46 protein-coding genes (1 of these 46 cut by a window edge) are annotated in these 57,671 nt (G+C 70.6%); 31 read left to right on the forward strand and 15 right to left on the reverse strand.

Going from position 1 to position 57,671, the window contains the following annotated elements; all coding sequences use genetic code 11:
- Together G515_RS0104605 and G515_RS0104610 are read left to right on the forward strand one after the other, a co-directional pair.
- A protein-coding gene (locus tag G515_RS0104605) for a hypothetical protein (RefSeq protein ID WP_028659212.1) crosses the window boundary here: on the forward strand, positions 1–271 show its 3' portion. 1,052 nt of this gene lie to the left of the window's left edge; only the last 271 of its 1,323 coding nucleotides appear in the window; the start codon falls outside the window, past its left edge; the stop codon is at positions 269–271.
- Between the two features lie 187 nt (positions 272–458).
- The gene (locus G515_RS0104610) at positions 459–1,742 is read left to right on the forward strand and encodes an adenylosuccinate synthase (protein ID WP_028659213.1); all 1,284 of its coding nucleotides are present in this window, start codon (positions 459–461) and stop codon (positions 1,740–1,742) included.
- A 78-nt stretch (positions 1,743–1,820) separates the two neighbouring features.
- Here the strand turns inward: G515_RS0104610 and G515_RS22485 are convergent, their stop codons facing one another.
- Positions 1,821–3,836, reverse strand: a complete 2,016-nt coding sequence (locus G515_RS22485; RefSeq protein WP_051217877.1) for a protein kinase domain-containing protein — start codon at positions 3,834–3,836, stop codon at positions 1,821–1,823.
- Positions 3,833–6,073 (reverse strand): serine/threonine-protein kinase, encoded by a 2,241-nt coding sequence (locus tag G515_RS22490; RefSeq protein WP_051217878.1) that lies wholly within the window; start codon positions 6,071–6,073, stop codon positions 3,833–3,835. Before G515_RS22490 ends, G515_RS22485 begins: the two co-directional genes overlap by 4 nt.
- Before the next feature lie 74 nt (positions 6,074–6,147).
- Here G515_RS22490 and purD point away from each other — a divergent pair, with 74 nt between their 5' ends.
- The 3 genes from purD (at position 6,148) to G515_RS0104635 (ending at position 9,653) form a co-directional block, all read left to right on the forward strand.
- The gene (purD, locus tag G515_RS0104625; RefSeq protein WP_036554462.1) at positions 6,148–7,416 is read left to right on the forward strand and encodes a phosphoribosylamine--glycine ligase; all 1,269 of its coding nucleotides are present in this window, start codon (positions 6,148–6,150) and stop codon (positions 7,414–7,416) included.
- A gap of 417 nt (positions 7,417–7,833) precedes the next feature.
- Positions 7,834–9,252 carry an adenylosuccinate lyase gene (gene purB, locus G515_RS0104630; RefSeq protein ID WP_028659215.1) on the forward strand — a complete coding sequence of 473 codons (1,419 nt, stop codon included), beginning with the start codon at positions 7,834–7,836 and terminating at the stop codon, positions 9,250–9,252.
- Between the two features lie 101 nt (positions 9,253–9,353).
- Positions 9,354–9,653, forward strand: coding sequence for a GlsB/YeaQ/YmgE family stress response membrane protein (locus G515_RS0104635; protein ID WP_036554305.1), 300 nt, complete (start codon positions 9,354–9,356; stop codon positions 9,651–9,653).
- Between the two features lie 18 nt (positions 9,654–9,671).
- On the opposite strand, the gene G515_RS0104640 is transcribed toward G515_RS0104635, so the two are convergent.
- Both G515_RS0104640 and G515_RS0104645 read right to left on the reverse strand, forming a co-directional pair.
- Positions 9,672–9,992 carry an antibiotic biosynthesis monooxygenase family protein gene (locus tag G515_RS0104640; protein WP_028659217.1) on the reverse strand — a complete coding sequence of 107 codons (321 nt, stop codon included), beginning with the start codon at positions 9,990–9,992 and terminating at the stop codon, positions 9,672–9,674.
- A gap of 205 nt (positions 9,993–10,197) precedes the next feature.
- Positions 10,198–11,940 (reverse strand): amidohydrolase, encoded by a 1,743-nt coding sequence (locus tag G515_RS0104645; RefSeq protein ID WP_051217879.1) that lies wholly within the window; start codon positions 11,938–11,940, stop codon positions 10,198–10,200.
- Positions 11,941–12,187: 247 nt separating this feature from the next.
- Between G515_RS0104645 and G515_RS0104650 the strand changes: the two genes are divergently transcribed.
- The 4 genes from G515_RS0104650 (at position 12,188) to G515_RS19520 (ending at position 17,121) form a co-directional block, all read left to right on the forward strand.
- The gene (locus tag G515_RS0104650) at positions 12,188–13,084 is read left to right on the forward strand and encodes a phosphoribosylaminoimidazolesuccinocarboxamide synthase (RefSeq protein WP_028659219.1); all 897 of its coding nucleotides are present in this window, start codon (positions 12,188–12,190) and stop codon (positions 13,082–13,084) included.
- Between the two features lie 172 nt (positions 13,085–13,256).
- A complete protein-coding gene (locus G515_RS0104655; protein WP_028659220.1) occupies positions 13,257–14,351 on the forward strand; it encodes a homogentisate 1,2-dioxygenase in 1,095 nt (364 codons plus the stop codon).
- Positions 14,348–15,529, forward strand: coding sequence for an alpha/beta hydrolase (locus G515_RS0104660; RefSeq protein ID WP_028659221.1), 1,182 nt, complete (start codon positions 14,348–14,350; stop codon positions 15,527–15,529). The genes G515_RS0104655 and G515_RS0104660 overlap by 4 nt, the downstream gene beginning before the upstream one ends.
- Positions 15,526–17,121, forward strand: a complete 1,596-nt coding sequence (locus tag G515_RS19520; RefSeq protein WP_051217880.1) for a class I adenylate-forming enzyme family protein — start codon at positions 15,526–15,528, stop codon at positions 17,119–17,121. Before G515_RS0104660 ends, G515_RS19520 begins: the two co-directional genes overlap by 4 nt.
- A 161-nt stretch (positions 17,122–17,282) precedes the next feature.
- Here G515_RS19520 and G515_RS0104670 read toward each other — a convergent pair whose 3' ends face one another.
- On the reverse strand, positions 17,283–18,413 hold the full coding sequence (locus G515_RS0104670; protein WP_028659222.1) for an epoxide hydrolase family protein: 1,131 nt from the start codon (positions 18,411–18,413) through the stop codon (positions 17,283–17,285).
- Positions 18,414–18,497: 84 nt separating this feature from the next.
- On the opposite strand from G515_RS0104670, the gene G515_RS0104675 reads away from it, so the two are divergent.
- The 5 genes from G515_RS0104675 to G515_RS0104695 all read left to right on the forward strand — a co-directional run bounded on the left by G515_RS0104675 (position 18,498) and on the right by G515_RS0104695 (position 25,086).
- Positions 18,498–19,454: a helix-turn-helix transcriptional regulator gene (locus G515_RS0104675; RefSeq protein WP_028659223.1), complete on the forward strand. Its 957-nt coding sequence runs from the start codon at positions 18,498–18,500 to the stop codon at positions 19,452–19,454.
- Between the two features lie 310 nt (positions 19,455–19,764).
- On the forward strand, positions 19,765–21,282 hold the full coding sequence (locus G515_RS0104680; protein ID WP_028659224.1) for an ABC transporter substrate-binding protein: 1,518 nt from the start codon (positions 19,765–19,767) through the stop codon (positions 21,280–21,282).
- A 69-nt stretch (positions 21,283–21,351) separates the two neighbouring features.
- Complete coding sequence (locus G515_RS0104685; RefSeq protein WP_028659225.1) at positions 21,352–22,296, forward strand: ABC transporter permease; 945 nt, start codon at positions 21,352–21,354, stop codon at positions 22,294–22,296.
- On the forward strand, positions 22,293–24,233 hold the full coding sequence (locus G515_RS19525; protein ID WP_281168280.1) for a dipeptide/oligopeptide/nickel ABC transporter permease/ATP-binding protein: 1,941 nt from the start codon (positions 22,293–22,295) through the stop codon (positions 24,231–24,233). The genes G515_RS0104685 and G515_RS19525 overlap by 4 nt, the downstream gene beginning before the upstream one ends.
- Positions 24,223–25,086 (forward strand): ATP-binding cassette domain-containing protein, encoded by an 864-nt coding sequence (locus tag G515_RS0104695; protein ID WP_028659226.1) that lies wholly within the window; start codon positions 24,223–24,225, stop codon positions 25,084–25,086. The genes G515_RS19525 and G515_RS0104695 overlap by 11 nt, the downstream gene beginning before the upstream one ends.
- Before the next feature lie 6 nt (positions 25,087–25,092).
- On the opposite strand, the gene G515_RS23885 is transcribed toward G515_RS0104695, so the two are convergent.
- On the reverse strand, positions 25,093–27,510 hold the full coding sequence (locus G515_RS23885; protein ID WP_169570442.1) for a LuxR C-terminal-related transcriptional regulator: 2,418 nt from the start codon (positions 27,508–27,510) through the stop codon (positions 25,093–25,095).
- A 157-nt stretch (positions 27,511–27,667) separates the two neighbouring features.
- On the opposite strand from G515_RS23885, the gene G515_RS0104705 reads away from it, so the two are divergent.
- The 3 genes from G515_RS0104705 to G515_RS0104715 all read left to right on the forward strand — a co-directional run bounded on the left by G515_RS0104705 (position 27,668) and on the right by G515_RS0104715 (position 33,502).
- Positions 27,668–30,031, forward strand: coding sequence for an arylsulfatase (locus G515_RS0104705; protein WP_211220948.1), 2,364 nt, complete (start codon positions 27,668–27,670; stop codon positions 30,029–30,031).
- Positions 30,032–30,202: 171 nt separating this feature from the next.
- Entirely contained in the window at positions 30,203–31,771 is a 1,569-nt protein-coding gene (locus tag G515_RS0104710; RefSeq protein ID WP_036554311.1) for a long-chain-fatty-acid--CoA ligase, read from the forward strand.
- Positions 31,772–31,936: 165 nt separating this feature from the next.
- Positions 31,937–33,502, forward strand: coding sequence for a long-chain-fatty-acid--CoA ligase (locus G515_RS0104715; RefSeq protein WP_028659230.1), 1,566 nt, complete (start codon positions 31,937–31,939; stop codon positions 33,500–33,502).
- 465 nt (positions 33,503–33,967) lie between these two features.
- Here the strand turns inward: G515_RS0104715 and G515_RS0104720 are convergent, their stop codons facing one another.
- Entirely contained in the window at positions 33,968–34,474 is a 507-nt protein-coding gene (locus G515_RS0104720; protein WP_028659231.1) for a YflT domain-containing protein, read from the reverse strand.
- Positions 34,475–34,673: 199 nt separating this feature from the next.
- Between G515_RS0104720 and purS the strand changes: the two genes are divergently transcribed.
- Genes purS through G515_RS0104735 form a run of 3 tightly spaced genes read left to right on the forward strand, consistent with a single transcriptional unit; the run spans position 34,674 to position 35,933 of the window.
- Positions 34,674–34,925 carry a phosphoribosylformylglycinamidine synthase subunit PurS gene (gene purS / locus G515_RS0104725; RefSeq protein WP_028659232.1) on the forward strand — a complete coding sequence of 84 codons (252 nt, stop codon included), beginning with the start codon at positions 34,674–34,676 and terminating at the stop codon, positions 34,923–34,925.
- Positions 34,925–35,605: a phosphoribosylformylglycinamidine synthase subunit PurQ gene (purQ, locus tag G515_RS0104730; RefSeq protein WP_028659233.1), complete on the forward strand. Its 681-nt coding sequence runs from the start codon at positions 34,925–34,927 to the stop codon at positions 35,603–35,605. Before purS ends, purQ begins: the two co-directional genes overlap by 1 nt.
- Position 35,606: 1 nt before the next feature.
- Entirely contained in the window at positions 35,607–35,933 is a 327-nt protein-coding gene (locus G515_RS0104735) for a DUF3817 domain-containing protein (RefSeq protein WP_028659234.1), read from the forward strand.
- Positions 35,934–36,050: 117 nt separating this feature from the next.
- Here G515_RS0104735 and G515_RS22495 read toward each other — a convergent pair whose 3' ends face one another.
- Entirely contained in the window at positions 36,051–37,514 is a 1,464-nt protein-coding gene (locus tag G515_RS22495; protein ID WP_051217882.1) for a glycoside hydrolase domain-containing protein, read from the reverse strand.
- Positions 37,515–37,706: 192 nt separating this feature from the next.
- On the opposite strand from G515_RS22495, the gene purL reads away from it, so the two are divergent.
- Positions 37,707–39,977: a phosphoribosylformylglycinamidine synthase subunit PurL gene (purL, locus tag G515_RS19535; protein ID WP_425411227.1), complete on the forward strand. Its 2,271-nt coding sequence runs from the start codon at positions 37,707–37,709 to the stop codon at positions 39,975–39,977.
- Positions 39,978–39,990: 13 nt separating this feature from the next.
- Here the strand turns inward: purL and G515_RS0104765 are convergent, their stop codons facing one another.
- The 5 genes from G515_RS0104765 to G515_RS0104785 all read right to left on the reverse strand — a co-directional run bounded on the left by G515_RS0104765 (position 39,991) and on the right by G515_RS0104785 (position 43,277).
- The gene (locus tag G515_RS0104765; protein ID WP_028659235.1) at positions 39,991–40,203 is read right to left on the reverse strand and encodes a hypothetical protein; all 213 of its coding nucleotides are present in this window, start codon (positions 40,201–40,203) and stop codon (positions 39,991–39,993) included.
- Positions 40,204–40,483: 280 nt separating this feature from the next.
- Positions 40,484–40,879, reverse strand: a complete 396-nt coding sequence (locus tag G515_RS22500) for a hypothetical protein (RefSeq protein ID WP_051217883.1) — start codon at positions 40,877–40,879, stop codon at positions 40,484–40,486.
- A gap of 42 nt (positions 40,880–40,921) precedes the next feature.
- Complete coding sequence (locus G515_RS0104775; RefSeq protein WP_028659236.1) at positions 40,922–41,671, reverse strand: hypothetical protein; 750 nt, start codon at positions 41,669–41,671, stop codon at positions 40,922–40,924.
- The gene (locus G515_RS0104780) at positions 41,668–42,702 is read right to left on the reverse strand and encodes a hypothetical protein (protein WP_157571004.1); all 1,035 of its coding nucleotides are present in this window, start codon (positions 42,700–42,702) and stop codon (positions 41,668–41,670) included. The genes G515_RS0104775 and G515_RS0104780 overlap by 4 nt, the downstream gene beginning before the upstream one ends.
- A gap of 131 nt (positions 42,703–42,833) precedes the next feature.
- Positions 42,834–43,277: a hypothetical protein gene (locus tag G515_RS0104785; RefSeq protein ID WP_028659238.1), complete on the reverse strand. Its 444-nt coding sequence runs from the start codon at positions 43,275–43,277 to the stop codon at positions 42,834–42,836.
- A gap of 211 nt (positions 43,278–43,488) precedes the next feature.
- Between G515_RS0104785 and G515_RS22505 the strand changes: the two genes are divergently transcribed.
- The 3 genes from G515_RS22505 to G515_RS0104800 all read left to right on the forward strand — a co-directional run bounded on the left by G515_RS22505 (position 43,489) and on the right by G515_RS0104800 (position 46,394).
- Positions 43,489–44,574: an RDD family protein gene (locus tag G515_RS22505; protein ID WP_028659239.1), complete on the forward strand. Its 1,086-nt coding sequence runs from the start codon at positions 43,489–43,491 to the stop codon at positions 44,572–44,574.
- A gap of 74 nt (positions 44,575–44,648) precedes the next feature.
- Positions 44,649–45,008, forward strand: a complete 360-nt coding sequence (locus tag G515_RS0104795; protein ID WP_028659240.1) for a sterol carrier family protein — start codon at positions 44,649–44,651, stop codon at positions 45,006–45,008.
- A 48-nt stretch (positions 45,009–45,056) separates the two neighbouring features.
- Positions 45,057–46,394 (forward strand): dipeptidase, encoded by a 1,338-nt coding sequence (locus G515_RS0104800; protein ID WP_028659241.1) that lies wholly within the window; start codon positions 45,057–45,059, stop codon positions 46,392–46,394.
- 126 nt (positions 46,395–46,520) lie between these two features.
- On the opposite strand, the gene G515_RS0104805 is transcribed toward G515_RS0104800, so the two are convergent.
- Positions 46,521–48,440, reverse strand: coding sequence for a DUF2207 domain-containing protein (locus tag G515_RS0104805; protein WP_028659242.1), 1,920 nt, complete (start codon positions 48,438–48,440; stop codon positions 46,521–46,523).
- Positions 48,441–48,597: 157 nt separating this feature from the next.
- Here G515_RS0104805 and purF point away from each other — a divergent pair, with 157 nt between their 5' ends.
- The 3 genes from purF (at position 48,598) to G515_RS22995 (ending at position 51,570) form a co-directional block, all read left to right on the forward strand.
- Positions 48,598–50,112, forward strand: coding sequence for an amidophosphoribosyltransferase (gene purF, locus G515_RS0104810; protein WP_036554320.1), 1,515 nt, complete (start codon positions 48,598–48,600; stop codon positions 50,110–50,112).
- A 46-nt stretch (positions 50,113–50,158) separates the two neighbouring features.
- Positions 50,159–51,220, forward strand: coding sequence for a phosphoribosylformylglycinamidine cyclo-ligase (gene purM, locus G515_RS0104815; RefSeq protein ID WP_051217884.1), 1,062 nt, complete (start codon positions 50,159–50,161; stop codon positions 51,218–51,220).
- Between the two features lie 173 nt (positions 51,221–51,393).
- Positions 51,394–51,570 (forward strand): DUF3073 domain-containing protein, encoded by a 177-nt coding sequence (locus tag G515_RS22995; protein WP_084653105.1) that lies wholly within the window; start codon positions 51,394–51,396, stop codon positions 51,568–51,570.
- Between the two features lie 154 nt (positions 51,571–51,724).
- On the opposite strand, the gene G515_RS0104825 is transcribed toward G515_RS22995, so the two are convergent.
- On the reverse strand, positions 51,725–53,128 hold the full coding sequence (locus G515_RS0104825; RefSeq protein WP_028659245.1) for a hypothetical protein: 1,404 nt from the start codon (positions 53,126–53,128) through the stop codon (positions 51,725–51,727).
- A 108-nt stretch (positions 53,129–53,236) separates the two neighbouring features.
- On the opposite strand from G515_RS0104825, the gene G515_RS19550 reads away from it, so the two are divergent.
- From G515_RS19550 to G515_RS0104845, 4 genes are all read left to right on the forward strand, one after another.
- Positions 53,237–54,358 (forward strand): LCP family protein, encoded by a 1,122-nt coding sequence (locus tag G515_RS19550; RefSeq protein ID WP_051217885.1) that lies wholly within the window; start codon positions 53,237–53,239, stop codon positions 54,356–54,358.
- 143 nt (positions 54,359–54,501) lie between these two features.
- A complete protein-coding gene (locus G515_RS0104835; protein ID WP_028659246.1) occupies positions 54,502–56,202 on the forward strand; it encodes a carbon starvation CstA family protein in 1,701 nt (566 codons plus the stop codon).
- A gap of 30 nt (positions 56,203–56,232) precedes the next feature.
- Positions 56,233–56,529, forward strand: a complete 297-nt coding sequence (locus G515_RS19555; RefSeq protein ID WP_036554325.1) for a cory-CC-star protein — start codon at positions 56,233–56,235, stop codon at positions 56,527–56,529.
- 14 nt (positions 56,530–56,543) lie between these two features.
- The gene (locus G515_RS0104845) at positions 56,544–57,590 is read left to right on the forward strand and encodes an ArsA family ATPase (RefSeq protein WP_036554488.1); all 1,047 of its coding nucleotides are present in this window, start codon (positions 56,544–56,546) and stop codon (positions 57,588–57,590) included.
- The last annotated feature ends 81 nt before the right edge of the window (positions 57,591–57,671 follow it).

Consider the following 57,671-nt stretch of genomic DNA (forward strand, 5'->3'; position numbering starts at 1 on the left):
CCGGGCCACCGGTGCCGGTGCCGGCGCGCGTGCTGCCGGAGGTCGTGGCACGGGTCGTGGGGCCGGAGGCGGGGGCACGCGGGCGGCGGGTGCCGGCGCGGGAGCTCGCGGCGGCCGAGGTGCGGGCCGTGGCTCCGGCGGTGCCGCAGGACGTGGCGGACGCCGGGGCAAGAACGACGAGCGCGGCCTCGCCCAGGATCTGTGGGACGACGGCAGCGACTGGATCGACGACGAGGGGATGGGTCCCCGGACCCTCGGCAAGGACGACTGACCGGCGCGGGCGCCGGGGTGGACGTCGAGAAGAGCCTCCCGGCCGCCCGGTTTGGTAGCGTGCCGTTGCAAGAGCCCCGGTTGCTTGCCGGGGTTTCTTGCGTTTCTGGACAGGAAAACAGTGCGTCGAGCAGCCGTCGCCACGGGCGGCGGAGGGACTCCGTCCGAACACGAGGAGCAGAGCACCTATGCCAGCGATCGCGATCATCGGCGCCCAGTGGGGCGACGAGGGCAAGGGCAAGGCCACCGACCTGCTGGGCGGGCAGGTCGACTACGTCGTCAAGTTCAACGGCGGCAACAACGCGGGACACACCGTCGTCATCGGCGAGGAGAAGTACGCCCTCCACCTGCTGCCGAGCGGGATCCTCTCGCCGGAGGTCACTCCGGTGATCGGCAACGGGGTGGTCATCGACCTGACGGTCCTCTTCGAGGAGATCGACGCGCTCGAGGCCCGGGGGCTCGACACCTCGGCCCTGCGGATCAGCGCCAACGCCCACGTGATCGCCGACTACAACCGCCAGCTCGACAAGGTGACCGAGCGCTTCCTCGGTTCGCGGAAGATCGGGACGACGGGTCGCGGCATCGGGCCGACGTACGCCGACAAGATCAACCGGATCGGGATCCGGGTCCAGGACCTGTTCGACGAGAAGATCCTGCGCGAGAAGGTCGAGGGCGCCCTGGACCTGAAGAACCAGCTGCTCACCAAGGTCTACAACCGTCGCGGCTTCACCGTCGACGCCGTCGTGGAGGAGCTGCTCTCCTACGCCGACCGGGTGGCCCCGATGGTGTGTGACACGGGGCTGCTGCTGAGCCAGGCGCTGGACCGGGAGGAGACCGTGCTCCTCGAGGCGGGACAGGCCACCATGCTCGACATCGACCACGGCACCTACCCCTTCGTCACCTCGTCCTCGGCGACCGCCGGCGGCGCCTGCACCGGGTCGGGCATCCCGCCGACGCGGCTGACCCGGGTGGTCGCCATCGTGAAGGCGTACACCACCCGGGTGGGCGAGGGGCCGTTCCCGACCGAACTGCACGACGAGTCGGGCGAGTTCCTGCGGCAGGCGGGCGGCGAGTTCGGCACCACGACGGGTCGGCCCCGCCGCTGCGGCTGGTACGACGCCGTCATCGCCCGCTACGCCGCGCGCATCAACGGCGTCACCGACTTCGTGCTCACCAAGCTCGACGTCCTCACCGGACTGGAGCAGATCCCGGTGTGCGTGGCCTACGACGTCGACGGCGTCCGCCACGACGAGATGCCGGTCAACCAGAGCGACTTCCACCACGCCACCCCGATCCTCGAGTACCTCCCCGGCTGGAGCGAGGACATCTCGCACTGCCGCAGCTTCGACGAACTGCCGGCCAACGCCCAGGCGTACGTGAAGTACGTCGAGTCGATCTCGGGATCGCGGATGTCGGTCATCGGTGTGGGGCCCTCCCGGGCCGCCACGATCGTGCTGCACGACCTGGTCTGAACCCCGGGCCGGCCCGGGGCCGGGATCCCAGCGATCGGCCCGAACACGGGCGCGAGGCGGATCGAGCCCCGGGCCGGCTCAGGAGTAGAAGCCCGAATCGGTGGGTCCGAGGAGCCGCGAACTGCTCACGCGGGGCAGCGAGACCCGGTAGGCGTCGTCGGCCTCGACGGCGTCCCCGGTGGAGCGCCACGCGTCGATCCGGTAGCCCTCCTCGAGGCGGGTGAGGATCATCAGATCGTCCCGGTCGTCGCCGTCGACGTCGCTCACGCCCGCGCCGTCGACGTACCCGTCCTCGCCGATCGAGGCGGTCAGCCCGGTCGTCTCCCAGCCCGCATCGCTCCAGTGGAGGGCGGTCGCGTGGGTGCCGGCGATGATCACGACCTCGTCGACGCCGTCACCGTCGAGGTCGCCGGCGGTGGAGGCATCGTGGGAGTAGGCGCCCTGGGGCAGCGGCACCCGTGCGCCGTCGCCGAGCGGGGCGAGGGTGGTGCCGTCGAAGCGCCACACCCGGAGCGCGGTGGTGTTCTCGGCGGTGCGCTGGACCCGGACGATCTCGTCGCTGCCGTCGCCGTCGAGGTCGGCGGCGAGCATCCGCACGGTCTCATCGCCGGGGCTCAGGGTGAGCCACTCCGCGGATTCGGACCAGCTGCCGTCGGGCCGGGCGAGGATGCCGGTGACGTGGACGGACCCGCCGGACTCGGTGATCATGGCCAGGTCGTCGAGCCCGTTGCCGTCCACGTCCGCGGAGAAGGATCCGTCGGCGCGTTCGGTGCCGTCGGGGCCGCGCAGGAAGGCACGCGACCAGCCGTCGGCGGTGAGCATGTCCGCATCGATCTCGGCGTTGTCGCCGCTGATGTCGATCAGGTCGAGCCGTTGGTCGCCGTCCACGTCACCGGTGAGCGTGGCGCTGACATCTGGCCGGTCGTCGGCCTCGCCGAACCCGGCTCCGGTGGACGGGAACACCCGGACGTGGTCGCTGTCGACGGTGACCACGACGTCGCCGAGCCCGTCGCCGGTGACATCCCCCGCCACGGCCCGGGCGACGGCCGCCGAGGTCCCCGGCTGGGTGGGCGTGGTGCCGGCCGGGGAGGGGTCCCCGCCTGCGCCGTCGCCGAGGAAGCGCCACGCCACCAGGCCGCCCGCGAGGACCACCACGGCGGCCGCTCCGGCGATCCAGGGCACCCGGCGCCGTCCGCGCGGCACCTGGCCGGTGGTGGCCGGTGGGCCCGGGATGGTGCCGGTGTCCCGGGGGCCGCCGAGCAGCGCCCGCAGGTCCGCGCGCAACTCCGCCGCCGAGGCGTGCCGATGCTCGGGGGACTTCGCCATGGATCGGGCCAGGGCCCGGTTGAGACCCTCGGTGAGCGGGTCCTGGCCGGGTAGCTGCGGCACCGGCCGGTCGAGATGGGCCATCGCCACCTCCACATCGGAGCCCGAGTACGGCGGCCGGCCGGTCAGCGCCTCGTGGAGCAGGCAGCCGACGGCGTACACGTCGCTGGCCGGAGTGGCGGACTCGCCGCGACCGAGTTCGGGAGCCAGATAGTTCCAGGTGCCCGTGATCGAGCCGGCCGTGGTCAGCCCGGAGCTCTCGGTCCGGGCCACGCCGAAGTCGCACAGATAGACGTGGGGTCGGACCAGGTGGCCCTGGACCGGCGGGGTGCGGAGCAGCACGTTGGCGGGCTTCACGTCCCGATGGACCACCCCGACCGAATGCGTGGCGACGAGAGCATCGGCGACCTGGGCGGCGACCTCGACGGCGGTCCCGGGGGGCAGCGGCCCGCCCCTGCGCACCAGCGAACCCAGGTCGCCTCCCGCGGCCAACTGGGTGACGAGGTACGGCGAGCCGTCCAGCTCGCCGTGGTCGTAGATCGCGATGACGTGCGGGGAGTCGAGCCGGGCGAGTACGGCGGCCTCGCGCCGGAAGCGCTCCCGGAAGCGGTCGGAGGAGCCGAGGTGGCCGCGCAGCACCTTGACCGCCACCGGCCGGCCCAGCCGCAGGTCGGTGGCGGCGAAGACCGCGCCCATCGCGCCGACCGCGATCGCCCGTTCGATGCGGTAGTCGCCCAGGAGCTGCCCCGCGACCAGGTGGGCACTCACAGCGCCGGCATCCCGAGAGCGCGGAAGGAGAAGGAGTTGCCGATCGGCTGCCGCCACTGGCCCCAGGTCTGCGGCGGCGCGAAGGAGGTGCCTGTGGACAACGCGGTGGCGGCGAACACCTGCTTGCCGTCGTACGGAGCGCCGAGTCGGACCACGTCGTCCATGCCGTCGCCGTCGACGTCGCTGACGGCGTAGGTGAACTCGTCGGTGTCCTCCTGGAAGTCGGTGAGGGACCCGGCCGGGACGGCCCGGGTGAGCCTGCCTCCCTCGAACCGGGCCAGGAAGATCCGCGAGTCGCCGAGGAACTCCCTGATGCCGACCACCTCGTCGCTGCCGTCACCGTCGGTGTCCAGGGTGAGGACCTCGGTCAGGTAGTCGTTCACTCGTCCCTGGCGGAGTTCCTCGAAGCCGTCGCCGGTGTTGCGCAGGGGGACGAGCACCTCGCCGCCATCCGCGTCGCCGTTGATGTCCGTGGAGTTGACCAGGTCGGCGAGCCCGTCGCCGTCCAGATCGCCCACCCGGAGGGTGGTGTCCTCACCGGTGCCCGGCAGGGCGATCGGTGCGGTCGGCTTCGCGAAGCCGTGGCCGGTGCTGCGTGCGATCGACACCGTCCACCGGGTGTCGTCGAAGTGCCAGTCCGTCAGGGCGAGGTCGTCGAGTCCGTCACCGTCGAAGTCGCCGACCAGGGTGAGCGTCTGCGGGCGCTCGCCCGGGGTGGTCACCGTGGTGTCGACCCGTGCCCCGCCGCTCAGGGTGCCGGTGTAGCGACCCTCGGCGGCAGAGCCGATCAGGGTGATCTCGGGGGTGGGCTTGCGCGGGCCCCGCCACTCGACGAGTACATCGGTGCTGCCGTCGCCGTCGAAGTCCCCGCCGATCTCCGCGACGTTGGCGTCCTGGCGCGAGCCGTTGGGTCGCGCGCTCGCCGGTTGGGCGGTGAAGGTACTGCCGTCGGACAGTGCGGTGATCGAGCGCAGGGTCTTACCGACCTCGCTGCTGAGCCGGATGTCGCCGAGCCCGTCGCCGTCCAGGTCGCCGGTGACCGGACCGTCGCCCGACTCGCTGTCGGTGCCGCCCGAGTCGCCCGAGCCGTCGGTGCTGCCGGCGGCGCCGGTCTCGGCGGTGGAGGGGCCGGACGGCTCGCCGGCCGACGGGGTGTTCTCCCAGGGGCGGGTCACTGCGAGGGCGGTGCCGGCGCCGGCCACGACCACCAATCCCAGGGCGACCGCGGCGGCGATCAGGCCGGTACGGCGTCGAGGGGCTGCGGGCGTCGGACCCCCTGTAGGGAGGACGGGGGTGCCCGGGGTGCCGGGGGTGGCCGGGGCGTGAGGCGTGCGCGGCGGATACGGCGGAGGGGAGCCGGGCGGCGGCCCCGGGATGGCGGCGCCGGCGGTGATCCCGGTGCTGCGCAGCCCGGCGAGGGCGGTCAGGTCGGTGTGCAGGGCGGCTGCGTCGGCGTACCGCCCGGCGGGATCCTTGGCCAGGGTGAGTCGGAGGACGTGATTGGCGAGGGTGCTGAACGCGTCCTGCTCGACCAGTTGCGGGACAGGGGCGCGCTGGTGGGCGAGCGCGACCTCGACGTCGCTGCCGGAGTAGGGCGCCCGCCCGGTCAGTGTCGCCCACAGCAGGCACCCGAGCGAATAGATGTCCGAGCGCGGGGAGGCGGGGGCGCCCAGCCCGCACTCGGGGGCGAGGTAACGCCAGGTGCCGGTGACCGACCCGTCCTGGGTCAGACCGTCGCTCTCCCCCCGGGCGATGCCGAAGTCGCACAGGTAGGCGTGCGGCTGCAGGGCGTTGGGGTCGCGCAACAGCACGTTGCTCGGCTTGACGTCGCGGTGGATCACGCCGGCGCGATGGGCGTCGGCCAGTGCGTCGGCGATCTGTGCGCACACCGCGGCGGCAGTCTGCGGTGGCATCGGGCCGCGCTGGCCGAGCAGGGCGCCGAGGTCTCCGCCGGGCACCAACTGGGTGGCGATGTAGGGGTTCCCCTCGTGCTCCCCGTAGCTGTAGATGGCGGTGACATGGGGGGAGTCGAGCCGGGCCAGCAGGGTTGCCTCGCGGGCGAACCGGGCGAGGAACTCCTCCGCGCCGCCCAGGTCCGCGGAGACCACCTTGAGCGCCACCGGCCGGCCGAGCTCACGGTCGGTGGCGGCGTACACGACGCCCATCCCGCCACGGCCCAGTTCGCGATCGACGCGGTAGCGACCGAAGTCGCCACCGTCCCGTGGGAACGCCGCCACGACTCACTCCTGTCCACCCGGCCGGCCACCGCGACCGCACCCGGCCCGTAGGATCGCACACCGTGACCAACGCCCTGACCTGTCTCGTGATCGGAACCGGCGGCCGCGAGCATGCCCTCGCCCTCGCACTGGCGCAGGATCCCGCCGTCGCCGCGGTCCACGCCGCCCCGGGCAACCCCGGGATCGCCGAGGTCGCCACCCTCCACCCGGTCGACCCGATGGACGGCGTCGCGGTGGCCGAGCTGGCCCAGCGGCTCGGAGCCGATCTCGTGGTCGTCGGCCCGGAGGCCCCGCTGGTCGCCGGCGTCGCGGACGCGGTGCGGGCCCGAGGGATCGCCGTCTTCGGCCCGTCCCGGGCAGCGGCCCGGCTGGAGGGCTCCAAGGCGTTCTCCAAGGAGGTGATGGCGGCCGCCGGCGTCCCGACCGCGCGCGCGTTCACCTGCACCACGCCCGAGGAGACCGCCGCCGCGCTGGACGAGTTCGGTGCGCCGTACGTCGTGAAGGACGACGCCCTGGCGGCAGGCAAGGGTGTCGTGGTCACCCGTGACCGGGACGAGGCGCTCGCACACGCCGCCGCCTGCGGGCGGGTCGTGGTCGAGGAGTTCCTCGACGGCCCCGAGGTCTCGCTGTTCGCGGTGTGCGACGGGGAGCGGGCGCACCCGCTCCAGCCGGCCCAGGACTTCAAGCGGATCTTCGACGGCGGCCGCGGCCCCAACACCGGCGGGATGGGCTCCTACACCCCGCTCGGATGGGCCCGACCGGACCTCGCCCAGAACGTCCTGGACACCGTCGTGACCCCCACGCTCGACGAGATGAACAGGCGCGGAGAGCCCTTCGTCGGCTGCCTCTACGTCGGGCTCGCGCTGACCGGATCGGGCCCGCGGGTGATCGAGTTCAACTGCCGCTTCGGTGACCCCGACATCCAGCCCGTGCTCGCCCAGCTCGAGACCGGCCTCGGCTCGCTGTTGTACGCCGCCGCCCGCGGCCGCCTCGCGGAGACCCCGGCGCCGACGTTCCGCCCGGGCGCCGCGGTGAGCGTCGTCCTCGCCTCCGCCGGCTACCCGGAGTCGTCGTCGAAGGGCGATGTCATCTCCGGCGTCGGCTCGGCCGGGGCACTCGAGGGGGTCGACGTGATCCACGCCGGCACCGCACTCGACGGGGGCGAGCTGGTGACGGCCGGGGGGCGCGTGCTCGCCGTACGCGCCACCGGCTCCAACGTCGCAGACGCCCGCGCCCGTGCCTACGCCGCCGCCGACCTGATCTCCTTCGCCGGCCTCCAGCGCCGCTCCGACATCGCCGCCGAGCCCCTCGGCGTCGTCGAGGGCGCCTCCGCCACCGAGTGACTCTGCCCCCTCCTGACCGTTGAGTCGGTCGTTGTGGCTTGTCGAGTTGTGCCCTGTGGCTCGTTGAGTCGGTCGTTGTGGGTTGTCGAGTTGTGCCCTGTGGCTCGTTGAGTCGGTCGTTGTGGGTTGTCGAGTTGTGCCCTGTGGCTCGTTGAGTCGGTCGTTGTGGGTTGTCGAGTTGTGCCCTGCGGTTCGTTGAGTCGGTCGTTGCGATCTGATCGATTCAGATCGCGTGAGAGCACGACCGGCCGGGAGGCCCGACTCGATGGTCCGGGAGGCTCAACTCGACGGTCCGGGAGAGCCAACTCGATGGTCCGGGAGGCGCAACTCGACGGTCCGGGAGGCACAACTCAACCGGACGGGGGCGGAGTGGGGACAAAAGGGGACTGGGGAGTGGGGGATGCGAGAATGGGACCCGTGACCGTGCCGAATGTCCTCGCCACCCGCTACGCCGCCGCCGACCTCACCGCGATCTGGTCGCCCGAGCACAAGATCGTGCTCGAGCGGCAGTTGTGGATCGCTGTCCTCAAGGGACAGCGCGACCTCGGCATCGACGTACCCGACGGTGTGGTCGAGGCCTACGAGGCGGTGGTCGACAAGATCGACCTCGCCTCGATCGCAGCCCGCGAGCGGGTCACACGGCACGATGTGAAGGCGCGGATCGAGGAGTTCTCCGCGCTCGCCGGGCACGAGCACATCCACAAGGGGATGACCAGCCGCGACCTGACCGAGAACGTCGAGCAGCTCCAGGTGCTCTCCAGCCTGCGGCTGCTGCGTGACCGGGCGGTCGCCACCCTGGCCCGGCTGGCCCGGCTGGCCGCCGAACACGAGACCACCGTGATGGCGGGCCGGAGCCACAACGTCGCCGCCCAGGCCACCACCCTGGGCAAGCGGTTCGCCACCGTCGCGGACGAGATGCTGGTCGCGGTGCAGCGGATCGAGGAGCTCATCGCCCGCTACCCGTTGCGCGGCATCAAGGGCCCGATGGGCACCGCCCAGGACATGCTCGACCTGCTGGACGGGGACGCCGACAAGCTCGCCGACCTGGAGAACCGGGTGGCGGCCCACCTGGGGTTCGACCAGGTCTTCACCAGCGTGGGTCAGGTCTACCCGCGCTCGCTCGACTTCGACGTGCTCTCCTCGCTGGTGCAGCTCGCCGCCGGCCCCTCCAACCTGGCCACGACGGTCCGGTTGATGGCCGGCAACGAACTGGTCACCGAGGGTTTCAAGGAGGGCCAGGTCGGCTCCTCGGCGATGCCGCACAAGATGAACTCGCGCTCCTGTGAGCGGGTCAACGGGCTCGCCGTGGTGCTGCGCGGCTACCTGTCGATGATCGGGGAGCTGGCCGGCGACCAGTGGAACGAGGGCGACGTCTCCGACTCCGTCGTACGCCGGGTGGCCCTGCCGGACGCGTTCTTCGCCGCTGACGGGCTCTTCCAGACCTTCCTCACCGTGCTGGACGAGTTCGGTGCCTTCCCGGCGGTGATCCAGCGCGAGCTCGACCGCTACCTTCCGTTCCTGGCGACCACCAAGGTGCTGATGGCTGCCGTGCGGCAGGGGGTCGGCCGTGAGGTCGGGCACGAGGCGATCAAGGAGGCCGCGGTCGGCACCGCGTTGGCGATGCGGCAGGGCCAGGCCGAGAACGACGTCTTCGCCAAGCTGGCCGCCGATTCACGACTGGGCCTCGGGCCGGCGGACCTGGAGGCCCTGGTCGCCGAGCCGATCACCTTCACCGGTGCCGCCGTCGCCCAGGTGCAGGAGGTCTGTCGCCGGGTCGAGGCGCTCGTCGCCCGCCACCCCGACGCTGCGGCGTACGCCCCCGGCGAGATCCTCTGAGCCAGGCCGACTCGGTTCGGCCCGCCTCGGGCTGCCCTGCTACGGCGCGATCTGGGTAGTGTTGAACCGCGTCGGTGCAGGCGCGAGCCCGAGGAGGCACCATGTTCGACTTCTGGACCGTGCTCTACCTGATCGTCGTCGGGGTAGTGGCGGGCTACCTCGCCCGGCTGCTGGTCAAGGGGCCCGACCCGATGAGCTGGTGGCAGACCATCCTGCTCGGGATCGTGGGGTCCTTCATCGGCGGGTTGTGTGCGTTCCTGCTGTTCGGATGGGACGAGGACGAGGGCTTCTTCCAGCCGGGCGGCCTGATCTTCTCGATCCTCGGCGCCGTGCTCGCGCTGCTCCTGTGGCGGGTGATCCGCAAGCGGCTGGCGGGGTCCTCCGAGCACACCGGCACGTGAGGCCGCGCTAGCGAACCGTCACGCGGAGGGCTGGACGTCCAGGACGACGTCGAACTCGAGCAGCTGGGCCCCCGACGCGACCGGCTTGCGCGGTGCCTCCCCGGCGGGTGTGGCGTGTGCCGCGCGGGCGTCGCCGTCGCGCCAGGCGGCGAAGGACTCCTCATCGGCCCAATGGGTGACGACGAAGTAGCGCTCCTCGCCAGCGGTCGGCCGCAGCAATTGGAAGCCGAGGAAGCCGGGCGACTTCTCCACCGTTCCGGCACGGGCGGCGAAGCGGCGTTCGAGCTCCTCCCCGGCGCCTTCGGGGACGGAGATGGCGTTGATCTTCACGATGGACATGACCTCAACCTACTGACCCGTCCCGAACCCGTGGCCGTGGCGGGAGGGGGTACCGGTCGAGCCGGTCCGTGAGGCGGTGGTCGGGCGCCTGCGGTCGACGCGGTCCGGGACGAGGACCACCGTTCTCGGGCGAGAGAACCGGGGGGCTTCGTCCCGGACCATCCCCGGAGGGCCGGTCTCGTCGCGGCCTACCGGAAGGGGGCGATCAGTCCAGCGGCGGCAGGTTGGCCGGCGGCAGCTCCGGGCCGAGGCTGGGTGCCGCCTCGGTGGAGACGATCCGCTTCGGGGGCCAGGTGACCCCCTTCGGCGGCCAGGCCTGCTTGGTGCGCTGGAGGAACCAGGCGGGCGGCTCGTAGGCGGGCACCTCGAAGTCGTCGGGGAGCATGCTCTTCCAGGTGATGTTCTTGGTCCGCGTCTCGAACTCGTCCTTGATCTCCGCGAGTACGTCGGGCTGGGTCAGCAGGTCGACGGTGGTCGAGGCGAGGTACTTGGCCGCGGCGAGGGTGGCCAGGTGACCGGCATGGGTGGCTCCGCAGGCGGTCCGGTGCCACGAGTGGTTCTTCACGCCGCCGGGCTCGTGGGCGGTGGAGAAGGAGATCGTCGGCACGTTCCAGCTGATGTCGGCGACGTCGGTGGACCCGCCGCCGAGGAACGTGTTGTTGGGTGCGGCGAGCGGCCGGATCCCCTCGCTGAACCCGGTGGGGTTGGACATGCCGTTGCTCTTCTGGAGCGCCTTGCCGAACTTCTGGTCGTCCTCGTTGAAGGTCGGAGCGCCCACCAACTGCATGTTGGCGTGCATCAGCTCGGTTCCGCGCTTGTTGCCCAGGGAGTTCCAGACCCCGCCCATGATCCTCTTTTCCACCCGGGTACCGGTCGCCATCGCGGCGGCCTCGGCGCACTCCTCGATCCGCTTCATCAGCAGCGTCGCGCGCTCGGGGCTGCCCTCGCGGGAGTAGTACCAGATGCTGGAGAGGGTCGGATACACGTTGGGCGCCTGGCCGGTCTGGCGCAGGGCGTAGTGCATCCGCGCGCTGGGCGCCATGTAGCTCTCCCGGAGGAACTCGGTCAGCATCCCCATCGCCTGGACGGCGTCCTGGGTGGCCTTGGTGGCCAGCGGGGAGCCGCCGTGCCCGTCGGTGCCCAGGAAGTGGAAGACCTGGCTGGACAGCGCGTTGCTCGACCCCCAGCTGGTGGAGTTGCTGCCGCCCGGGTGCCAGTCGACGAAGGCGTCCAGGCCGTCGTAGACGCCCTCCTTGACCGCGACCGACTTGCCGATCAGCTGCTCCTCGGCGGTGGAGCCGAAGAACTTCAAGGTGCCCTGGATGTTCTTCCGGCGCATCGCCTGAGACACGGCGACGGCGGCCGCGGCGGCTGCCGCCCCGAGGGAGTTGTGTCCGCACCCGTGGCCGAAGCCGTAGGTCGGCGCGTACGGGTCGTGGTTGTACTCCAGCGGTGCGTGCTCGGGGTTGCCCTTCTCCTGGGAGAGGCCCGGCAGCGCGTCGTACTCACCGCTGAAGCCGATCACGGGGCCCTTGCCGTAGCTGAAGGTCGCCACGAAGGCGGTAGGCATACCGGCCACGCCCCACTCGATGCTGAACCCGCGGCGGCGCAGGAACTCCGCCTCCGCCCAGGAGCTGTTCCACTCCGCCAGGGAGGGCTCGGCGTACTCCCAGATCTGGTCGTTGAGGCCGATGATCTGGTCCTCGTTGTTGTCGATCCAGTCGAGCGCGGTCTCCTTGCCGGGGGTGTCGGCGGCGGCCCCGGGCTGCTCGTAGTCGGCGGTGTTGCTCGGGATCGTGGTGGGGTTCAGGGCCAGGTCGGAGGCGGCCACCGCGGGGTCGGCGGTCAGCACCGATCCGGCGGTGACCGCTGCTCCGGCGGCACCCGCGAGAGCGAGCATGTCGCGGCGGTTCAGGTGGGGTTGTTCGATGTGGTCGGTATCGCACATATGGAGGAGCTCCCGGAGTTGTCCGACCCGAGCCGGGGGACAGCCGACCCGGGCGATGGCCCCTTGGCACCACAACCCCTGTCGCCGACCCGAGCTCGGCAGGACGCGATTGCGTCCCAGGTCACATCTGAGCGGTCGCTCAGAACGGCGTCAACCAGCGAACCGGGCGCGTCGCGGAAGTTTCACATGGGTGAAACACAGCGGTCGGGGAGATGGCCGACGAAGCGCAGCCTCTAGGGTGAGGGGCGTGGCCGAGCTGAACATTCCTCCCGCCCCGGCGATCCCGGGTGCCACCCATCTGCACTCCGGCAAGGTGCGCGACCTCTATCGGCTGACCGAGGGCCCGCACGCCGGCCATCTGCTGATGGTGGCCAGCGACCGGATCTCGGCGTACGACTTCGTGCTGGACACCACGATCCCCGACAAGGGCGAGATCCTCACCCGGATGTCGCTGTGGTGGTTCGATCAGCTCGCCGACGTCGTCCCGAGTCACGTGGTCTCCACCGAGGTGCCGGCCGAGGTCGCCGGACGGGCGGTGATCTGTGAACGACTGGAGATGTTCCCCGTCGAGTGTGTGGCGCGCGGCTACCTCACCGGCTCCGGGCTGCGTGAGTACGCCGCCACCGGGGAGGTCTGCGGCATCGCACTGCCCTCCGGCCTGGTCGACGGCAGCCGGCTCGAGGCCCCGATCTTCACCCCGGCGACCAAGGCCGCGCTCGGCGACCACGACGAGAACGTCTCCTTCGAGGCGGTCGTCGGCACCGTCGGCGCCGAGACCGCCGAGGCCCTCCGGGACCTGACCCTCGCCGTCTACGGGCGGGCCGAGCAGATCGCCCGCGGGCGCGGCATCCTGCTGGCCGACACCAAGTTCGAGTTCGGCGCCCGGCCCGGCGGCGGGATCGTGCTCGCCGACGAGGTGCTCACCCCCGACTCCAGCCGGTTCTGGCCCGCCGACCAGTGGGAGCCGGGACGCCCGACCCCGTCCTACGACAAGGACGTGATCCGCAAGTGGCTGGTCTCCGAGGAGTCGGGCTGGAGCCCCGCTTCCGGTGAGGCCCCTCCGCACCTGCCCGACCACGTCGTCGAACAGGCCCGAGCCAAGTACGTCGAGGCCTACGAGCGCCTCACCGGCCAGCGGTTCTGAGCCCCCGCCGGGTCGGCGTCCGCGGACGCCGAGTCGGCGGGCTGGTGCTCCTCGCGCCGGTGCGGAGGAAACCTCATCCTTCGCGGGCGATCTCAGCCCGGCCCGGGCTGGGGTTGCATGGTCGCGGGTCGGGAGGCGATCTCCGCCCGCGACGACAGAGAGGCGCAGCAGCATGGAATCGTTCGTTCAATTCCGTAAGGGGGAGACCCCCCATCACGTCCATCGTGACCTGGACGGGCTCAAGGACGAGGAGCTCGGACGGTACGGATTCGTCGGCCGGCAGGCGCAGCTGTACCGGGAGAACGACCCGACGGCGTACACCGCCGAGGGAGACATCTCCCTGACCGACGTACTCGTGGAGGACCTCGAGCCGACCGACCTGACCGACGCCTCGGGGCGCCCCCTGGAGCTGTTCAGGAACGCCGACGTCCGGTTCCTGTTGAGCCGCCGGACCGAGCCGATGCCGTTCTTCGCCCGCAACGTCGGCGGCGACGAGCTCTTCTTCGTGCACCGTGGCACCGGCATCTTCGAGACCGAGTTCGGTCCGATCCCCTACGAGCCGGGTGACTGGGTCCTGCTGCCCAAGGCCGTGACCTACCGGCACGTGCCGGAGGCGGGCGCGGAGCAGGCGTTCCTGATCATCGAGGCGGTCGAGGAGTTCCGGGTGCCCGAGCCGGGGATCCTGGGCCGACACTTCCCCTTCGACAGCTCGTGCATGTTCGTGCCCGAGCCGGAGGTGCACACCGAGGGCGGCCCCACCTGGCAGGTCCGCCTGACCCGGCGTGATGAGACCAGCGTGCTGACCTACCAGCACCACCCCTTCGACGTGCGCGGCTGGAAGGGCGACTACTTCCCCTTCAAGTACAACATCCGCGACTACAACGTCATCTACTCCGAGTCGGTCCACCTCCCTCCGACCAACCAGTTGTTCCTCCAGGCCGAGGGCGTGGTCGTGCTGAACTTCCTGCCGCGCCCGGCCGAGAGCCGCGAGGGCACCGAGCGGCTGCCGTGGTACCACCGCAACGCCGACTACGACGAGGTCGCCCTCTTCCACAGCGGCGACCTGTTCGGCGTCCAGATGCCGCCGGGACTGCTCTCGCATGCGCCGCAGGGCATCCATCACGGTCCTCCCGAGCGGGCCCGGGCCCGCGCGCGCCGCAAGTTCGCCGAGTACGACCGCGTCAACTGGTCGGTCATGTCGATCGACTGCCGCAAACCGCTGACGGTCAACCCCGAGATCCGTCGCATCTCCCAGGAGCAGGCATGAGCAGCAGCACCTACGAGCGCACCCCCTTCCTGGTCGTCTTCCAGGACACCTCCTCCGCCCGTGACACCTACGGCGGCACCGGCGAGAACGTGGCGCTGGAGGCCCATCTGCTGCGGCCGGAGAACGAGTCGGACACCGTCATCGTGTTCATGCACCCGATCGGCGGCGGCGCCTACCTGCCGATGACCACCGCCCTGGCCAAGGCCGGGCACCACGTCATCTACTGCAACAGCCGCTATCGCGGCGTGGACTCCGCGCTGATCATGGAGAAGGTCGTCGAGGACCTCGGTGCCTGCGTCCGGCACGCCCGCGAGCGGCTGGGTTATCGCCGCGTCGTCCTCGCTGGCTGGAGCGGCGGCGGGTCGCTCTCGGCGTACTACCAGTCCCAGGCCGAGAACCCGACGATCACCAGCTCGCCCGCCGGTGACGGTCCGGACCTCACCGCTCTGGACCTCATCCCGGCCGACGGTCTGATGCTGCTCGCTGCCCACGTGTCGCGGCACGAGACGCTCACCGAGTGGATGGACGCCAGCATCCTGGACGAGTCCGACCCCTCGGTGCGCGACCCCGAGCTGGACCTCTACAACCCGGAGAACCCCAACCAGCCGCCGTACTCCGAGGAGTTCGTGGCGCGCTACCGGGAGGCCCAGATCGCCCGCAACCGCCGCATCACGGCCTGGGTCAAGCAGAAGCTGGCCGAGGTCAAGGCGTCGGGACGGCCGGTGGACGAGTTCGGGTTCGTGGTCCACGGCACCATGGCCGACCCCCGCTGGCTCGATCCCACCCAGGACCCCAACGACCGGGAGCCGGGCACCTGCTACCTCGGCGATCCGCAGGTGGTGAACATGAGCCCGGTCGGGCTGGCCCGCTTCACCACACTGCGCAGCTGGCTCTCCCAGTGGAGCTACGACGACGCGTACGGCAGTGCCCAGGAGGCTGCCCCGCACATCACCGTGCCGGTGCTCGTGGTCGGCAACACCGCCGACGACGCCTGCACTCCCAGCCACACCCACCGCCTGCACGAGGCCTTCACCTCCACGACGGCCGACCTGGTGGAGATCAAGGGCGCCACGCACTACTACGCCGGCCCCGGCCAGCGCGACCACCTCGCCCGCGCCGTCGCCGAGATCGGTGACTGGCTCGAGCGGCAGGGGTTGACGTCCGAGAGGGAGCGGTGAGCGACTCAGTCGTCGATGCTGCCGAGCCGGTCCGGTTCGCGAGCTGGCCGGAGCTCGTCTCCGGCCAGTCCGACCGGCTCGGTGCGCGACCCGCGATCACCGATGATCACGGGGACCAGCTCAGCTATGCCGACCTCGCGGCCGAGACCGCCGGGGCTGCCGCCGCGTGGGCAGCTGCGGGGGTAGGTGCCGGGGATCGGGTCGGACTGCTCGGCCGGAACTCGGCCGAGCTGCTCGTCAACCTGCTCGGACTGGCCCGGCTCGGTGCCGTCCCGGTGCTCCTGAGCTGGCGGTTGAGTCCGACGGAGCTGGGGGCGCTGGGGGCAGCGGTCGCACCCGTCGCGGTCGCTGCCGACGCCGATCTGGCCGAAGGCGCCGCGGCGGTGCTTCCGGAGGGGCTGCGGCGCAGTCTCTCCACGACCTCGGGCGACCTGCCTGACACCACCCGCCAGATGCGCACCGGGATCGCCGGGTCGGAGATCGCCCTCCCCTCCGGTGAGGGGACCTTCGTGCTGTTGCACAGCAGCGGCACCACCGGCCTCCCCAAGCTGATCCCGCTCTCCTACCCCAGCCACATCTGGGGATGCCGGCGGCTGGCCGACCTGGTGGGGATGGAGGTCGGCGAGGTGCACCTGCGCTTCACGCCGATGTTCCATCTCGCCGGGCTGCAGGAGGTGTTCACCGCCCTGCTCACAGGCGGGCACACCGTCCTGCGCTCCGGCTTCGACGCCGAGGGCTGGCTCGACGACGTCGAGACCCACGGGGTCCGCTTCGCCCACCTCCCGCCCTCGACCCTGCGAGGTGTCCTGGGCGCGTGGGACGGCAGAGCCGCCAAGCCGGATCTCTCCACGCTGCGGGAGCTCTGGTACGGCACCGCGCCGATCAGCCCGAGCCTGCTCGGGCGTGCGCTCGAGGTGTTCGGTTGCGATCTGCGGCAGGTCTACGGACTGACCGAGGCGCAGTGCCCGGTCTCGATGCTGCATCCCGCCGACCATCGCCTCGACGGCGAGCGGGCTGCGGAGATCCTGGCCAGCGCCGGGAAGCCGCTACCCGAGTGGGAGGTGCGGCTGGTCGCCACCGACGGGACCGAGGTCGGCCTCGGGGAGCCCGGTGAGATCCTGTTGCGTGGTCCCCAGTTGTTCGCCGGCTACTGGACCCGCGACGGCCTGGCCTCGGAGGCGGTCGGTCGGGATGGCTGGTACCACACCGGCGATGTCGCGCGCCTCGATGCCGAGGGCTACCTCTACATCGTGGACCGGCTCAAGGACATGGTGGTCTCCGGCGGAGAGAACGTCTTCCCCGCCGAGGTGGAGGGCGTGCTGGTCGAGCATCCGGGCGTGAGCGAGGTCGCCGTCATCGGCGTCCCCGACGAACGCTGGGGCGAGTCGGTGCACGCGGTCCTCGTCCCGGCCCCCGGGCAGCTGCTGGCCGCCGATGAACTGCTTGCCTGGGCGCGGCAGCGGTTGGCCGGATTCAAGTGTCCCCGCAGCGTGCAGGTGGTGTCCGCACTACCCCGAAACGCCAGCGGCAAGGTGCTCAAGCGTGACCTTCGTGCGCCCCACTGGGCGGACCGGACGCGCTGGGTCAACTGACGCGACGTGCGGCGCGCGGCCCCGGCCCTCGAAGGAGGACCGGGGCCGCGCGGGCTCGAACTGTCAGGTCGGTCAGGTCGGTCAGCAGCCGCTGGTCCGGCGGAGCCGGTCACCAGTCGCGTGGTGATCCGGCCTCACGGAACGTTGCTCGCCGCGCGTGATCACCGCGTGCCGAAGAAGGCGCGCAGGTCGGCCACGACGTCCTCGGGGACCTCCATCGCGGCGAAGTGGCCGCCACGGGGGTACTCGGCCCAGTGTTCGATGCCGGTGTTGTCGCGCTCGGCGAAGGCCCGGATGGTCTGGAAGTCGTCCCGGAAGACGGCGACGCCGATCCGGCTGTGGCTCAGGACCGGTTCGGCACCGGAGTGCTGGCCCTCGTAGTGGTAGCGGGCGGCGGAGCCGTAGGTGTTGGTGAGCCAGTAGAGCGTCGCCTGGGCGAGCACCTGCTCGGGACGGACCAGGCTGGTGCCGTTGCCGAAGTTCTCGAACAGTTCGCTGTAGGCCAGCACGCCCACCGGTGAGTCCGCGAGGGCGGCGGCCACGGTCTGCGGGCGGGTGCCGTTCATCTGGTTGTAGCCGCCGACCGACTGGAACCACTGCAGGTGCTCGAGCGCGGCGTACTCCTTCGGCCCGAACCCCTCGAACTCGCTCGGGTCCCCCGACGGGAACGAGAAGAGCTGGAGCACGTGCGCACCGAGGAAGCCCTCGGGCTCCAGCACCGCGAGGTCGCGGCCGATCATGGCGCCACCGTCGCTCCCGTGGACGCCGTAGGAGGAGTAGCCCAGGCGACGCATCAGCGCGTCGTACGCCTCGGCGACCCTGGCCGTCGTCCAGCCGGTGTCGACCATGGGGGTCGACCAGCCGAAACCGGGCATCGAGGGAACGACGACGTGGAAGGCGTCCTCGGCGCGGCCGCCGTGGGCCTCGGGGTCGACCAGCGGCTCGATCATGTCGACGAAGTCGAGCATCGAGCCCGGGTAGGTGTGCGCCAGGATCAGCGGGGTGGCGTCCTCGACCTGGGAGCGGATGTGCAGGAAGTGGATCCGCTGCCCCTCGATCTCGGTGATGAAGCCGGGGTAGGCGTTCAGCTGCTTCTCGACCGCCCTCCAGTCGAAGGCCTTCCACTGCGCGACCATGTCGCGCAGGTAGGACTCCGGCGTGCCGTACTGCCAGGAGTCACCCGGTACGGGCGGGGCGAAGCGGGTGCGCTCGAGGCGGGCCTGCAGGTCGTCGAGGTCGGCCTGGGCGACGTCGATGGTGAAGGGCACGATCTGGTCGGACTGGGTGTTCATGGTGACGGCCTCTCGGTTGGTCCCTGTGGTGAGTGCGACGTTATGAGCCAATGGGGAAGGGTTCGTTCCTGATAAACCGGAGGCATGAAGAAGACTTCGGGACGGCTCCTCGAACTGCTGGGGCTCCTGCAGGCGCGGGTCGACCGGTCCGGCCCCGAACTCGCCGAGCAACTGGGCGTCAGCGTGCGCACCGTGCGCAACGACATCGCCCGCCTGCGCGAACTCGGCTACCCGGTCGATGCGACGCGAGGTCGCGAGGGTCACTACCGTCTCGGTGTGGGGGCGAAGCTGCCACCGCTGCTGCTCGATGACCAGGAAGCGGTGGCGGTCGCGGTCGGCCTGCGGACGGTCACCGGGGTCGCCGGGTTCGAGGAGAGCGGGGCGCGGGCGCTGACCAAGCTCGAGCACGTCCTCCCGGAGCGGTTGCGGCGCCAGTTGATCGCGCTCCGCGAGGCCACCAGCGCGGGCCCGGTCAACACCGGATCCAACGTTGAGGACCCCGAAGTTGACCCCGCCGTCCTCACCGAGATCGCGGCGTCGATCCGTGACCATCGCGGGCTGCGGGCGTTCTACCGCGACGACGAGCGGCTCGAGGTCGAGCCCTACCGGCTGGTGGGCTGGCAGCGTCGGTGGTACGTCGTGGGCCGCGACCCGGCGGCCGGCAGTTGGGCGCCGTACCGCGTCGACTGGTTGACGCTGCGAACGCCCGGAGGTCGCGGCTTCAGCCCCGTCGAGTTTCCAGGCGACCTGACCGAGTTCGTGGTCCGGGAGGTCGCGCGCACGGGGTGGGCCGTGCACGCGCGCATCACCGTCGACGCCGGCGCCGACGAGGTCCTCGCACGGATCAATCCCGCGGTCGGCACCGTCGAGCCGCTGCCGGGCAACCGCTGCGTGCTGGTCACCGGCGGCGACAGTCTGGAGACCGTCGCGGTGTGGATCGGCATGCTCGGGCTCGACTTCAGCGTCGAGACGCCGGCGGAAATGGTCGACCACCTGCGGGTGCTCGCCGACCGGTACGCCGCCGCGGTCGCCGCTTCCTGACGTCGCCGGCTGTCGGCTCGGTTGATCCCGCCCACCGGGAAGCCGCAGCCTGCGTGGAGTTTCTGGGCGAGTGGATCCTGAACCGCGCCCTGTGACCGCCTGTGCCCCCAGACGCCAAGGCCTCCCTCGCTCGACCCTGCCGAGAACCGGCTCTTCAACGTGGTGGACTGGTGCTCTTCTCTGCTCCAGGCCGAGGCTCCATGTGGTCGCGCGGTGCGCGTGGGTCTCATCCTCTCCAGGTGATGTCACTCACACCCTGACGCAGCACAGTGGTGCTCTGCCGAGACACGGCGGAGAAGGAGATTTCGCGATGTTGCGACCTGCGAGGCTGGCTGCTGCCGCCCTGCTCACCACGGCGATGCTCAGTGCCTGTGGAGGCACTGGTGGTGCCACCATCTCCGAGGCGGATGAGAATCTGACCTTCAGCGTCCCACTCGGCCCACGGACCTGGGACCCGCATCCCGAGAGCCGGGTATTCGCCTACGGGTGGTACAGCCTCGTTTATGACGGGCTGATGAGCACGGACGCCTCAGGTGAGATCGTGCCCGGCCTGGCAACGAAATGGGAGCACACTAAGGACCGGCTCAGCCTCCAGCTTCGCAAGGGGGTCAGGTTCGCCGATGGCACCGCGTTCGACGCCGAGGCCGTGAAGTGGAACATCGAGAAGGAACAGAAGCAACCGGGCACCGCAGGTGCTCTCCAGGCGATCTCGCGGGTGGAGGTGGCCGCGCCCGACCGGGTGATCTTCCACCTCGCCCGCCCGGTCCCCGACCTGGTCTGGGTGCTGTCCAGCTTCAGTGGCCTGATGGTGAGCCCCGGTGTCAGCCAGGGTGAGTTGGAGGCCGGGACGCCGGCCGGTACCGGTCCGTACACCTTGGACATGTCCGCTTCGCAGAAGGACACGTCTTACACGTTCACTCCCAACGACAAGTATTGGGAGCCGGATGTGGTGGCCTTCGACGAGGTCGTCGGGGAGATCAGCGAGGACGAGGTTGCTCGGACCAACGCGCTGAAGACCGGTCGGGTCGACGTGGAGACGAGCAGCCCCCGTCAGGTCAAGAGCATCGAGGAAGCCGGCAACGGGCTCGACGTCGTGCAGTCGTTGAACTTCATCCAGAGCTTCGTGCTGCTCGATCCCGGCGGTGTCAGTGACCCGGTCCTGGGCGAGCCCGAGGTGCAGCAGGCAATCGGCCACGCTATCGACCGGGACGCCTTCGTGGCGGCCGTCAATGCCGGGTACGGCGAACCGACGGACCAGCTTTTCTCCGAGGGCCCCGGCTACATCGAGTCCTATGAGGGGCCTGAGTACGACCCCGAGAAGGCGCGCCAACTGCTGGACGACGCGGGGGTGGACGAGGTGACCCTGACCGCTCCGACGTGGGGCTCCTTCACCCCGGGCTCCGAGGCACTTGCGTCCATGCTGGCCGAGGTGGGGATCGACCTGCAGTTGGTCACCGTGTCCCCGGGCCAGGACATCGTGGGCGTCACCGGAGGCAAGTTCACCAGCACCTACACCTACATCCCGGACCGTCACCCGCACAGCATCTACAGCAAGTACCTGGCCGAGAACGCACCGTATAACCCGTTCAAGTATGTCGACCCGGAGGTCGAGCAGTCTGACGCACAGGCTCTCGAGGCGATGGGTGATGAGACGGCTGAGAACGCGGCGTACTCGACCATGCTCGACGACGTCTACGCCGGCAGGCTCATCCCACTTGCCCGCTACGACAACCTGATGGCCTTCGACTCCGACACGGTCTCCGACGTCGAGGGTTGGGCCGGGATCACCGGCTTCTTCTACGTCCGCGGGGCCCGTCCCGTCGCCTGACCCGCACGAGCGGGGGTCGCCGACCTCTCGGCGGCCCCTGCTCGTTCCGCGCAATCCGAGGAGACACTCGTGTTGAAACTCGTGGGGGACCGGTTGTTGTGGCTGGTCCCCATCCTGCTCATCGTCACGATGCTGACGTTCTGCCTGTTGAGTCTGGCCCAGGGAGACATCGCGGCCACGATCCTGGGCGATACCGCGACGCCCGAAGCCGTCGCCCAACTGAACCAGGAACTGGGGTTGGACCATCCCGTCTGGGTGCAGTACACGGACTGGCTTCTGTCCGCCGTCCAGGGCAATTTCGGCACCTCCCTGATTGACGGGAGTTCGGTGTCTGACTCCTTGCTCGCACGGCTCCCGGTCACACTCTCGCTCACTCTGGGCGGACTGGTGGTGGCCGTGGTGCTCGGTCTGGCGGGTGGGGTCTTCGCGGCACTGCGTCCCGGCGGGTGGATCGATCGGCTCACCACCGTGCTCACCTCGGCAGCCGTGGCGCTGCCCAGCTTCTGGGTCGGCATGCTGCTCTCGGTATGGGTGGGGGTGAACCTGGGGTGGTTCCCGGCCGGTGGCTATGTGCCGCTGGCCCAGGACCCGAGTGCATGGGCCTTGTCACTCGTCCTGCCGAGTATCGCGTTGGGACTCGCTCCGGCCGCGGGTGTGGCCCGTCAGATGCGAGCTGCGCTCATCACCTCACTGGATTCCGAGTACGCCCGGACCGCACGCGCCAAGGGTGTGCCGCGCGGACTCTTGATCCGGCGGCACGCACTGCGGAACTCACTCGGCCCGGTGTCGACCATCCTCGGCTTCCAAGCCGCCACGATGTTGGGTGGTTCCTTCGTGATCGAGATCATCTTCCAGCTCCCAGGGCTGGGCGGAATGATGGTGCCTGCGGTGCTGAACACGGACTACCCGATGATCCTCGGCGCCGTGACGATGATCGCGATCGCCGTCCTGCTGATCAACATGCTCGTGGACGTCGTCTACGGCTACGTCGACCCGCGGGTGCGTGCACTGTGAGCGCGGGCGCCGGACCCCAGGCACGGCTGTGGCGTCGTGTGACCAGGCAGCCCGTCACGATGGTGGCGGCCGGATACCTGGTGTTGCTCCTGTTCGTCGCGGCCTTCGCCACCCAGTTGACCCCCTACGACCCTGACGCTGGAGACCTCCAGGCACTTCTACAGGGGCCGAGTTCGGATCATCTGCTCGGCACCGACCAATTGGGGCGGGACACATTGAGCCGGCTTCTCGTGGCGACCCAGATCGCTGTGATCGCGGGCGTGGAGGCGATCGTGGTGGCGCTCGGGCTCGGCGTCCCCATCGGCCTCATCTCCGGGTATGTCGGCGGCCGAGTGGACCGAGCCGTGATGAGGATGGTCGATGTCCTGCTGTCGCTTCCGGGCATGGTGGTTGCCCTCGCCATCATCGCCGCGATGGGGCCCGGTCTGGTCAACGCGATGTTCGCCGTCGGAGTGCTCTTCGCCATTCGCATCATCCGGTTGGTGCGCGGCACGGTGCTGTCTGCTCGGGAGGAGTTGTACGTCTCGGCGGCTCGTCTCTCGGGTGCCCCGCCGAGAAGGGTGATCCTTCGCTACATCCTGCCGAACGTGTCGATCCCACTGCTGGTCGAGGTGGCGCTGTACTTCGGTGTCGCGCTGTTGATCGAGGCGATGTTGAGCTTCTTGGGCGTGGGGGTCCAACCGCCCCAGGCGACCTGGGGAACGATGCTGTCCGAGGCCCGCAGTTATGTGGGCGAGCAGCCGTTCCTGCCGGTGCCGGCAGGCGTGATGATTACCCTCACGGTGCTCGCCTTCAACTTGGTCGCCGACGGGCTCTCCGCCGCCTTGGACCCGCGGGAGAAGCGCCGGGTGCTGCCACTGCCGGACGCGCCGACCGACGCGAGCTCGGCGGACGAGGCAGACGGCCAGGCGGTACTCGCTGTGCGAGCTCTCCGGGTGCGGTTGCCTGGTGGGGACGGCGGGCTCGACGTTCTCCGTGGCGTCTCGTTCGACGTACACCGCGGAGAGATCGTCGGTCTCGTCGGAGAGTCGGGTTCGGGCAAGAGCCTGACCGCGCTGAGCTGCCTCGGCCTGCTGCCGCCGCGGGCCGAGGTCCGGGGCAGCATCCGTTTGCTGGGGGAGGAACTCGTCGGGCGACCCGAGAAGGAGCTCCAAGCCGTCCGCGGTCGGAAGCTCGCGATGGTCTTCCAAGAGCCGGCCAAGGCACTGAACCCCTCGCTCACGGTGGGCCGGCAGATCGCCGAGGGCCTGGAGATTCACCGCGGACTATCCCGCAGGGAGGCACTGTGGGAGAGCGCGGAGTTGTTGCGCAAGGTGGGTGTCCCGAATGCGGAGAAGCGGTTGCGCGAGTATCCGCATCAGTTCTCCGGCGGGATGGCCCAGCGAGTGGTGATCGCCATGGCGCTGGCGTGTGATCCCGACGTGCTGATCGCGGACGAACCGACCACTGCACTCGACGTGACCACCCAGGGGCAGGTGCTCGATCTCCTGCTCGATCTGCGGGAGCAGACCGGCGTCGCCATTCTTCTGATCACCCATGATCTCGGAGTTGTCGCGGACCTGTGCGACCGTGCCAATGTGATGTACGCCGGCGAGGTGGTCGAGTCGGCAGGGGTGCAGGAACTCTTCGATCGTCCCCAGCATCCGTACACGACAGCATTGCTGCGGGCGACGCCCGATGACCAGGCGGAGGTGGACCGGCTCGCTTCCATACCGGGGCAGGTGCCACGACCCGACGAACTCACTGGGGGGTGCGCCTTCGCGGGCCGATGTGCTCACAGGTTGAACCTGTGCAGCGAGGCACACCCGCGGATGATCGATGCCGGCGGCGGTGTGGAGGTCCGATGCCACTTGCACGAGGTCGAACTCGCCACCTCCGTGGCGGGTCCGGGTTCACGGACACGCCCCAGGATCAAGGAGTCGCACGATGACCGTTAACCCACGCGAACGACTGCTGGCCGTGCATGACCTTCACATCGTCTATCCGGGCCGGAGAAGGCTCCTGCGGAAGGCACCGGACAACCACGCTGTGGCCGGTGTGACCTTCAGCGTTGCCGAAGGGGAGACCTTCGGACTGGTGGGCGAGTCCGGTTCGGGCAAGAGCACCATCGGGCGCGCGATCCTCGGCCTCACCTCGGTCGCCGCGGGCAGCATCACCTTCCGGGGACGTCCGCTGCCGCGCGACCGACACGGTCTGCAGGGCTATCGCCGCTCGGTCCAGGCGGTCTTCCAGGATCCGCTCAGCTCGCTCAATCCGTCCATGCCCGTCGGCGGAGCCATCGCTGAGCCGCTGCGCAGGTTGCGGGAGCTGAGCGATCGTCGGGAGATCGAGCGCGAGATCTGCGCGTTGCTGGAGGCGGTGGGGCTTCCCGCAGAGACCCGACACCGCTACCCGAGTCAGCTCTCAGGTGGTCAGCGGCAGCGCGTGGCGATCGCCCGTGCCCTCGCCCCACGTCCCGAGCTGATCGTGTGCGATGAGGCTGTCAGTGCGCTGGACGTATCCACCCAGGCCCAGATCGTGAACCTCTTTGCCGACCTGCAGGCCGAGCTCGGGGTCGCGTACCTCTTCATCGCGCACGATCTGGGAGTCGTGCGACATCTGAGCCACCGCACGGGCGTCCTGAGTCGTGGCGAGATGGTCGAGCAGGGGAAGGCACGGGAGGTCCACGACCAGCCTCAACACCCGTACACCCAGCAGCTTTTGGCGGCGGTCCCGATCCCGGATCCAGTCCGCCAGGCTGAGCGGCGGATCGCCCGTCGGGCAGCGAATGCCGCACCGGTCTCCGGGTGAGGGTCCTCAGGGCTCGAGCGGGATGTAGCCCAGTTCCTGGAGCAGGGGGACCGCACGGTCTCGGCGTTCGACACCCAGCTTCTGGTAGATGTGCCGAAGGTGAGTCTTCGCGGTGTTCTCTGAGATGAACAGTTCCGCAGCGATCTGTGAGTTCGTCAGACGGGTGCCGAGATAGCCGGCCACCTCGGCCTCGCGAGGGCTCAACAACGGACTGCGACGGCGGGCCATCTCGTGGAGCTCGGCGAAGACCCAACGGACGTAGGCCGTGCTCGGGCCCAGCGTGGCGTCGGCGTTGCCCAGAACCTCGGGACCGAGGTCCGCGAGCCCGTCGGCCAGGTCCAGCAGGGTTCGCCGCAGCCCGGAGGTCTCAGCGAGCCGAAGGGCCTCGGTCAGGCGTGCGCTGGCGAGCACCGGGTCGCGTCGGTGCTGGTGGTGTGCCAGGAGAACAGCCTGGGTGACCCGGTCGAGCGACGTACCATCCCCATCATCGAGAGGCAGCCCTATGTCGGCGGCGGACTGGGATCGAAGACCCAGCACGAGACGGATGTGCCGCACATCCGCCGGCTGTGGGACACCGTGCAGACGGCGCTCCGCGGCGGCTGCGGCAGCGAGGTCCTGACGATGTAGAGCGAGCCGACCGGACACCGCCACGGACCGGGCGCGCAGGACCGGGTCCGGTACCTCTCGGGCCAGCGCCGCGATCCGCTCGGCCTGGTCGGCTGCTTCACCGGCCCGGCCGACACGAGCCAGTATCTCTGCGAGCTTCATCCGGCAACGCACCACCGTGGTCGGGAACAGCCCCTGAAGGGCAAGATCGAGCGCGGAGCTGAGGTGTTCGAGAGCGGAATCGTGCTCGTCCCTCTCCGCTGCCACGCTCCCGAGCACCAGGCGAGCCTCGGAGGTCAGGTGGGTCTGGTCGAAGGAGCGCCGCTCTGCCATGCGCAGGGCGGCGCGGGCCTGCTCCTCGGCCCGGAGGACGTCGCCGCCGTCGAGCGCGACCACGGCATCGCGCGCGATGGCGTGGACGAGGTTGAGCTGTTCCCCGGACAGTGTGGTGTCCGGTGCGGTTGCTGCCGCCAGCACAGCGACAGTGGCCACGTCGCCCTCCCAGGCCAGCACCTCCGCGATCTGGTCGGTGGCGTAGAGCCGCAGGTACGCCGTCCGGGCGGGCGAACACTTCAGGCCCGCCTCGATGCGAATCAGCGCAGCGTTGGCCGAGGTGATCGCCTCCTCGTGACGGAACTGCATCCGGAGCACGAACGAGCGCAGTACGTGGTACTCCACGACGTGGTCCTGCCGGTCCCATCGGTCTGGGGTCGCACGGTCGAGTAGCTGTTCCGCCTCAGGGGCCAAACCGGCGTGGATCAACGCCTTCACGAGTCCCAACACCGACGATGGGCGAAGACGTATGTTGCGGGGGAGCCGGCCGAACCAGGCTAGCGCTTCCTCGCTGCGGCCGAGCGGTTCCTGGGCACGCATCATTCTGATCAGTTGACGGACAGCATGCTCCTGGTTGGCCCGGACCATGTGGCTGACTGCGTCCTCCCACTCGCCGCGACGTTCGTGCTCCAGCGAGGCGGCATGGTGAATGGTGGCGAGCATTTCTCGAGGCGGCCGGCATGAGTCGCGGCGCAGCAGCTCCGCGACGATGGGCGGAAAGCAGTAGTAGCCCGAGCGCACCTGGTCGGGTAGAAGCAGACTCCGCCTCCGCCACAGGCCGTCGATCTTGGCTCCGGCGTGCACGTCATCGAGGGCGACTTCGGCCAGATCGGCGTCGAAGCGCCGGAGATGGGCCAGAGCAGACAAGAAGCGGCGCTCCTTGGTCGGCAACGGGTCCAAGACCTGGCTCCGGAGGTAGCTGTGGGCATCGGACGCGGAGATCGCGTCCGGTCGAGTGTCAGCGGCGGCCAGCAGCAGGCTCACCAGAGTCGGCCAGCCCGCTGTGAGCTGCTGGATCTCCGCCGCTCGGTCCGAGTCGGGGTCGAGACCGAGCCGTGCGGCGTTCTCGGCCACCTCGTCGGCGGTGAGGAGGAACTCTTCGAAGCCGAACGTCGCCGCCGAACCCTGGCCGAGTCGGTACTGCCAGTCGGTCAGTGGTTCCTCCCGGGACACGAGGACGGTGGCTGCCCCCCGCTCCTGGCGTGCCGTGAGTTCGGCCTCCCAACGCTGCATCTGGTCAGCTGGCGGAAGGTCATCGACCACCAGGGGCGCCGACTCCCGGAGAACGGCGGAGAGGTCCCCGTCGCGTTCCCGTCGCCAGATGACGGGCTCGTCGAACTGCTGCGCCCACGCGGCCACGGTCGTGGTCTTGCCGCTCCCGGCAGGCCCGACCACGCCCACCAGACCGCATCGCCGGATGAGCGCGTCGATCCGCCGGCCAGCTGCACTGCTGTGCACTACCTGTGGTGCGGGAGGTGATGACACTCAAATCACCCTGTTCGGCTGATGGGCTTGGTCGGTGAGCACGGTCACACTAACGAGGAATTGTTCGGCGGCATCGGTCAGTCCGAAAGGGGGAGCAAGCTTCTCCTCATCACTCGGGCGCGCTGCCTGACCAGTGCCACAACCACGAGGAGCCCAGGTGAGTGAAGAGCAGACCGACCAGCCCGACGAGCGCGGCATCCCCGGCTACGCGCGGGGGTATGACCGGCACCCGGGGCGGATCGGCCGCACCACCAGGGACTCCGAGCGGGCCTGGCCGACAGAACGCCGGGCGAGGGACGGGGCGCCGAACGTCGTCCTCGTGCTGCTCGACGACATGGGGTACAGCGACATCGGGCCGTTCGGGTCGGAGATCCCGACCCCGAACCTCGACCGGCTGGCCGAGAACGGCCACCGGCTGACCAACTACCACACCACCCCGGTGTGCTCCCCGGCGCGCGCCGCGATGATGACCGGCCTGAATCCGCACCGGGCGGGGTTCGGGTCGGTGGCGAACTCCGACCCGGGCTTCCCGGGCATGCGGCTCGAGCTGGACGAGGACGTCCTCACCCTGCCCGAGATCCTCCGGGAGCACGGCTATGCGACGTACGCGATCGGCAAGTGGCACCTGACCCGCGACGCGCTGATGAACGACGCCGCCGCCCGGCACAGCTGGCCGGTCCAGCGCGGGTTCGACCGGTACTACGGCACCACCGAGGGCTGCAACAGCTTCTTCCACCCGAACCGGCTGGTGGTGGACAACTCCCCGCTCACGATCGAGGAGTTCCCCGAGGACTACTACCTCACCGACGACCTGACCGACAAGGCGGTCGAGATGGTCAAGGCGCTGCGGGCCAGCGACTCGCGCAAGCCGTTCTTCCTCTACTTCGCCCACCACGCGATGCACGGGCCGCTGGGGGCCAAGCCGGCCGACCTGGCCAAGCACCGCGGCCGGTACGCCGAGGGCTGGGACGAGATCCGCCGCGGGCGGCACGCCCGTCAGATCGCGCAGGGCATCTTCCCCGAGGACCTGCCGCTGCCGCCGCGGGACGGCGGGAAGCGGGCCTTCGCCGTGCCCGCCTGGGAGGACCTCTCCGCCGAGCAGCAGGACATCTTCGCGCGGTACATGGAGGTCTACGCGGCGATGGTCGACAACGTCGACCAGAGCCTGGGCCGGATCCTGGACACGGTCGAGGAGTTGGGTGAGCTCGACAACACGATCGTCATCTTCACCTCGGACAACGGCGGCACCATGGAGGGCGGCCCGGAGGGCACTCGCAGCTACTTCAGCCGATTCGTCCACCTCGACGGCGTACCGGCCGACTGGGAGGCCGACGTGGCCCGCGATCCCGACCTGATCGGGGGAGCGCGGACGATGGTGCACTATCCGCGCGGCTGGGCGATGGCCTCGAACACGCCGTTCCGGTTCTACAAGGGTCAGACCTTCGCCGGCGGAGTGCGGGTCCCGTTCCTCATCTCCTGGCCCGACGGGCTGCCGCGGAGCGAGGGCGATGACGGCATCCGACGGCAGTACCAGTACGTCACCGACGTGGTGCCCACGATCCTGGAGCTGGTCGGGGCCACACCGATGCCGCAGCGACACGGGTTGCCGGCCCAGTCGATGGACGGCGTCAGCTTCCGAAGCGTCCTGGACGACCCCGGTTCGGCGAGCACCCGCTACGAGCAGTACGCCGAGTTCGGCGGCAACCGGGGCTTCTACCGGGACGGCTGGAAGGTGGTCACCGCCCACCGGCCGGGGGCGCCGTACGACGATTCGGAGTGGGAGCTGTACCACGTCGAATCCGACCCCAACGAGCTGGTCGACCTCGCGGCGGCCGAGCCGGGCAAGCTCAAGGAACTCGCCGAGGCGTGGGAGCGGGCCGCCTGGGCGAACACCGTCTTCCCGCTCAACGGGCACGGCCGCCTGGAGAACTCCATCCGTCGTCCCGCCGAGGACGAGTTCACCGCTCCGGTCCGGCTGCTGCCGGGGACGCCGACGCTGGAGCGCTACCGCTCCCACCAGCTGATCATGCTGCGCGACGTCGACATCGACGTGGAGCTCGAGCACGGTGCCGACGACCGGGGGGTGCTGGTGGCGCACGGCGACCAGGGCGGCGGCTACCTCGTCTACCTGGAGGACGGCGTGCTGCACGCCGGCTACAACGAGTACGGCCGACTGCACGTGCTGGCCGCGGCCGAGCCACTCGCCCCGGGCACCCACCGGGTCCGGCTCTCCTTGCGGACCCTCCCGGACTTCCGCTGGTGCGTCGAGGTGGGCGTGGACGGCGAACCGGTCGCCGCCCTCCCCTCGGTCGCGATGCTGGTCGGGATGGCGCCCTTCAGCGGGATCGACGTGGGCCTGACCCGGGGAGGTCCGGTGCACTGGGACCTCTTCCAGCGGCACGGCAGCTTCCCCTACACCGGTGTGCTGCGCTCGGTGACCTACCTGCCCGGCCGGCAGGCCGACTACGACCCGGCCCTGGTCATGGAGGCCGAACGCAACACCGCTGCCGCCTTCGACTGATCCATCCCGAACCCGACCACCCGCACACCCCAGCCGGATCACCGCGGTGACCGACGGGGCCGCCGACGACGAACGGACCGATCGAGGATGACGAGTACGACGACCTGGTCGACCCCGCGACCGAACCCAGGACAGACCCCCGGACCCGACCCAGCAAGGACCTCAGCGACGATGACGCAGCTTCCACACCGCCCGCTCACCTGGGTCACCCAGGTGAGCCGGCACGCTCACGAACAGCCCGGCCGGGCGGCGATCGTGTTCGGTGACCGGACCACGTCCTGGCGGGAGTTGGAGGATCGCTCCCGCCGACTGGGCAGCGTCCTGCGGGAGCGAGGGGTGCGCGCCGGTGATCGTGTCGCCCTGCTCATGACGAACCGGCCGGAGTTCGTCGAGACCCTGCTGGCCACCCATCTGCTGGGGGCGGTGCTCGTCCCGATCAACTTCCGCCTGGTCAGCGGCGAGGTGGACTTCCTGCTGCGCGACAGCGGGGCGCGGGTCGTGCTCGCCGACGCCGACACCCTCGACGTCGTACGTGGCACGAGCGCCGCGACGGAGGGGCTGGAGGTCGTCGTAGCCGGTGTGCCGGAGAACGACCTGACCCCCGCCGAGCACGGCTACGAGGCGGCGATCGGGTCGGTGGCTCCGTGCGAGGGCGTCGGCGCCGAGGACCTGGCGGGTGCGGCCTTCATCATGTACACCTCGGGCACCACCGGCCTGCCGAAGGGTGCCGTCCTCACCTTCGCCAACCTGCTCACCCAGTCCATGACGGCGATGCAGGTGCTGCAACTGGTCGATGACGACCAGGTCGCCGCCCTCACCTCACCGCTGTTCCACATCGCCTCGGTCGGGCACCTCATCCCCTCGCTGATGCTGGGGCACACCATGATCCTGGTGCCGTCCGGCAGGTTCGACCCCGACCGCTTCATCGACCTGCTGGAACGCCACCGGGTCACCGGGGCGTTCCTGGTCCCGAGCATGTGGGAGCTGGTCTGCCGACGGGTTCGTGACCGGACACCCGACCTGGCTCTGCGCAGCCTCGCCTGGGGAGCGGAGCCGGCCCGCCTCTCCACCCTCCAGTTGATGGCCGACACGTTCCCCGACGCCTCGATCGTGTCCTCCTTCGGGCAGACCGAGATGTCGCCGATCACCCTGATCGTCAAGGGGCGCGAGTCCCGTGAGCGCCTGGGGTCGGTCGGCAGACCGGTGGCGATGGTGGAGGTGCGGGTCGTGGACGCCGCGATGAACGACGTCCCGGTCGGGGAGGTGGGTGAGATCGTCTACCGCGGGCCAGGCACGACCGTGGGCTACTGGAACGCGCCGGAGGCGACCGAGCGCGCCTTCGCCGGTGGCTGGTTCCACTCCGGAGACCTGGTCCGCCGCGACGCAGACGGCTACTTCTACGTCGTCGACCGGCTCAAGGACATGATCATCTCCGGCGGGGAGAACATCTACAGCGCCGAACTCGAACAGGTCCTGGGCGAGCACCCGGACGTGTCGGAGATCGCGGTGGTGGGTGCCCCGGACCCCCGATGGGGCGAGACCCCGGTGGCCGTCGTGGTCCCCGCACCGGGGAGGACCGTCACCATCGAGGACCTGCACGCGTACGCCGAGGACAGAGTCGCGCCGTACAAGCGGCCCTCCCGGGTGGTGTGTGTGGACCGGCTGCCCCGGAACGCCTCGGGGAAGATCCTCAAGGCGCCCCTGCGCGAGGTCGCCGCGGCCCCGGCCGAGGTGCACTGAGGTCCGGGTCCGGAGCCCGCCGGCCGGGCACCGGCACCGCCTTCGCTACTCGCTGTACTGCACACCAATTCCACCCGTGGATTTGGACGCAGCGCCGGTGCCGAATGACGTGACTCACAGGTAGGTTGTGTCTCGTTACGTTCATTTCGGTGATGGAGGACACCCGTGCCGTCGTACAACCTCGCCTCGCTCCTCGAGGACAGCGCCACCCGTTACCCCGAGCGGATCGCGCTCGTCCTGGGCGACACTCGCCTGACCTACGCGCAGGTCGACGCGGCAGCCAACCAGGTCGCCAACCTGCTGGTCTCCCGGGGCATCGTGCCGGGCGACAAGGTCGCCCTCAGCTGCCCCAACCTGCCCTACTTCACGATCGTCTACTACGGCATCCTCAAGGCCGGGGCCGCCGTCGTACCCCTCAACGTGCTGCTCAAGTCGCGCGAGGTGGCCTACCATCTCGAGGACTCCGACGCGAAGGCGCTCTTCGCCTTCGAAGGCACCCCGGAGCTGGCGATCGGCAAGGAGGCCTTCGAGGGCTTCAACCAGGTCGAGGGCTGCGACAACTTCTTCGTCATCACCGCCGACCCGACCGCCGCCTCCCCGCTCGAGGGCGCCACCACCTTCGCCCAGGGGGTCGCCCAGCAGCCGCCGACCTTCTCCTCGGTGCAGACCGACGAGGACGACACCGCGGTGATCCTCTACACCTCCGGCACCACCGGCCAGCCCAAGGGCGCCGAGTTGCGCCACCGCAACATGCGCGACAACGCGCTCGCCGGGGCGGACCTGTTCGGTGCCGACGCGGACAGGCCGGACACCTACCTGTGCGTCCTGCCGCTGTTCCACTCCTTCGGCCAGAGCGTCATCCAGAACTGCGCCTTCGCCTTCGGCGGCACCGTGGTCATGCTGCCGCGCTTCGAGCCGGCGCCGGCGCTGGGCCTGATGCTCAAGGAGGGTGTCACCTTCTTCGCCGGGGTGCCCACCATGTACTGGGGCCTGCTCGGTGCCCTCGACGACACCGTCGACGTCGCCACCCTCGCCAAGAACCTCCGGGTCGCCGCCGCCGGCGGGTCAGCGCTGCCGGTCGAGGTGCACCACGAGTTCGAGAAGCGCTTCGGCGTCACCATCCTGGAGGGTTACGGACTCTCCGAGACCTCCCCGGTGGCCAGCTTCTCCCCCTTCGGCGGGAAGCCCCGGGTCGGCTCCATCGGCGTCCCGATCCCGGGCGTGGAGATGAAGCTGCTCGAGCCGGGCACCTGGGACGAGGTCGAGTGGACCCCCGACGCGATCGGCGAGATCGCGATCAAGGGCCACAACATCATGAAGGGCTACTACCAGCGCCCGGAGGCGACCGAGGAGGCGATCAGCCCCGACGGCTGGTTCCGCTCCGGTGACCTCGGCAAGCGTGATGAGGACGGTTGGTACTACATCGTCGATCGCGCCAAGGAGATGATCATCCGCGGTGGCTTCAACGTCTACCCGCGGGAGATCGAAGAGGTCCTCCTGACCCACCCGGCGATCTCGCTGGCCGCCGTGATCGGCGTCCCCCACGAGAGCCACGGTGAGGAGATCAAGGCGGTCGTGATCCTCAAGCCGGGCGCCACCGCGACCCCCGAGGAGATCGTGGCCTGGGCCAAGGACACGATGGCGGCCTACAAGTACCCCCGCATCGTCGAGATCGTCGCCGCCCTCCCGATGACCGCCACCGGCAAGATCCTCAAGCGCGAGCTCAGCTGATTCGTCTTGCGCGAGCGTGGCTCCGCCGGCGTGCCGGAAAAGCAGAAGCGTGGCACGCCGGGCTCCCGCCACGCTGCCGCGCGGGCTCGTCTTGCGCGAGCGTGGCTCCGCCGGCGTGCCGGAAAAGCAGAAGCGTGGCACGCCGGCTCCCGCCACGCTGCCGCGCGGGCTCGTCTTGCGCGAGCGTGGCTACGCCGGCGTGCCGGAAAACAGAAGGGTGGCACGCCGGCTCCCGCCACGCTGCCGCGCGGGCTCGTCTTGCGCGAGCGTGGCTCCGCCGGCGTGCCGGAAAACAGGAGCGTGGCACGCCGGCTCCCGCCACGCTGCCGCGCGGGCTCGTACTGCGCGAGCGTGGCTCCGCCGGCGTGCCGGAAAACAGAAGGGTGGCACGCCGGCTCCCGCCACGCCGCCGCGCGGGCTCGTATAGCGTCCGCGCGGAGGCACCCCGGCCGGGGTGGGGTCAGCTCACTCGAACGGGTTGGGCAGCGCGCCGGGCAGGCCGGCGAGCAGTTCGCGGGCCTGGGCGGCGACCTTGTGCTCGACGAGCACCTCGTACTTGGTCGCCATCACCTGCTTGACCGAGGAGAAGTCGCGCCGACCGCGGGTGAAGGCGTACCCGATGAGGGCCCAGACCAAGAAGAACAACAGGCCGAAGAGCATCGAGGACAGGATCGTGGTGCCGGTGCTGGTGCCGGTGGAGAACAGCGAGAGCACCAGACCGACGAAGAGCCCCATCCACAGACCCGACATGGCGCCGGCTAGCGCCACCCGCCCCACGGTGAGCCGACCGGTGATGCGCTCGAACTGCTTGAGGTCGGTGCCCACGATCATGCAGTTCTGCACCGGGAAGTCGTGGTCGGCCAGGTAGTCCACCGTCCGCTGGGCTGCGGCGTAGTCGTCGTAGACCGCCAGCGACTGGGGGAACTCCAGCTTCATGGGAGTCAGGCGTGGGTTGGATGCGGACATGCTCATGGGGTCAGTCTGCCCGCCTCGCCCTGATCGGTCACTCGCGGCGCGCAGCGACAGGGCAGCGCGCCGTCGCGGCGTTCCGACGCCGACGGGTGGAGACGGACGGGTGGAGCCCGACCGGTGGGCGGCGTCGCGGATGCGGAACTGGCTCGGCGGACCGCCTAGACTCCCAGGCGCAGCCATCGCGCCCAAGGAGTGTGTCGTGCCCCGAGTCGTCGTCGACGTCATGCCGAAGCCCGAGATCCTCGACCCGCAGGGGAAGGCGGTCCACGGCGCCCTGCCGCGGCTCGGCTTCGCCGGGGTGAGTGACGTCCGCCAGGGCAAGCGGTTCGAGCTCACCTTCGAAGGTGAGATCACCGCCGAGATCCTGGCCGAGGCCGAGAAGATGGCCGAGACCTTCCTGGCCAACACCGTCATCGAGAATTTCACCGTCCGGGTCGAGGAGACCGACTGATGAAGATCGGTGTCGTCACCTTCCCCGGCACCCTCGACGACGTCGACGCGCAGCGTGCCGTCCGCATCGGTGGCCACGAGGCCGTCGCCCTGTGGCACGGCGACCACGACCTGCGCGGCGTGGACGCCGTCGTACTCCCCGGTGGGTTCTCCTACGGCGACTACCTGCGCTGCGGCGCGATCTCCCGGTTCTCACCGGTGATGGTCGAGGTGATCGAGGCGGCCCACAAGGGGATGCCGGTGCTGGGCATCTGCAACGGCTTCCAGATCCTGTGCGAGTCGCACCTGTTGCCGGGCGCGCTGATCCGTAACGACCATCGCAAGTTCGTCTGCCGTGACCAGCGCCTGCGGATCGAGAACAACCGCACCGCTTGGACCTCGGCGTACGAAGAGAACGCCGAGATCACCATCGTGCTCAAGAACGGCGAGGGCGGCTTCGTCGCCGACGAGCCCACCCTGGACCGGCTCGAGGGGGAGGGCCGGGTGGTCGCGCGCTACCTCGAGGTCAACCCCAACGGGTCGGCCCGCGACATCGCCGGGATCACCAACGAGCGCGGCAACGTCGTCGGCCTGATGCCCCACCCCGAGCACTCGGTCGAGGAGCTCACCGGTGCCGGCACCGACGGGGTCGGCTTCTTCACCTCCTTCGCCGTCGCCGCCGCAGAGAAGGTCTTCGCCTGAGATGAACGCCCGCACCGTCTTTCGCACCATCGCCATCGCCGAGGCCTGCTCCTGGGCCGGGCTGCTGATCGGGATGTTCTTCAAGTACGTGCCCGAGACCACCGAGGCGGGTGTCCAGATCTTCGGCCCGATCCACGGCGCGATGTTCGTGCTCTACTGCCTCGGTGTGCTCGTGATCGGCTTCAGCCAGCGCTGGTCGATGGGCCGCCTGGTGCTCGGACTGTTCTCCTCGATCCCGCCGCTGATGACCCTCTGGTTCGACCGGTACGCCGAGAAGCGCGGCTGGATCCCCGAGCGGCTCGGGCGGAGCGCGACCGAATCGGCCTGACCCCACAGGCGCCTCAGGCGGGTGCCCTCGTCGTCGGTGACGCGGCGGGCACCAGCTGAGGCTCCCTGCCGACCCGCGGCCGCGGGTCGCGGTCGGCTCCGGTGGGGGCGGTGAGCCTCAGAAGCCGAACGGCCTGGTCGCCAGGCTCCGCCAGGTCGGGGTGTTGCCGTTGCCGTTGCGGCGCAGGGCGTGGGTCTTCTGGTAGCTCCGCACCACCGCACGGGTCTTGAAGGTGAACACACCGTTCATCGGCACGGCGGCACGGGGATAGACCGTCTTCAGGGCGCGCTGCAGGTCGCGCACGGCCGGTCCGGTGGAGCCGATCTTCACCACCGGCTTGGCCCCGGAGGCGAACAGGCTCACCCAGGCCTTGCGGGTCCAGGCGGCGCGGGCCGGCATCGCATGGGTGCGACGCCACTGCTTGACCGCGACCACGAGGGCCTGGTTGTAGTGCGGGCCCATCTGGCCGCGATAGCTGCCGCGCTCGCGGAGCAGGCACTTGAGCGCTCGGACCTGGGCACCGGGTGGTGTGTAGCGCGAGGTGGCCGGCTTGAGGAAGGTGTACGCCGGCAGGTCGACGCCGACCCCGCCGCAGTGTCGCTCGGGGGCGGCGCGGCGGGCGTTCCGGCCCAGCTGCAGCCAGTTGCGGTCGATGTTGATCGTGACGCCGCCGTACCGCTCGTCGTGGCCGCCCTGGTACTGCTTCATCCGGTTGCCGGGACGCCAGCCGTCCTCGCGGATGTAGGAGGTGGAGGTGTTGGCCCGGCCGTCCCAGCGTGCGATCCAGATCCGGTCGGGCAGGGTGACGTCGCGGCGGCGCTGCACGCGGGCGTCGTCCAGGATCTTCATCCCCGACCCGGCGCTGCTGTAGACCCCGGAGACGTAGCCGAGCTGCCGGACCCGCTGGGTCCAGCCGGAGGTGAACGCGAGGGCGGACTCGCGGCAGGCCGCGTTGCGGTAGTCCGACCAGCCCTCGAGGTCGTACCACAGGGTGCTCCGGGGCACGATGCCCAGTCGCTTGGCCGCCGACACCGCGCGGCCCGCCTCGAGGACGCCCTGGCGCCGGGCGGCGGCGTACCGGTTCGTCCGGTTGGTGCTGATCGTCGGGTCGATGTTCTTGCCGTAGCGGGGGAACCTGCCCACACAGGTCGACTGCGGACCCAGCGTGATGGGGAGCAGCCGCCAGCCGCGGGCCAGTTGGGTGCTCACCCACTGCGGGGTGAGGTTGGCCTGGGTGCGGCAGGCGCGCGACGCGCCGGAGATGTAGATCCCGGCGGCGAGGAACGGCGAGTGCTGGAGCCAGGCGTCCATCGAGCGCTGGGAGGGCGCCTCGCACTGGTCGAAGCCGTGCCCGATGAAGTTGCCGGGAGTGGCCGGGTTGGCCGCCACCGGGCGCAGGTCCGAGGTCTCGACCGGCGAAGCGCCGGACGTTCCGCCGGGCTGGGCCAGGAAGCCGGCGGCGAGGACGCCGACGGTCGCGGCCGTGAGGGCGGTCCGCAGGGTGCGGGCCGCGGCCCGGCCGGGGCGCGGGGGTGCCGCGCTGGGGGCATGGCGAGTGGGCAGGGGGTCGTGGTGACGCATGAGTGCTCCGGGGAAGGTGCGACGACGCGCGGGCCCGGTCACCATAACCACTGGTGTCACTCCAGTCGCAGAAGTCACCCTGGCCGCGCGCGTCGTACCCAGCGACGCGGACGGGCGATCGGGGAAGGGAAGAGGTACGTGGCCGCCGACTCGGGGAATAGCCGGATCGCCGGTAGATTTCGCCTCGTGACCGTGAGCGCCTCGTCCGCCAGTTTGCCCACCGTCGACACCGTCGCCGCTGCCGCCGGGGACCCCGGCCGCGAGCAGCCGTGGGCCGACCTCGGCCTCAAGGCCGACGAGTACGACCGGATCCGCGAGATCCTCGGGCGACGCCCGACCTCCTCCGAGCTGGCGATGTACTCGGTGATGTGGAGCGAGCACTGCTCCTACAAGAGCTCCAAGGTGCACCTCAAGCAGTTCTCCGAGATCCCGCAGGAGACCCGGGCCGGCAAGATGCTGGCCGGCATCGGGGAGAACGCCGGCGTGATCGACATCGGCCAGGGGTACGCCGTGACCTTCAAGGTCGAGTCGCACAACCACCCGTCCTACGTCGAGCCCTACCAGGGCGCGGCGACCGGCGTGGGCGGCATCGTGCGCGACATCCTCGCGATGGGCGCCCGCCCGGTCGCCGTGATGGACCCGCTGCGCTTCGGCCCGCTCGACGCCGAGGACACCCACCGGGTGCTGCCCGGCATCGTCGCCGGCGTCGGCGGCTACGGCAATTGCCTCGGCCTGCCCAACATCGGCGGCGAGGCGGTCTTCGACTCCACCTACCTCGGCAACCCGCTGGTCAACGCGCTCTGCGTGGGCGTGCTCCGGCACGAGGACCTCCACCTGGCCAAGGCCTCGGGCACCGGCAACAAGGTGATCCTGTACGGCGCCAAGACCGGCGGCGACGGCATCGGCGGTGTCTCGGTGCTCGCCTCGGAGACCTTCGACGCCGACGGCCCCGCCAAGCGGCCCAGCGTCCAGGTCGGGGACCCGTTCATGGAGAAGTTGCTGATCGAGTGCACCCTGGAGCTGTTCGCAGCCGGCCTGATCGCCGGCATCCAGGACCTCGGCGGTGCCGGTCTCTCCTGCGCGACCTCCGAGCTGGCCTCGGCGGGCGACGGCGGGATGCACGTCGAGCTCGACCAGGTGCCCCTGCGCGACTCCACGCTGGCGCCCGAGGAGATCCTGATGAGCGAGTCGCAGGAGCGGATGATGGCGGTCGTCGAGCCCGGCGACGTCGAGAAGTTCCTCGCGATCTGCGCCAAGTGGGAGGTCGACGCCGCCATCGTCGGCGAGGTCACCGACACCGGCCGGCTGGTCATCGACTGGCACGGCGAGACCGTGGTCGACGTACCGCCGCGCACCGTCGCGCACGAGGGCCCGACCTACCAGCGGCCCTTCGCCCGCCCCGACTGGCAGGACGACCTCCAGGCCGATGTCGCCGAGCAGTTGGCGCGGCCCGCGACCGGCGAGGAGCTCCGCGACACCCTGCTCCGTCTGGTCGCCTCGCCCAACCTGTGCGACAAGTCGTGGATCACCGACCAGTACGACCGGTACGTCCGCGGCAACACCGTCCTGTCCCAGCCCTCCGACAGCGGCATGGTGCGCGTCGACGAGGAGACCAACCTCGGGGTCGCGCTCGCCACCGACGCCAACGGTCGCTTCGCCAAGCTCGACCCGTACGCCGGCGCGCAGCTGGCCCTCGCGGAGAGCTACCGCAACGTCGCGACCGGCGGCGCCACCCCGCTGGCCGTCTCCGACTGCCTCAACTTCGGCTCGCCCGAGGACCCGGCGGTGATGTGGCAGTTCGCCGAGGCCTGTCGCGGGCTCAAGGACGCCTGCCTGGAACTCGGGGTCCCGGTCACCGGCGGCAACGTGTCGCTGTACAACCAGACCGGCGAGACCGCGATCCTGCCCACCCCGGTGGTCGCCGTGCTCGGCGTGATCGACGACGTCACCCGGCGTACCCCCTCCCAGTTCACCGGGCCCGCTCAGCGGGTCTACGTGCTCGGTGAGACCCGTGAGGAACTCTCCGGGTCGGCATGGGCCGACGTCGTGCACGGCCACCTCGGTGGCCGCCCGCCGCGGGTCGACCTGGCCGCGGAGAAGGCGCTGGCCGCGCTGCTCGCCGAGGGGGTCGGGCTGCTGACCTCCGCCCACGACCTCGCCGACGGCGGTCTCGCCCAGGCTCTCGCCGAGTCGACCATCACCTCGGGCATCGGTGCGCAGGTGGCGCTGGACGGCGACCCGTTCCTCGCCCTGTTCAGCGAGTCGGCGGCCCGCGCGCTGGTGACCGTCGAGCTCGAGGACGGCGCCCGGCTGGTCGACCTGGCCGGCCGGCACGGCGTGCCGATCACCGAGATCGGTGTCACCGGCGGCGACACGCTGCGGGTCGAGGGCCAGTTCGAGCTGCCCGTGGCCGAGCTCGGCGCGGCCTGGACCGCGACCCTCCCCGCGGCGCTGGGTTCCTGATCTCCGGGCCGACTCAGCGCCCGTCGCGGCGGCTGGTCGCGGTCTCGGCGTGATCCCCGGATCGGGGGGAGGGGAGCGTCGGCCGGTCGGCCTCGGCGGCCTCCTGTGCGGCGGCCTCCTGCTCCTCGCGCAGGGCGGCGTCCGCGGCCCTGAGCTCGGCGACCAGGGCCTGTGACTCGGCGCGCGCATTGAGCCGGGCGCGCCGGATCTGGGGATTGAGGGCCATGGATCCTCCTCGAGCGGATCGGACGGCGGTGAAGACGAGTGCACGATGGTGGGACACACGACCCTGATCGCGCCAATCCTGGATGCTCGGTCACCCGGGTCCCCGGGGCGTCGGAAGCAGCGAGGTGCACTGTCTCGACGCCAGCACCCGGCCGATCGGCCAGGGCGGAGCTACTCGGTCCTCGCGTTGAGCCGGCCGTTCCCGGAGACCGGTGCCGAGGCCGGCGAACGAGGGTCGCCTTGCGCGCAGAGAGTGCCGGGTGCGAGCTCGGCGGGATCGGTCAGCGGCGGTCGATCTGGTCGTTGAGGTCGCGGACGCGGTCGGCCTCGGCGACGAACTCGGGGTCCTCGGCCAGGGCCTCGGCGAGCTGGTCGAGGTTGTCGGTGATCCGCTCGCGCACGGTCTGCGCTGAGGGGTGCTCGTCGCGACCGGAGACGACATCGTCCCAGGTGGTCTCGCCCGCGTCGATGCGTCGCTGGATCCTCTGCAGCTCCGGGCCGTCCTCGCCGCGACGCCACCGCTCGGCGCGCTCGGCGTCGCGGCCCGCCTTCTCCCGCTGGTACGACGCGCGCTCCTCGCGCAGGGCGGCGCTGGCGCTGCGCAACTCGCTGACCAGCGCCTGGGATTCGGCCCGGGCATCGAGCCGGGCCTGACGGATCTGGGATCGGTAGGACATGTTCTCGCTCGTCTAACGGGTCGGGTGGTCGGGGCGTCGAGGTCAGGCGAAGCCGCGCTCGGCGGTCTCATCCACCTTGCTGCCGGCGTTCGCCGCGGTGGCGGTCTCGAATCCGTTGAGCACGGCGTTGACACCGCTCATCCCAGCGTTGAAGTAGGTGAGGAACTTCAGCGCGGTCTGGATCGCGCTGGTGATGCGCTCGATCGCGCTCAGGCACCGCTGGATCAGGCTGATCGCCCGGCGTACCTTGTCGGCTCCTGTGATCAGGGCCTTGGCCCAGCCGATCAGGGGCAGGGCGGCATCGGAGATCAGCTCCTGCAGGATGTCGTTGATCAGGTGGAGTGCGCCGACCACCACCTCGGCGGCCGCCACCGAAACGTCGATCAGGTTGCCCAGTTGCTCGCTGATCAGCTGGGCGGCCTCGGCCTGGTCGCCGTGCATGGCGCGCACATCGCCCATCCGGGAGCTGGCCGCGGTGCCGCCTTTGCCCTCCCAGACGGCCGGCAGTTGCTGGCCGAGACCGGCGTAGTTCTCCCCGATCTCCTCCAGCGAGAGCGAGACGTTGACCCAGCCCTGCTTCATCGAGTCGAGCGCATTGAAGTCGCCGGCGAGCTTGGTGATGATCGCCTCGCGCAGTCCGGGCTGCCAGAACTTCTCCACGACCCAGTCGATCGCGTTGATGATCCAGCCGCAGTCGCCCTTGAGGTTCTCCATGGTCTCGCCCATGCCGCCCGCCGGAGCACTTCCCAGGTGGGTGGTGGGGTCGTAGGTCTCCATGATCATGCTGCTCATACGCCTGCCCACTCCTCGGCCCTGTCGTCGTCCGCGCTGTTGATGTAGTCGTCGTAGCGGTGGGAATCCTCGATGTTGTCGTGGATCCCTTCGATCGACTCGCGGGCCTCCTCGACGTTCCCGATCGCGTCCCGGACACCGTTGTAGGTGTCGTACAGGTTGCTGGCGGTGCGGCCGACGTTGTCCCGGTCGGCCCGGTCCCGGGCATCGTCGCTGAAGCTCTCACGGGCAGCATCGTCGGCCGCCTCGCGGGCCTGCTGCTGTGCGGTCGCGGAGTCGGCGCCGTTGGCGAGGGCTTCCTCGCGGGTCTGGTGGTAGGCGCGGTCGGCCGCGTCCTCGGCGTTGTGGTGCCGCTCCCGGTAGTCACTCAGGTCGGTCTGCTCCTCGACGTTGCCCGTGATCCGCTCGAGCGCCTCGTCCCTGGTGAGGCCCTCCTCGCGCAGTCGGTCGTATTCGGCGCGGTTGGCGGCCCAGTGGATGGCGTCGGTCGCCTGGTCCTTGAGGCTCTCGGAGGGCTTGGCCCAGTCGGGCAGCTCCGGCTTCTCGCTATCGCCGAAGATCCCCTTGCGGGTCTCGTCCGCTGCCCATTCGGCTCCCTCCTGGCCCCATCCGGGTCGGGTGCCGGGATCCTCGGCCGTCTCACCGGGGCGGGTCATCGGCGGGGCGTACGGATCGCCGGGCACGGTCTGCCCGCTGCCGGGATACTGGTACGGCGGCACGTTCTGCGCGCCCATCCGCTGGCGGTACTCGTCGTACTGTGCACGGTCGGTGTCGAGGTAGTGGTCCCGCGCTGCCCCGAACGAGCTGTGCGCCTTGTCCGCCACCGCGCGTGAGTCCTCCAGGCCGGAGTTCGCCGCGTCGAGGGCGGACTGGTAGGACCCCTGGAACAGGTCGAGCACGCCGGTGAACGCGCCGGTGTTGCTGCAGACACTGCCGACATAGGAGCTGACCGAACTCAGGTGCCGGTGCTGACGCGTCGCCAGGGCGCCGGCGGCGGTGAGACTGTCGGGGTCGACTCGGAGCTGGTTCATCGAGCGCTCTCTGTTGTGGGGCGGGACGGGATGCACCATTACCGATCCGCCCGGGTCGTAAACCTCCGGACGTCGCCTCGGTCCCGGCACGAACGCACTCGACTCGCGGCGCCGGTAGCGATCGGCCTTGCCTACGGCCGTCGGAGGAAGGGATCGTCCTGCGGCCGATTGGCGGGATCGAGCTTGCGACGCGCGAAGACCCAGCCGGTGATCATCGCGAGCCCGAGCGCGACCAAGAGCACCTGCCAGACCACGGTCGTCCAGCCGTAGGGGCGGGCATAGATCCAGCGATCGCCCTCGTGGTAGACGTCGATCGAGTCCCCGGGGTCGGGCTGGTCGAGTCGCCTGCCCAGGTAGACGGAGCCGTTGGTGCCGTCCGGGAGTTCGAAGGTGGCGACGTCGCCACGGCTCCGACTCATCCGGTCGGGGTCGCTCCCCACGTCCAGGATCGTGCCCGTCCTCACGTCGTGACGCAGGTTGTCCCAGTTGTTGATCGGCGGCACGACCAGGCTGCCGAGGGTGAAGACGACGAGGAGGGCCAGCAGCCCGTAGCCGGGTTTGCGCTTCTGGCTCACGTGTAGCTCCGGAGCGGTGGGGGATGGACGACGGCGCCACCGTAGTCGGACGGTGACGGTTGACCCACCTTCCGGAGGGCCCTCAGCCGCGCAGAGGGTCGTCGGGTGCTCGGATGCGGAGCGCACCGATGACAGGATTGGCAGCACCGTGCGGCGTGGATCAGGAGGAACCATGGAGCCGAGTGAGAGGCACCCGAACTTTGTGGGTCGCGTGGCCGGTGCCGTCACCAACCGGGTGATCGACGTCGTGGACCCCAACATCGTGCTCGACGAGGTCGACATCGATCGGATCCTCGCGCGGATCGACCCGGACGACCTGCTCGCCCGGGTCGATCTCAACGCGCTCGTGGACCGGCTCGACCTCAACGCCGTGCTGGACCGGGTGGACCCGAACGCGCTGCTGGACCGGGTCGATGCGAACGCCCTGCTGGACCGGGTGGATCCGAACATGCTGCTGGCGCGGGTGGACCCGAACGCGCTGCTGGACCGGGTCAACCCGAACGCGCTGCTCGACCAGGTCGACATCAACCGGCTGATGGCTCGGGTCGACGTGGACGCGCTCCTGGCCCAGGCGGACATCGAGGATCTGGTGCGTCGCTCCGGCGTACCCGAGATCGTCGCCTCCAGCACGACCCACATGCTCGGGTCGCTGATCGACGTCGTACGACGCCAGTTGGCCGGGCTCGACACGATCGTGCACCGGACCATCGACCGGTTGCTGCGCCGTGAGCCCGACGTCGAGCGGCTGGGACCCCCCGAGTTGCGTCCCGCGACGATCGATGACGCTGCGAGCGGCCGGGTGGCCGTGACCGGCCGCTATGCGGGACCGTTCAGCCGACTGCTCGCCGCGGGCATCGACCTGGTGATCGCCTCGGTCGTCTTCACCCTCTCGGTGGCCGGGCTGAACATCCTGACCAGCACCTTCTTCGACGCGCAGATCTCCTCCGACCGGGCGGGGTTCTGGGGGGTGCTCTCCTGGTCGGTGTGGCTGTTCCTGTACTGCTGGGCCAGCTTCACCATCGCCGGGCGCACCCCCGGCATGGCACTGGTCGGCATCAGGGTGGTCAACACGCAGGGACATCCGTTGGGACCGTGGGCGGCCCTGGTGCGCACGCTCGTGCTCCCGTTGAGTGCGATGGTCTTCGGCCTGGGTCTGCTGATGGCCCTCCCGCACCCCCAGCACCGGACCCTGCACGACCTGGCCGCGCACACCGTCGTCGTCTACGACTGGGGCGACCGGCCGGCCGAACTGCCCGGCCCCCTCTCCGCCTACGTCTCCCGGCACGCCGAGGTCTGAGGTCCGTCCCGCTCCACGACCGGGACCTGACCGGCTCCGCCGGGAGCGCTGGCGAGGCTCGGTAGGGTGGCGTGGTGCCAGCCCGCCTCCGACCTGCCGATCCGGCCGCCGTCCAGGGGGCGCTCACCAGGGTCCGTGCCGGCGAGGGCGAGCGGGCCGAACTGAAGCTGCTGGTCAAGCACTACCTCGCCGTGCTCGAGACGCGCGCCCCCGGCAAGGCGGTCGAGGTGCGGGTGCCGCCATACGCCGCAGTGCAGTGCGTCGCGGGCGTCCGCCACACCCGGGGTACCCCGCCCGCGGTGATCGAGACCGATGCCGCCACCTGGGTCGCCGTGGCGACCGGCGAACTGACCTGGGCGGAGGCGCTCGACCTGGGTCGGGTCAGGGCCTCCGGGGAGCGCACCGACCTCTCGGCGTACCTGCCGCTGGGGTGAGCGCGCGCTGGCGGTGAGCGGATCGGCGGCATGCCCTAGCCTCCTGTCATGAGTGCCGACATCCGCGCCAAGGTCGCCGAACTCCTGCCCGGGATCCGACGGGATCTCGAGGGGCTGGTCAGGATCGAATCCGTCAGTGCCGACCCGGCCCGGGCCGGTGAGGTCGAGCGCAGTGCCCAGCGCACCCGCGACCTGTTCGCGGCCGAGGGGCTCGAGGTCGAGATCGTCCGGGCTCACGAGGGGGCGCCGCCGGCGGTGATCGGGGAGCGGCCCGGGCCCGAGGGTGCGCCCACGGTGCTGCTCTATGCCCATCACGACGTCCAGCCGGAGAACGACCACGCGGACTGGGATTCCCCGCCCTTCGAACCGACCGAGCGCGGTGAGCGGCTCTACGGTCGCGGCGCCGCCGACGACAAGGCCGGCATCGCGGCGCACCTCGGGGCGCTGCGGGTCTTCGGCGAGGAGCTCCCGGTCACGGTGAAGGTCTTCATCGAAGGGGAGGAGGAGGTCGGCTCGGACACCCTGCCCGCCCTTCTGGAGCAGTACGCCGATCGCCTCGCCGCCGACGTGATCGTGATCGCCGACTCGGGCAACTGGGACATCGGCGTCCCCGCCCTCACCACGTCGCTGCGCGGGCTGGTGCGGATGGACGTCGAGATCCGCACGCTCACCCACGCCGTCCACTCCGGCATGTGGGGCGGGCTGGCCCCGGATGCGCTGATGACCCTGGCCCGGCTGATCAGCACGCTGCACGACGACGCGGGTGAGGTCGCCATCGCCGGGCTGCACTCCGGCCCGGCCGCGGAGGTCGACTACCCCGAGGAGCGCCTGCGGGCCGAGTCCGGCGCGGCACCGGGGCTGGAGTGGATCGGCACCGGGTCCGCCGTCGAGCGACTGTGGACCAAGCCCGCCCTCTCCATCACCGGCCTGGACGCACCCAAGGTCGAGGGCGCCTCCAACACCCTCGTCCCGGCCGCCCGCGCGCGGATCTCGATGCGGATCGCCCCCGGCGACACCACCGCGAACGCGACTGCCCGCCTCACCGAGCACCTCGAGCGGCACGTCCCGTGGGGCGCGACCCTGCGGACCACCGTGGTCGACACCGGCGAGGCCACCCAGATCGACGCGACCGGCCCGGCGTACGACGCCGCCCGGGCCGCGTTCACCGAGGCATGGGACGGCACCGCGCCGATCGACATGGGCGTGGGCGGATCGATCCCGTTCATCGCGGAGTTCCTGGAGACCTTCCCGCAGGCCAGCGTGCTGGTCACCGGCGTCGAGGATCCCGACACCCGTGCCCACGGGGCCAACGAGGGACTGCACCTGGCCGAGTTCGAGCGCGTGATCGTCGCCGAGGCGCTGATGCTGCGCAACCTCGCCGGCTGAGGCCGACCTCCCGAGGCACCAGGGAATCGCCGATCCAGACCTCGTCAGCGGGCGGGATCGATCAGCGGATCCCCAACGGGGTCCCGGAGGCGCAGCGGTGGGCGGCCCGCTGCGGAGCCACGCCGCTCACCAGACGCCGCCACCACCGCCGCCACCACCGCCGCCACCGCCACCTCCACCGCCGAAGCTGCCGCTCGACGTACTGGAGCCGGAGCTGTAGCCGCCCGTGGAACTGCCACTGCCGGATGAACTCTGCGTGCGCTCATAGGCGGAGATCGAAGACGACACGCTGGCCTGGAACCCGCGACCGAACTCCTCGACGAGATCGGCCCCAACCTCGTGGTCGCCGTGCGTCAGCCAGTGCTGCCGCCACCAGTGGTCGTCGGATCCGGTGGACCAGGAGGCGGCGCTGCCGAAGGCCACCGCCCACGGCAGTGCGGCGGCGAACTCCTTCTCCTGGGCGGGACGGGGGCCGGTGACCCGATCCTCGACGGCGACGAGCTGAGCCCACAGCCGGCGCCCCGCGGGGGTGCGCCTGGTCTGGGCGGTGTGCCGCATGGCCGGGGCGAGGCCCGCGGCCAGCGCGGCCGGCAGCAGCGCCACGACCGACATGTCCCACGGTCGCCAGACCGCGAGCGCCACGGCTGCCACGACCAGGCAGACCTCGGTCAGGAAGACCGGGAGGAACAGTGGTACATCGACGATGTAGCCCTCGTCCCGCGCCCAGGCACGCACTCGTGCCTTGAACACCTCCAGCTCCTTGGCCAGTTGGCCACCCGCCTTACGTTGCTTGCCTCCCAGCCGCAGCGGGCGGTTGCCGCGGAGGAGATAGCGAACCCGTGCGCTGGCCACGTCGAGCCGGTCGAAGTCGGCGTCGCGGACGCCCGTACCGCGGCGTACGGACCACCCGTCGCCGTCCTTGGTGATGACGATCAGCCCCAGGGCGGCGCAGTAGGACAAGGTGCGGACGAACTCGGTCGGTCCGACCCGCTCGTGAAGGAGGTACATCGCCTGTGCGGGACCGATCCCGTCCGGGATCTTGGGTGGCACCGTGGGTTTCGGCCGCCGTTCGAAGGTCCTCGCCGCCACGAAGGCGAGCCCGGCGAGGAAGAGCAGCACCGACAGGATCAGGACGGCGGCGGCACGCCCGGAATCCTGCCCGAGCACGGGATCCCAGCGCTGTGACCAGGGCAGCGGGTCCGGCGCGACGGTCGGCGTCGTGGCGACGTCGGTACGCACGGTGACCGGGGTTCCGGGGTCGAGGTCGTCGGCGGTGATGCGCAGGGTGGAGGTGCCCTCCCCCTCCACGGTGGTGCAGCCGTCGGTGCTGCCGACGCCGACGGCACACCGTACGTCCGCCGATTCCGCCGGCAAGGTGACGGAGAGTTCAGCGTGCTGGATGGGCTGGCTCCAGCCGGCCGGGATGAGGTCCCAGTGGAGCCGCGACCCCTCCTCCTGCGGGAGGAGGGCGTCCTCGATGCGGTAGCGCAGTTCGTAGGTGTGTTCGCCCGGAGTGACGGTCCGGGCCGGATCCCCGACGCGTACGACGGTGTAGCGACCCCAGTCCTCCTCGGACTGTTCGGTCGGCACCTCTTCCGCCGACCACGATTGCAGGAACTCCTCGGTACAGCCGGGCCGGTCCAGGGGACAGTCCTCGGTGCGCCAGGCAACGCCGTCCTCGCCGTAGTAGGCCTTCGCCTCGGCCAGCCGCTCCGCGCGCGACAGGTGCGCGTCCATCCGGGCCTCGACGTAGCCGGGGTCGCGCCGCAGGCCGGGCGCGTTGGGATCGCGGTGGTCGAAGTAGCGGAAGATGCCGTGGCTGGCGGGGGACTCGGGGAAGTCGAGGGTGATCCGCTCCACCGCCTCCAGGGCGCCGTCCCGACCCACGGTGAAGTCGGCGTGGTATCGGGTGATGGTCGCCGGGCTGGCAGCCGGCTCCTCGTCACCGGTGAAGATCGCCTGCACGCCCATGGCGAGCAGGGGCCAGCAGGCGAGTGCCAGCGCGACCGCGACCGCGGCGACGTACCATCCGAGAACTCTGCGCACGACGCGCCACTCTAGGAAGTCGCCCGAACTGCTCGGGGTGCCGGGTGCCCCAGCGCCGACCCGTGCTCGGAACGCCGGTCGGGTCCGTAGCGAAACGCACACCGTCGCCGTTTCGGCGCGTCCCTCCACACGCCCTAGACTCGGGGTTGTGCCTGCGATGAGCTCCGGTTCCCGGCGAGGCGGTGACGGTCGGCTGACGGCCGCACTCGACCCGCACGATCAGGGTCCTCAGGACCAATGTGGCGTGATCGGGGTGTGGGCCCCGGGCGAAGAGGTCGCCAAGCTGACCTACTTCGGTCTGTACGCCCTCCAGCACCGCGGCCAGGAGTCGGCCGGCATCGCGGTGTCCAACGGACGCCAGATCCTGGTCTACAAGGACATGGGGCTGGTGTCCCAGGTCTTCGACGAGGCGACCCTCGACTCGCTGACCGGGCACATGGCGGTCGGCCACGCGCGCTACTCCACGACCGGACGTAGCACCTGGCAGAACGCCCAGCCGACCTTCATGCCGACCGAGGACGGTTCGCTCGCGCTCGGTCACAACGGCAACCTGATCAACACCCACGAGCTGGCCGAACTGGTCGCGGCGCTGCCCGGCAAGAGCAAGGGACCGGTCTCGACCAACGACACCGGCCTGCTCACCGAGCTCCTGGCGTACCACCCCGACAGCACCGTGGAGATGCGGGCCCTCGAGCTGCTGCCCCAGGTGCGCGGCGCCTACAGCCTGGTGTGGATGGACGAGGACACCCTGTACGCCGCCCGCGACCCGCAGGGCATCCGCCCGCTGGTGCTCGGCCGGCTCGAGCGCGGCTGGGTGGTGGCGAGCGAGGACGCCGCCCTGGCCACCGTGGGTGCGAGCGTCGTCCGGGAGGTCGAGCCGGGCGAGATGATCGTCATCGACTCCGATGGCCTGCGCTCCCACAAGTTCGCCGAGCCCGACCGCAAGGGCTGCGTGTTCGAGTACGTCTACCTCGCCCGTCCCGATGCCACCATCAGTGGCCGCGGGGTCCACGAGGCCCGGGTGGAGATGGGTCGCCAGCTCGCCCGCGAGTTCCCCATCGACGCCGACCTGGTGATGCCCGTCCCCGAGTCGGGCACCCCTGCCGCCACCGGCTACGCCGAGGAGTCCGGCATCCCGTTCGGCCAGGGCTTCGTGAAGAACTCCTATGTCGGGCGCACCTTCATCCAGCCCAGCCAGACGCTCCGCCAGCTCGGCATCCGGCTGAAGCTGAACGCCCTGGAGCACATGATCCGCGGCCGCCGCATCGTGGTGGTCGACGACTCGATCGTGCGCGGCAACACCCAGCGCGCCCAGATCCGGATGCTCCGCGAGGCCGGCGCGGCCGAGGTGCACGTGCGGATCTCGAGCCCGCCGGTGAAGTGGCCGTGCTTCTACGGCATCGACTTCGCCACCCGGGCGGAACTGATCGCCAACGGCCTGGACGTCGAGGAGATCGCCCACTCGGTGGGCGCCGACAGCCTCGGCTACATCTCGCTGGAGGGCATGGTCGAGGCCACCCAGCAGCCGGCGCGCCAGCTGTGCACCGCCTGCTTCACCGGCGAGTACCCGATCGAGCTGCCCGAGGAGGACCTCCTCGGCAAGCACCTGCTGGAAGCGAGCCTGTCGACCTCGGAGCTGGGCAAGACCCTGCCGGTGCTCAACAACCCGTGACCCGCACCCTGATCACCACCTGTACCCCCTGAGCCAGGAGCTTCCCGTGACCAACGCCTACGCCGCTGCCGGCGTCGACATCCACGCCGGTGACCGGGCCGTGGCGCTGATGAAGGAATCGATCGAGAAGTCCCGCCGACCGGAGATGGTCGGCGGTATCGGCGGGTTCGCCGGGCTCTTCGACGTCTCCGCGCTGAAGGACTACGACCGGCCGCTGCTGGCCTCCTCCGCGGACGGCGTCGGCACCAAGGTGGCGATCGCGCAGGCCCTCGACAAGCACGACACGATCGGCTTCGACCTGGTCGGCATGCTCGTCGACGACCTGGTGGTCTGCGGTGCCGAGCCTTTGTTCCTCACCGACTACATCGCCACCGGCAAGGTCGTCCCCGAGCGGATCGCGGCGATCGTCAAGGGCATCGCCGAGGGTTGTGTCGAGGCCGGCTGTGCGCTGATCGGCGGCGAGACCGCCGAGCACCCCGGGCTCCTCGGCCCGGACGAGTACGACGTGGCGGGTTCGACCACCGGAGTGGTCGAGGCTGCGGACCTGCTCGGCTCCGAGCGGGTCGAGGCCGGCGACGTCGTCGTGGCGATGGCCTCCTCGGGGCTGCACTCCAACGGCTACTCCCTGGTCCGGCACGTCCTGCTCCAGGAGGGCGGCCTGGCCCTGGACGCCCACATCGACGAACTCGGCCGCACCCTGGGCGAGGAGCTGCTGGTCCCGACCCGGATCTACGCCAAGGCCTGCCTGGCGATGATCCGTGCCACCCGCACCCACGCGATGTCCCACATCACCGGCGGCGGGCTGGCCGCCAATCTCGAGCGGGTGATGCCGGCCGAGCTGAGCGCGACCCTCGACCGCTCCACCTGGACCCCGCAGCCCATCTTCGACCTGGTGCGCCGTACTGGCGACGTCTCGCAGCAGGACCTGGAGATGACCCTGAACTGCGGTGTCGGCATGGTGGCGCTGCTGCCCCCCGAGGACGCCGACGCAGCGGTGAGCGCGCTCGACGAGTTCGGCATCCAGGCCTGGGTCGCCGGCACGGTGTCGGCCGCCGAGGAGGGTCGGCCCGGAGCGGTCACCCTCGCAGGTCAGCACCCCGGCTGGTGACCTCGACCCCGTCCGGACCGCGGGGTGAGGGTGAGATCGGTCGCGCCACGCGTTCGAAAGTGCGGACGAGTTCGCGGTATCGACCATCTATTGGGTAGCGTTGGGCCCACGACAGAGACTGAGGAAGTCCGGGGTCCTAGACCCCGGCCTAGCGTGCGAGGGGGCTGGACCCTATGGGCCGCGGCCGAGCGAAAGCCAAGCAGACGAAGGTCGCTCGCGACCTGAAATACCGTACTCATGAGACGGATTTCGCGGCGCTAGCCCGCGAGATGCATGGCGAATCCGACGAGACCGACCAGGGCGACGAGCATGACGAATGGTCGGATTACGAGGGACGCGCGAAGGATTGACCCGAGCGTGGCCGGCCGAGCCGGTCACGACGGTGGGTCTCCGGGCCCCGGTCACCCTCCAGGTGCCGTGATCCGGATCCGGTGCGCGCCCCTCGCTCGAGTGGTGGTGTGCTGACGGCGTAGCTCTTGCGAGAGCTGCGCTGTTCGCATGCCGTCAGTCCGGGGGCCTGGTCTCACGGGCGAAATGGACGGCGCCGTGCGTGCCGTACCCCGGCAGTCGGCCCGCGTACCTCGTGCCGTCGAAGCCGACCATCACCAGACCGTTCCCGGTGGGCACCAGGGTCGGCCAGGGCAGGTTGGTGGGATAGGGCGCATCCAGGGTGCCGAGCTGGCGCAGGTCGAGGTCGAAGACCGGGTACGCCGCGCGCTGGCCCCGCCGTCCGTCGCGGCCGTCGCTGGCGAGCACGACCGGGTGACCGTCCAGAGCCGCGAGGGTGGTGCCCTCGGTGGCGTTCCGGGTCGTGGCCGCAGCGCGCAGGCGCAGCGATCCGAGGTCGGGGCCCTCGGCGAGGACGGGGTGGAAGCTGAAGAACCGGCGTGCGCTCAGGTAGCCGACCAGCCAGCCCGCTGACGTGCGGAGCAGGTGCGGATCCCAGACCCCGACCGAGGTGAGACCGTCGGTGGGCAGGGCCAACGGTGCGGTGTCGAGGACATGCCTACCCGACAGCAGGTCCGCGTCGCTGCGGGCCAGGATCACCCGCAGGGAACCGGGCGGGGCGGAGGCGTCGAAGTCTCCCCAGGTGCTGGTCGCGACCAGCCACCGGCCGTCCTCGCGCACCAGGTGGGTCGCGTGGTCGCCGTAGACCCCTGCTCGGTCCGGCCGCCGGAAGAACAGATCGCTGAGGTGCCGCAGGGTGAGGCGCTCGGGGTCCAGCGACCAGAGACTGGTGTGCGCGGTGTCGAAGAACCCCGGCCCAGCGCTGGTCGCGCTGAGCACGGGCAGGCCCTCGTGATGGTACGGCGCGCCGTTCGCCTCGGTGACCAGACGCAGGTCGCGCAGGCCCAGTTGGCCGAAGCCGCCGGCGCGGAGCCGCCCGATCGCCCCGGCATGGGCGACCTGCAGGTCGGCGAGCCAGCTCTCGTCGTGGGTGGTCCGACCGAGCAGCGGCCCGAGATCGACCCGGGCCCGGGCGGTCCAGGAACCCTCGGTGCAGGTGAGCGCGGTCAGGTGCACGCCGGTGAGGGTGAGGGCGAACCCGTCCACCGGCCTGCCCTGTTCGAGCCTTCCGGATCGGCGGCTGCGGTGCCGCTTCGTGCCCGCCGGAGTGGTGGTGGTGAGCCACACGGTGCCGCGGCGGGCGTCGTACCCGGCGGCCAGGGCGACCTCGCCGGAGACCAGGGCGAGGTCGAGGGTGGCGAGTGCGTCCTGGGTGGGCCGGACGTCCTCGGCGACCACCGCGACCGACGGGGCCGGCTGGGGGAGCGGGTGCTGCGAGTGCTCACCTGGGCCGGCGAGATCGAGCTGGACCGCACCCGGTGCGATCAGAGCTACCGGCCGGGTCTCCCCGGCCGCCTCGAAACGGGGCCACCTCGCACTGCTGGTCGGCTCGGCGTTCACCGGGCCGAGGCTACCGGGGCCCGCGACGCCGCCCGGCCGGTCCTCACAATTGGGGAGACCATGCCCGAAGGCGGTCCCTGAACCCTCGGCGCGAGGTCGGATCTGCGCATGACCGCGGACGAGCTCGTCACCACGCGCTCCGCCGCGCCGTCCTCGGAGGAGGGCGCGGCGGGCGGTGGGTCCGGTGCGCCGGACCGGTCCCGTGGACGACGCCGCGGTGCGCGCCGGCTCCGGGCACTGCTCGTGGCGCTGGTCGCGCTGGCCGTGATCATCCCGGGAGCGGGGGCCATCGGGGTCGCGCACCTGGAGAGCCGGCTGCAACGCACCCCGGGAGTCTTCGACGGTCTGCCGGACCGTCCGGCCCGCGCCACCGGGCCCGCGGCGGACGCCGTCAACATCCTGGTCCTCGGGACCGACCGGCGCTCCGAGGTACCCACCACCGGCTCGGACGCCGAGGCACCGGGCTGGGTCGTGGGTGAGCAGCGCAGCGACACGATGATGCTGATCCACATCGACGCCGACCGCGAGGGGGCGAGCGTGGTCTCGGTGCCACGCGACGCCTGGGTGCCGATCCCCGGCTACGGGGAGATGAAGGTCAACGCCGCCTACTCCCTGGGTGGCCCGCGGCTGGCGACCCACACCTTCGAACAGCTCACCGGGGTCCACGTCGACCATCTCGCCGTGGTGGACTGGTCCGGGTTCATCGCTCTCACCGACCTCGTCGGCGGCGTCACCGTCGACATCCCGTCGACGGTCCACGACTCGGCCCGCGACATCACCTGGACCCAGGGACGGCACCGGCTCGACGGCGACCAGGCGCTCGCCTACGTGCGCCAGCGTTACGGACTCCCCGGGGGAGACCTCGACCGGGTACGACGCCAGCAGGTGTTCCTGCGTCAGCTGATGGGCGAGGTGCTGACCGAGGAGGTCCGAACCTCCCCGGCCGCGCTGCTCGACGTACTCGACGTCGTCACCGAGCACGCCACCGTCGATGACCGGTGGTCGCTGCGGGACATGGCGGCCCTCGCCTGGTCGCTCCGCTCGCTGCGCGTCTCCGAGGTCACCTACCTGACCGCCCCGGTCGCCGGCTTCGGGCAGGTGGAGGGGCAGAGCATCGTGCGGCTCGACGAGGCGGCCGGGAAGCAGTTGTGGCATGCGGTCCGCTGGGACGAGGTCTCCGGCTGGGTCGAGGGCCACCCCGACCGGCCCACCCCGTCGGTCGTCGACTGAGCCGGGCCGACCGCCTCGACCCGGGTCGGCGCGTCGAGCCGCACTGACGTGTCCCAGGTCACATCGCGCACTATGCTGTTCGGTCGCGCCGCTTCCCCAGTGGACGCCCGTCCACCGGCGCTCGATGCGTGATGGAGGACGCCGTGAACGCCCTGGTGTTGATGCTCATCGGACTGGCGATGTTCGCCGCCGGCTACCTGCTCTATTCCAAGTTCCTGTCCGCCAAGATCTACCGGCTCGACCCGGCGTACTCCACCCCGGCGCACGAGCTCAGCGACGGTGTCGACTACGTGCCGACCAACAAGTTCGTGCTGTGGGGCCACCACTTCACCTCGGTGGCCGGCGCCGCCCCCATCGTGGGGCCCGCGGTCGCGGTGATCTGGGGCTGGCTCCCCGCCTTCTTGTGGGTCACCCTCGGCACCGTCTTCTTCGCCGGCATGCACGACCTGGGTGCGCTGTGGGCCTCGGCCCGCAACCGCGGTCAGTCGATGGGCATGCTCTCGGGGCGCTACATCGGCGCCCGCGGCCGCAACCTCTTCCTGGTGGTCATCTTCCTGCTGCTGCTGATGGTGGTCGCGGCCTTCGCGGTGGTCATCACCAACCTGCTGATCGCCTCGCCCTCGACGGTCATCCCCACCTGGGGCGCGATCGCGGTGGCTGCCGTGATCGGTCAGATGATCTACCGCTGGAAGATGAACCTCGCCCTGACCACCGTGATCGGCGTGGTGGCGCTGTACGCCCTCATCCTGGTCGGTGATCGCTACCCGGTGGAGCTGCCCGACCCGATCCTCGGGCTGTCGCCGGCGGCGTTCTGGATCATCGCGCTCTTCGTCTACGCCGGCATCGCCTCGCTGCTGCCGGTGTGGGTGCTGCTCCAGCCGCGGGACTACATCAACGGCGTGCAGCTCTTCATCGGGCTGGGCATCCTGTACGGCGCCGTACTGCTCGGCATGCCCTCGATCGTCGCGCCGGCCTTCAACGACGCGGTGCCCGCCGGTACGCCGAGCATCGTGCCGCTGCTGTTCGTCACGATCGCCTGCGGTGCGATCTCCGGCTTCCACGGCATGGTCTCCTCCGGCACCACCGCCAAGCAGCTCGACAAGGAGTCGGACGCCCGGTTCGTCGGCTACTTCGGTGCGGTCGGCGAGGGTCTCCTCGCCCTCGGCGCCATCATCGCCGCGACCGCCGGTTTCCAGACCCTGGCCGACTGGGAGGCGGTCTACACCGCGTTCAACGAGGGCGGCGTGGGTGCCTTCGTCACCGGCGGGGGTGAGATCGTCAACCAGGGTCTCGGCATCCCGACGTCGCTGAGTGCCACCATCCTGGCCACCATGGCGGTGCTCTTCGCGGCCACCACCATGGACACCGGCGTGCGGCTGCTCCGCTTCGTCGTGCAGGAGGCCGGCGAGGTCGTGGGCGTGAGGATCAAGAACGGGCTGGGGACCGCGATCACCTTGGCGGTCTCGCTCGCCCTGACCTTCAGCGCCGGGGCCGACGGCTCGGGCGGTATGCGGATCTGGCCGCTGTTCGGCACCACGAACCAGCTGCTGGCCGCCCTGACGCTCTCCATCCTGGCGGTCATGCTGCTGCGCAAGCGGCGCAACCCGTGGCCGGCCCTGATCCCGCTCGCGTTCGTGTTCGTGATGTCGTTCTACGCCGCCATCGTGCAGCTCGAAGGCCTGTGGGACGACCGCGACTGGCTGCTGCTGGTGATCGACGTGGTCATCATCATCGCCGCGCTCTGGGTGGCCTTCGAGGCGGTGATCGCGATGAACCGGGCCCGGAACGCCCCGCCGGAGCCGGAGGACGCCGACGCGTTCGTCGGAACCGACTCCCGGGACTGAGCCGGCCATGGCTCCCCAGGAACCGCGGGCATGAACGCCGAGACCGTCCCCGCTCCCGGACCGCGCACCGTCCGGGAGCGGTGGCGGGCCCTCCTGGCCGGGCTGGAGGAGTTCTACGCCGGGCCCTACCGGCGTACCTTCGCGCGCGCCCAGCGCGAGGAGGACGACCTGTTCATGCTGGTGGTGCTCGCCGAGTCGCTCGGGGTGCCCGACCCGGCGGCGTACTGGTCGGCCGAACTGCTGCCCGCCCTCTACGACGACTTCCATGCGTGGCACACCCGGATCGGCCTGGACCGCTCCCCGCTCGAGCACATCGGCTGCTGCTGACCGTGGGGACCGCGATGACCTCACATGCACTCCGGGTGGCGGCCCAGCGCCGGGTGCTCTTCGTCGGCGGCAAGGGCGGTGTCGGCAAGACCTCGCTCGCCTCCGCGCTCGCGCTGGCCCGGGCCCGGCAGGGGGCGCGGGTGCTGCTGGTCTCCACCGACCCCGCCCACAACCTCGGCCACCTGTGGGACCGCACCGTGGGGGACTCGGCGGTCCGGCTGGCGATCTGCCCGGGGGACGTGCGGGCCGGCCAGGCGGAATCGGTCGGGGGGTACGTCGACGGGCTGGAGATCGACCCGCAGCGCACCGTCGACCGGCACCTGGCCGCGGTCGGGGTCACCATGAGACGGCTGCTGCCCGAGCGGATGCGCGGGGCTGCCGAACGCCATCTCGCCCTGGCCCGCGAGGCCCCCGGCACCCATGAGTCGGCGGTGCTGGAGCGGATCGCCGAGGCCGTCGAGACCGGCACCCGCGACTACGACCTGGTCCTCTTCGACACCGCACCCTCGGGCCACACCGTGCGGCTGATGGCTCTCCCCGAGCAGCTCACCGTCTGGACCGAGACGCTGCTGGCCAACCGCGACCGGTCGGACCGGTTCGGCGAGGCCCTCCAGGGGTTGGGCGGATCGGCGTCCCGGGGCGGGGGCCGGGCCGACCGCCGGACGTCGGAGAGGCACGCCGAGCTTCGGCAGGTGCTGGAGCGTCGCCAGCAGCGGTTCGCCCGGCTGCGCGACGTCGTCGGCGACCACGAGCTGACCGCTTTCCTGATCGTGCTCACCGCCGAGCGCCTGCCCGTCGCGGAGTCGCTCGACCTCCACGAGCAGCTGAGCGGTCTCGGTGTGGACGTCGGCGCGCTCGTCGTGAATCGGCGCTCCCCGTCGGGGGCCGGTGAGGTGCTCGCCGCCAGGCGTGAGCAGGAGGACACCCAGCTCGCCCTCCTCCGCGCCCGGCTCCCCGGCGTCCTCCTGGACGAGGTGCCGCTCCTCCCCGGGGAACTGGTCGGCGATGTCGCGCTCAGCGGGTTGGCCGCGGAGCTGACCGGGGCCGGCCGAGCCGGTTGAGCGGCTGAGTGGGCGGAGTGGGCGGAGTGGTGCCGGGGTCGAGCTCACACCAGTCGTTCCGGGGGTGGCCACGCGCCGTTC

The sequence above is a fragment of the Nocardioides insulae DSM 17944 genome (assembly GCF_000422825.1).
GTDB lineage: Bacteria > Actinomycetota > Actinomycetes > Propionibacteriales > Nocardioidaceae > Nocardioides > Nocardioides insulae.

Coding starts and splice junctions, on each gene's coding strand:
- G515_RS0104660 (WP_028659221.1), top strand. CDS start 14,348: ATGAGCAGCAGCACCTACGAGCGCACCCCCTTCCTGGTCGTCTTCCAG.
- G515_RS22495 (WP_051217882.1), bottom strand. CDS start 37,514: ATGCGTCACCACGACCCCCTGCCCACTCGCCATGCCCCCAGCGCGGCA.
- G515_RS19550 (WP_051217885.1), top strand. CDS start 53,237: ATGACCGCGGACGAGCTCGTCACCACGCGCTCCGCCGCGCCGTCCTCG.
- G515_RS0104765 (WP_028659235.1), bottom strand. CDS start 40,203: ATGGCCCTCAATCCCCAGATCCGGCGCGCCCGGCTCAATGCGCGCGCC.
- G515_RS0104670 (WP_028659222.1), bottom strand. CDS start 18,413: ATGAACACCCAGTCCGACCAGATCGTGCCCTTCACCATCGACGTCGCC.
- G515_RS0104800 (WP_028659241.1), top strand. CDS start 45,057: ATGAGTGCCGACATCCGCGCCAAGGTCGCCGAACTCCTGCCCGGGATC.
- G515_RS0104845 (WP_036554488.1), top strand. CDS start 56,544: ATGACCTCACATGCACTCCGGGTGGCGGCCCAGCGCCGGGTGCTCTTC.
- G515_RS19555 (WP_036554325.1), top strand. CDS start 56,233: ATGAACGCCGAGACCGTCCCCGCTCCCGGACCGCGCACCGTCCGGGAG.
- G515_RS0104645 (WP_051217879.1), bottom strand. CDS start 11,940: ATGTGCGATACCGACCACATCGAACAACCCCACCTGAACCGCCGCGAC.
- purF (WP_036554320.1), top strand. CDS start 48,598: ATGAGCTCCGGTTCCCGGCGAGGCGGTGACGGTCGGCTGACGGCCGCA.
- G515_RS0104640 (WP_028659217.1), bottom strand. CDS start 9,992: ATGTCCATCGTGAAGATCAACGCCATCTCCGTCCCCGAAGGCGCCGGG.
- G515_RS0104610 (WP_028659213.1), top strand. CDS start 459: ATGCCAGCGATCGCGATCATCGGCGCCCAGTGGGGCGACGAGGGCAAG.
- G515_RS0104695 (WP_028659226.1), top strand. CDS start 24,223: ATGACCGTTAACCCACGCGAACGACTGCTGGCCGTGCATGACCTTCAC.
- G515_RS0104710 (WP_036554311.1), top strand. CDS start 30,203: ATGACGCAGCTTCCACACCGCCCGCTCACCTGGGTCACCCAGGTGAGC.
- G515_RS0104775 (WP_028659236.1), bottom strand. CDS start 41,671: ATGAGCAGCATGATCATGGAGACCTACGACCCCACCACCCACCTGGGA.
- G515_RS0104680 (WP_028659224.1), top strand. CDS start 19,765: ATGTTGCGACCTGCGAGGCTGGCTGCTGCCGCCCTGCTCACCACGGCG.
- G515_RS0104675 (WP_028659223.1), top strand. CDS start 18,498: ATGAAGAAGACTTCGGGACGGCTCCTCGAACTGCTGGGGCTCCTGCAG.
- G515_RS0104735 (WP_028659234.1), top strand. CDS start 35,607: ATGAACGCCCGCACCGTCTTTCGCACCATCGCCATCGCCGAGGCCTGC.
- G515_RS0104635 (WP_036554305.1), top strand. CDS start 9,354: ATGTTCGACTTCTGGACCGTGCTCTACCTGATCGTCGTCGGGGTAGTG.
- purQ (WP_028659233.1), top strand. CDS start 34,925: ATGAAGATCGGTGTCGTCACCTTCCCCGGCACCCTCGACGACGTCGAC.
- G515_RS0104720 (WP_028659231.1), bottom strand. CDS start 34,474: ATGAGCATGTCCGCATCCAACCCACGCCTGACTCCCATGAAGCTGGAG.
- G515_RS22995 (WP_084653105.1), top strand. CDS start 51,394: ATGGGCCGCGGCCGAGCGAAAGCCAAGCAGACGAAGGTCGCTCGCGAC.
- G515_RS0104655 (WP_028659220.1), top strand. CDS start 13,257: ATGGAATCGTTCGTTCAATTCCGTAAGGGGGAGACCCCCCATCACGTC.
- G515_RS0104780 (WP_157571004.1), bottom strand. CDS start 42,702: ATGAACCAGCTCCGAGTCGACCCCGACAGTCTCACCGCCGCCGGCGCC.
- G515_RS22500 (WP_051217883.1), bottom strand. CDS start 40,879: ATGTCCTACCGATCCCAGATCCGTCAGGCCCGGCTCGATGCCCGGGCC.